This is a genomic window from Pseudomonas sp. R3-18-08, assembly GCF_003852065.1.
Classification (GTDB): domain Bacteria; phylum Pseudomonadota; class Gammaproteobacteria; order Pseudomonadales; family Pseudomonadaceae; genus Aquipseudomonas.
Map to the genome: position 1 here is coordinate 112,476 of NZ_CP027729.1, position 57,671 is coordinate 170,146.

Consider the following 57,671-nt stretch of genomic DNA (forward strand, 5'->3'; position numbering starts at 1 on the left):
CGGGCCACTGCCAGACCGTAGCCCGGCACGATGATCACGGTGTCGGCGTTGGTCAGCAGGAACGTGGCATCGTCGGCCGAGCCGGATTTCACCGGCCGTGCTTCTTTAGCGCCTGTCGCAGCGGCGGCGTCCGGCGTGTTGCCGAAACCGCCAAGCAGTACATTAAAGAAGGAACGGTTCATCGCCTTGCACATGATGTACGAGAGGATCGCGCCGCTGGAACCCACCAGGGAGCCGGCGATGATCAGCATCGAATTGTTCAGCGAGAAGCCGATGCCCGCCGCTGCCCAGCCGGAGTAGCTGTTGAGCATCGACACGACGACCGGCATGTCGGCGCCGCCGATCGGGATGATGATCAGCACGCCCAGGACAAAGGCCAGGGCCAGCATCACTGCGAAGGCCGTCAGGTTGCCGGTGAACATGAACGCCAGGCCCAGGCCCAGCGTGAGCAGGCCCAGCACCAGGTTGAGCTTGTGCTGGCCACCGAACTGTACCGGCGCGCCCTGGAACAGGCGGAACTTGTACTTGCCCGACAGCTTGCCGAAGGCGATCACCGAACCGGAGAAGGTGATTGCGCCGATGGCGGCGCCGAGGAACAGCTCCAGACGGTTGCCCGCAGGAATCGCGTCGCCCAGGTGTTTGACGATGCCCAGCGATTGCGGCTCGACCACAGCTGCGATGGCAATAAACACTGCGGCCAGGCCGATCATGCTGTGCATGAAGGCTACCAGCTCCGGCATCTTGGTCATTTCTACGCGCTTGGCCATGATCGAGCCGGCGGTGCCGCCGACCAGCAGGCCGACGATCACGTAGCCGATACCGGCAGTCGCCAGCTCAGCGCCGAGCTTATAGATGAGGCCGACGGTGGTGAGTACCGCCAGCGCCATGCCGAGCATGCCGAACAGGTTGCCGCGCCGCGAAGTGGTCGGGTGCGAGAGGCCTTTGAGGGCTTGGATGAAACAGATCGACGCAATCAGGTAGAGCGTCGTGACGAGGTTCATGCTCATTACTTTGGCGCCTCTTCTTTTACTTTCGGGGCTTTTTTCTTGAACATCTCAAGCATGCGGCGTGTGACCAGAAAGCCACCAAATACGTTGACCGCTGCCAGCGCCACGGCCAGGGTGCCCATTGTCTTGCCCAGCGGCGTCACCGTGAGGGCGGCGGCGAGCATGGCGCCGACGATCACGATGGCCGAAATGGCGTTGGTCACGGCCATCAACGGCGTGTGCAGCGCGGGTGTCACGTTCCAGACCACGTGGTAACCGACATAAATCGCCAGCACAAAGATGATCAGGTTGTAGATACCGGGGGAGATAAGCTCTTCCATCGTCTGAATCCCTGCTTAGGCGTTTTTGCGGATGACTTGGCCGTCGCGGCACATCAGGCACGCGGCGACGATGTCGTCTTCGAGGTTGATTTCAAACTGCCCTTCCTTGGTGAACACCAGCTTCAGGAAGTCCAGCAGGTTGCGTGCATACAAGGCCGACGCATCGGCGGCCACGGCGCCGGCCAGGTTGGTCGGGCCGCAAATGATCACGCCGTTTTCCACCACCACTTGATCTGCGACCGTCAGCGGGCAGTTGCCGCCCTGGGCTGCCGCGAGGTCAATGACGACCGAGCCCGGTTTCATCTGTGCGACGGTTTCGGCGCTGAGCAAGGTCGGTGCTTTGCGACCGGGGATCAATGCCGTGGTGATGACGATATCTGCTTGCCTGGCGCGCTCGTGCACAGCCAGGGCCTGGCGCTGCATCCAACTGGTGGGCATCGGGCGTGCGTAACCACCGACGCCGACCGCGCATTCACGTTCCTCATCGGTTTCGTAAGGCACATCGACGAACTTGGCGCCGAGGGATTCGATCTGTTCCTTTACGGCCGGGCGTACATCAGAGGCTTCGATTACTGCACCCAGGCGTTTCGCCGTGGCAATGGCCTGCAAACCGGCGACGCCAGCGCCAAGGATCAGCACGCGGGCCGCTTTCACGGTGCCTGCGGCGGTCATCAACATCGGCATGAAGCGCGGATAGTGGTGGGCAGCCAGCAATACCGCCTTGTAACCGGCGATGTTGGCTTGTGAAGACAGCACATCCAGGCTCTGGGCCCGCGAGGTGCGTGGCGCCGCTTCGAGAGCGAAGGCCGTGATGCCGTGTTCTGCGAGCTTGGCGATGGTTTCGTTGCTGAACGGATTGAGCATGCCCACCAATACGGTGCCGCTTTTGATCAGCGCCAGTTCGCTGTCGCTGGGGGCAACCACCTTGAGGATCAGTTCGGCGCCAAACGCATCGTTGGCGCTGCCAATGGTTGCGCCTGCCGTTTCATAGGCACTGTCGACGATGCTGGCTTTAATGCCTGCGCCGCTTTGTACAGTGACCTTATGGCCCTGGCCGATCAGCTTCTTGATGGTTTCCGGGGTGGCAGCCACCCGCGTTTCACCGGTCTGGGTTTCGAGAGGAACACCAATGTGCACGTCAAATCTCCTGCATGATCTTTTTGCTTTTGATCTTTTTGTAAAAAGGCCAGTGCGCCGTGAGTGGCGCAGCTGGGGCGGCCGATCAGCACGATCCCGCTGAAATGACAGCGGGGCGCGGCATTTTGCAGGCGAACTTTACGGCCTTCAAGGGATTATGACGGGTGACGAAAAATTAACTACAAGTCACCCTGTGACTGATTGTCGCAACGCATAGGAATAACCTTATTAAATACAGGCTGTTAAGCACTTTTGTAGTGAAATATACGGTTTCTACATGGTTATGGTGAATAGTCGGTTATTGACCCGTGATGGTCGCTATAGGCCATGAAAATCATGGCTTTGAGCCTCATCTGTGTTCGGCAGGTACAGTCTGTTTAAATGCGACATCTACGTATATCTGTAGGGCTTTTATTTATCTGACTACAAGGTCAATTAATTGCCATATGCCTTTAAATATTGGGGTTGTAGCGCTGAGATTGGCCGATAAGCCAGTCTCGGAACGCATGCAATGAGGCAGATTCGACCTTTCGTTCTGGAATCATCAAGTAATAGGCCTTATCGCTGCTCAGGGTCTGGTTAGCGGCGATTACCAACTGTTTCTCCTGTAACTCCGGCTGGATCAAGAAGGGCGGGATCAACGCGATGCCCATGTCATGCATAGCCGCCTGGGACAACATTGAGAATAGCTCGTAACGCGGGCCTGTCATGTCGCGGGGAACGCTCAGTTGCTGGGCGTTGAACCACTGGCGCCAGGCATAAGGGCGGGTTGTCTGCTGCAGCAGAGGCAGTTCGGCGATTTCCCTAGCAGTGAAGTGCGCAAGGTCGCCGAGTAAGCGTGGGCTGCAGACGGGCACAGGGTTTTCACCCATGAGCCGATGGGATTCCGTGCCGGACCAGTCGGCATCGCCGAAGTAGATCGCAGCGTCGAACTCGGTGTCGGCAAACAGGAAGGGGCGTGTGCGGTTGGTCAGGTTGACCGTCACTTCCGGATGCTGCTGTTGGAAGTCCTTCAGGCGCGGGATCAGCCATTGGGTGCCAAACGTCGGTACCACCGCCAGTTCGATCACGTTCGCGCCTTGCTGGCCCATGACGGAAAGGGTGTCGCGCTCCACTGCGTCCAGTTGCTTAGCCACTCTGCGGCTATAGGACAGCCCCGCCTCGGTCAGCTTCACTCCGCGCCGCGAGCGCCGAAACAGTTCGACACTCAAAAACTCTTCAAGGCTGGCGATCTGTCGGCAGATCGCGCCTTGGGTGATGGAAAGCTCCTGCGCCGCCTTGGTGAAGCTCTCGTGGCGGGCCGCTGCTTCAAAACTGATCAGCGCGGTGGTGCTGGGGATTTTTCTGCGCATGTACATTGTCCTCACATGTAAGGCGCATTTTTGGCCTTATCGAGCATCACGAAGTGAGAAATTAGCACAGGCTCATGCAGAAACCTCGTTTGCCCTCTGCACCGTCCCGACCTAGTCTGCATGCACGACGTTTGATTCTTTTCGTGAGGACTTATTCATGGCTGGCAAGGCAAGCTTCAACTGGATCGATCCACTGCTGCTGGATCAACAGCTCACCGAAGAAGAGCGCATGGTGCGTGACAGTGCCGAGCAATTTGCTCAGGACAAGTTGGCACCTCGAGTGCTTGAAGCTTTCCGTCATGAAAAGACCGACCCCGCGATTTTCCGCGAGATGGGCGAAACCGGCTTGTTGGGAGCGATGATCCCCGAGCAATACGGCGGCAGTGGCTTGAACTATGTCAGCTACGGGTTGATTGCCCGTGAAGTCGAGCGTGTCGATTCCGGTTATCGCTCGATGATGAGTGTGCAGTCCTCACTAGTGATGGTGCCGATCAATGAATTCGGTACCGAGGCGCAAAAGCAAAAGTACCTGCCGAAATTGGCCTCGGGCGAATGGATCGGCTGCTTCGGTCTCACCGAGCCCAATCATGGTTCTGATCCAGGCGCGATGATCACCCGTGCGCGCAAAGTGGAGGGCGGCTACAGCCTGAGCGGCGCGAAGATGTGGATTACCAACAGCCCGATCGCCGACGTGTTTGTGGTGTGGGGCAAGGACGATGCCGGCGACATACGCGGTTTTGTCCTGGAGAAGGGCTGGAAAGGCCTGAGCGCGCCGGCGATTCACGGCAAGGTCGGCCTGCGGGCGTCCATCACCGGCGAAATTGTGATGGATAACGTCTTTGTACCGGAAGAGAACATCTTTCCGGATGTGCGTGGCTTGAAGGGACCTTTTACGTGCCTGAATTCGGCGCGATACGGCATCTCCTGGGGCGCGCTGGGCGCTGCGGAGTTCTGCTGGCATACCGCGCGTCAGTACACCCTTGATCGCCACCAGTTTGGCCGGCCATTGGCCGCGACGCAGTTGATCCAGAAGAAGCTGGCCGACATGCAGACCGAGATCACGTTGGCGCTGCAAGGCTGCCTGCGGTTGGGTCGGATGAAGGATGAAGGGACGGCGGCGGTCGAGATCACTTCGATCATGAAGCGCAACTCATGCGGCAAGTCCCTGGATATCGCGCGCATGGCCCGGGACATGCTCGGTGGTAACGGCATCTCCGATGAGTTTGGGGTGGCGCGCCATTTGGTCAACCTGGAGGTGGTCAACACCTATGAAGGTACCCATGACGTGCATGCCTTGATCCTGGGGCGCGCGCAAACCGGTCTTCAGGCGTTCTATTAATAGGAGCATGGGCATGGGCGCGCTTTCGCATCTGCGGGTACTGGATTTATCGCGAGTACTGGCGGGCCCTTGGTCCGGGCAGATACTTGCGGACCTCGGGGCAGAGGTGATCAAGGTCGAAAGGCCAGGCAATGGAGACGACACGCGCGCTTGGGGGCCGCCCTTCCTCAAGGATGCTTATGGTGAGAACACCAGTGAGGCGGCGTACTACTTGTCTGCCAACCGAAATAAAGAATCGGTGACCATCGACTTCACCAAGCCTGAGGGGCAGAGGCTGGTGCGTGACCTGGCTGCCAAGTCGGACATTCTGATCGAGAACTTCAAAGTCGGTGGCCTGGCGGCGTATGGGTTGGATTATGAGTCGCTCAAGGAGATAAACCCGGAGCTGATCTATTGCTCGATCACCGGTTTTGGCCAGACCGGGCCTTATGCAACGCGTGCCGGCTATGACTTCATGATTCAAGGGTTGGGTGGGTTGATGAGCCTGACCGGTCGGCCTGAGGGGGATGATGGCGCGGGGCCGGTGAAGGTTGGGGTGGCATTGACCGATATTCTCACGGGGCTTTATTCAACCGTGGCTATCCTGGCGGCCCTCGCTCACCGGGATCACGACGGCGGCGGGCAACATATCGATATGGCGCTGCTGGATGTGCAGGTGGCTTGCCTGGCTAATCAGGCGATGAATTACCTGACGACGGGAGTCTCGCCAAAACGCCTAGGCAACGCGCACCCGAATATCGTGCCTTATCAGGACTTTCCTACGGCCGATGGTGATTTCATTCTGACGGTGGGAAATGACGGGCAGTTTCGCAAATTCGCCGAGGTGGCTGGGCAGCCACAGTGGGCGGATGATCCGCAGTTCTCTACTAACAAGATGCGGGTTGCCAATCGTGCGGCGCTGATCCCGTTGATTCGTCAGGCGACGGTCTTCAAGACCACGGCAGAGTGGGTATCGCAACTGGAGAAAGTAGGCGTGCCGTGTGGGCCGATCAATGATCTGGCGCAGATGTTCGCTGATCCGCAGGTCAAGGCGCGGGGGTTGGCCATGGAGCTGCCTCATGCTTTGGCGGGGATGGTGCCTCAGGTTGCCAGCCCGATCCGGCTTTCGAAGACGCCTGTGGAGTATCGCAGTGCGCCGCCGCTGCTGGGTGAGCACACGCTGCAAGTGCTGCAGAGTGTGCTGGGGCTGACGCCGTTGAATGTGGCTGCTTTAAGAGAGGCTGGCGTCATCTGAGTGCGTTCTCTATATAGAAGAGGTATCTGTCGGTCGTTTTATGATCAATCCTAACTATTTGATAAGAAAACGAAATTAGAAGTTGACGGCAGATTCTGTGCGCCTATAATTCGCCCCACTTCCGGCGCAGTCGAAACGGAAAACTTCTTGGTAAACAATGAGTTAAGTAGTTTTCGACAGCAAGTTGCTTCAGTCCATCGAAGCCAAAAGGAAGTTGAAAAAGAGGTGTTGACAGCAGCGTGTAACGCTGTAGAATTCGCCTCCCGCTTACGAGAGATCGCAAGCGCAAGTGGTTGAAGTTGTTGAAGAAATCTTCGAAAACTTATGAAAATAACCGCTTGACAGCAAATGAGGCTGCTGTAGAATGCGCGCCTCGGTTGAGACGAATAGCTCTTAACCAACCGCTCTTTAACAACTGAATCAAGCAATTCGTGTGGGTGCTTGTGGAGTCAGACTGATAGTCAACAAGATTATCAGCATCACAAGTTACTCCGCGAGAAATCAAAGATGTAACCAACGATTGCTGAGCCAAGTTTAGGGTTTCTTAAAAACCCAAAGATGTTTGAACTGAAGAGTTTGATCATGGCTCAGATTGAACGCTGGCGGCAGGCCTAACACATGCAAGTCGAGCGGTAGAGAGAAGCTTGCTTCTCTTGAGAGCGGCGGACGGGTGAGTAATGCCTAGGAATCTGCCTGGTAGTGGGGGATAACGTTCGGAAACGGACGCTAATACCGCATACGTCCTACGGGAGAAAGCAGGGGACCTTCGGGCCTTGCGCTATCAGATGAGCCTAGGTCGGATTAGCTAGTTGGTGAGGTAATGGCTCACCAAGGCGACGATCCGTAACTGGTCTGAGAGGATGATCAGTCACACTGGAACTGAGACACGGTCCAGACTCCTACGGGAGGCAGCAGTGGGGAATATTGGACAATGGGCGAAAGCCTGATCCAGCCATGCCGCGTGTGTGAAGAAGGTCTTCGGATTGTAAAGCACTTTAAGTTGGGAGGAAGGGCAGTTACCTAATACGTGATTGTTTTGACGTTACCGACAGAATAAGCACCGGCTAACTCTGTGCCAGCAGCCGCGGTAATACAGAGGGTGCAAGCGTTAATCGGAATTACTGGGCGTAAAGCGCGCGTAGGTGGTTTGTTAAGTTGGATGTGAAATCCCCGGGCTCAACCTGGGAACTGCATTCAAAACTGACTGACTAGAGTGTGGTAGAGGGTGGTGGAATTTCCTGTGTAGCGGTGAAATGCGTAGATATAGGAAGGAACACCAGTGGCGAAGGCGACCACCTGGACCAACACTGACACTGAGGTGCGAAAGCGTGGGGAGCAAACAGGATTAGATACCCTGGTAGTCCACGCCGTAAACGATGTCAACTAGCCGTTGGGAGCCTTGAGCTCTTAGTGGCGCAGCTAACGCATTAAGTTGACCGCCTGGGGAGTACGGCCGCAAGGTTAAAACTCAAATGAATTGACGGGGGCCCGCACAAGCGGTGGAGCATGTGGTTTAATTCGAAGCAACGCGAAGAACCTTACCAGGCCTTGACATCCAATGAACTTTCCAGAGATGGATTGGTGCCTTCGGGAACATTGAGACAGGTGCTGCATGGCTGTCGTCAGCTCGTGTCGTGAGATGTTGGGTTAAGTCCCGTAACGAGCGCAACCCTTGTCCTTAGTTACCAGCACGTTATGGTGGGCACTCTAAGGAGACTGCCGGTGACAAACCGGAGGAAGGTGGGGATGACGTCAAGTCATCATGGCCCTTACGGCCTGGGCTACACACGTGCTACAATGGTCGGTACAGAGGGTTGCCAAGCCGCGAGGTGGAGCTAATCCCAGAAAACCGATCGTAGTCCGGATCGCAGTCTGCAACTCGACTGCGTGAAGTCGGAATCGCTAGTAATCGCGAATCAGAATGTCGCGGTGAATACGTTCCCGGGCCTTGTACACACCGCCCGTCACACCATGGGAGTGGGTTGCACCAGAAGTAGCTAGTCTAACCTTCGGGAGGACGGTTACCACGGTGTGATTCATGACTGGGGTGAAGTCGTAACAAGGTAGCCGTAGGGGAACCTGCGGCTGGATCACCTCCTTAATCGACGACATCAGCTGCTCCATGAGCTCCCACACGAATTGCTTGATTCATTGAAGAAGACGAAAAGAAGCAGCCCGAAATTGGGTCTGTAGCTCAGTTGGTTAGAGCGCACCCCTGATAAGGGTGAGGTCGGCAGTTCGAATCTGCCCAGACCCACCAATTTTGTGTGGGAAACGCCTGTAGAAATACGGGGCCATAGCTCAGCTGGGAGAGCGCCTGCCTTGCACGCAGGAGGTCAACGGTTCGATCCCGTTTGGCTCCACCACTACTGCTTCTGTTTGTAGAAAGCTTAGAAATGAGCATTCCATCGTTGTGATGGTGAATGTTGATTTCTAGTCTTTGACTAGTTCGTTCTTTAAAAATTTGGGTATGTGATAGAAAGATAGACTGAACGTTACTTTCACTGGTAACGGCTCAGGCTAAGGTAAAATTTGTGAGTCGCTCTTAATTGAGTATGATCGAATTTTCGGCGAATGTTGTCTTCACAGTATAACCAGATTGCTTGGGGTTATATGGTCAAGTGAAGAAGCGCATACGGTGGATGCCTTGGCAGTCAGAGGCGATGAAAGACGTGGTAGCCTGCGAAAAGCTTCGGGGAGTCGGCAAACAGACTTTGATCCGGAGATGTCTGAATGGGGGAACCCAGCCATCATAAGATGGTTACCTTACACTGAATACATAGGTGTATGGAGCGAACCAGGGGAACTGAAACATCTAAGTACCCTGAGGAAAAGAAATCAACCGAGATTCCCTTAGTAGTGGCGAGCGAACGGGGACTAGCCCTTAAGTGGCTTTGAGATTAGCGGAACGCTCTGGAAAGTGCGGCCATAGTGGGTGATAGCCCTGTACGCGAAAATCTCTTAGTCATGAAATCGAGTAGGACGGAGCACGAGAAACTTTGTCTGAATATGGGGGGACCATCCTCCAAGGCTAAATACTACTGACTGACCGATAGTGAACTAGTACCGTGAGGGAAAGGCGAAAAGAACCCCGGAGAGGGGAGTGAAATAGATCCTGAAACCGTATGCGTACAAGCAGTGGGAGCCCACTTTGTTGGGTGACTGCGTACCTTTTGTATAATGGGTCAGCGACTTATTTTCAGTGGCGAGCTTAACCGAATAGGGGAGGCGTAGCGAAAGCGAGTCTTAATAGGGCGTCTAGTCGCTGGGAATAGACCCGAAACCGGGCGATCTATCCATGGGCAGGTTGAAGGTTGGGTAACACTAACTGGAGGACCGAACCGACTACCGTTGAAAAGTTAGCGGATGACCTGTGGATCGGAGTGAAAGGCTAATCAAGCTCGGAGATAGCTGGTTCTCCTCGAAAGCTATTTAGGTAGCGCCTCATGTATCACTGTAGGGGGTAGAGCACTGTTTCGGCTAGGGGTCATCCCGACTTACCAAACCGATGCAAACTCCGAATACCTACAAGTGCCGAGCATGGGAGACACACGGCGGGTGCTAACGTCCGTCGTGAAAAGGGAAACAACCCAGACCGTCAGCTAAGGTCCCAAAGTTATGGTTAAGTGGGAAACGATGTGGGAAGGCTTAGACAGCTAGGAGGTTGGCTTAGAAGCAGCCACCCTTTAAAGAAAGCGTAATAGCTCACTAGTCGAGTCGGCCTGCGCGGAAGATGTAACGGGGCTCAAACCATACACCGAAGCTACGGGTATCACGTAAGTGATGCGGTAGAGGAGCGTTCTGTAAGCCTGTGAAGGTGAGTTGAGAAGCTTGCTGGAGGTATCAGAAGTGCGAATGCTGACATGAGTAACGACAATGGGTGTGAAAAACACCCACGCCGAAAGACCAAGGTTTCCTGCGCAACGTTAATCGACGCAGGGTTAGTCGGTCCCTAAGGCGAGGCTGAAAAGCGTAGTCGATGGAAAACAGGTTAATATTCCTGTACTTCTGGTTATTGCGATGGAGGGACGGAGAAGGCTAGGCCAGCTTGGCGTTGGTTGTCCAAGTTTAAGGTGGTAGGCTGGAATCTTAGGTAAATCCGGGATTCTAAGGCCGAGAGCTGATGACGAGTTGTCTTTTAGACGACGAAGTGGTTGATGCCATGCTTCCAAGAAAAGCTTCTAAGCTTCAGGTAACCAGGAACCGTACCCCAAACCGACACAGGTGGTTGGGTAGAGAATACCAAGGCGCTTGAGAGAACTCGGGTGAAGGAACTAGGCAAAATGGCACCGTAACTTCGGGAGAAGGTGCGCCGGTGAGGGTGAAGGACTTGCTCCGTAAGCTCATGCCGGTCGAAGATACCAGGCCGCTGCGACTGTTTATTAAAAACACAGCACTCTGCAAACACGAAAGTGGACGTATAGGGTGTGACGCCTGCCCGGTGCCGGAAGGTTAATTGATGGGGTTAGCTAACGCGAAGCTCTTGATCGAAGCCCCGGTAAACGGCGGCCGTAACTATAACGGTCCTAAGGTAGCGAAATTCCTTGTCGGGTAAGTTCCGACCTGCACGAATGGCGTAACGATGGCGGCGCTGTCTCCACCCGAGACTCAGTGAAATTGAAATCGCTGTGAAGATGCAGTGTATCCGCGGCTAGACGGAAAGACCCCGTGAACCTTTACTATAGCTTTGCACTGGACTTTGAATTTGCTTGTGTAGGATAGGTGGGAGGCTTTGAAGCGTGGACGCCAGTTCGCGTGGAGCCAACCTTGAAATACCACCCTGGCAACTTTGAGGTTCTAACTCAGGTCCGTTATCCGGATCGAGGACAGTGTATGGTGGGTAGTTTGACTGGGGCGGTCTCCTCCTAAAGAGTAACGGAGGAGTACGAAGGTGCGCTCAGACCGGTCGGAAATCGGTCGTAGAGTATAAAGGCAAAAGCGCGCTTGACTGCGAGACAGACACGTCGAGCAGGTACGAAAGTAGGTCTTAGTGATCCGGTGGTTCTGTATGGAAGGGCCATCGCTCAACGGATAAAAGGTACTCCGGGGATAACAGGCTGATACCGCCCAAGAGTTCATATCGACGGCGGTGTTTGGCACCTCGATGTCGGCTCATCACATCCTGGGGCTGAAGCCGGTCCCAAGGGTATGGCTGTTCGCCATTTAAAGTGGTACGCGAGCTGGGTTTAGAACGTCGTGAGACAGTTCGGTCCCTATCTGCCGTGGACGTTTGAGATTTGAGAGGGGCTGCTCCTAGTACGAGAGGACCGGAGTGGACGAACCTCTGGTGTTCCGGTTGTCACGCCAGTGGCATTGCCGGGTAGCTATGTTCGGAATAGATAACCGCTGAAAGCATCTAAGCGGGAAACTAGCCTCAAGATGAGATCTCACTGGGACCTTGAGTCCCCTGAAGGGCCGTCGAAGACTACGACGTTGATAGGTTGGGTGTGTAAGCGCTGTGAGGCGTTGAGCTAACCAATACTAATTGCCCGTGAGGCTTGACCATATAACACCCAAGCAATTTGACTACTCGAAAGAGCATCAGATTGCGGTGTGTGAAGACGCAATGAACCGAAAGTTCGATACTCACAAAACACCGACTTCTATCCCATACCCAATTTGCTGAAGCGAGGCCATATGGCCACGACTCAGTACCCGAATTTCTTGACGACCATAGAGCATTGGAACCACCTGATCCCATCCCGAACTCAGTAGTGAAACGATGCATCGCCGATGGTAGTGTGGGGTTTCCCCATGTGAGAGTAGGTCATCGTCAAGATTAAATTCCGAAACCCCTGTTTGCGTACGCAGACAGGGGTTTTGTTTATGTAGAAGTCCATGAATTTCACCGGTACGTTGCTAGCGCAACGATCTGGTACACAGAATTTCTTGACGACCATAGAGCATTGGAACCACCTGATCCCATCCCGAACTCAGCAGTGAAACGATGCATCGCCGATGGTAGTGTGGGGTTTCCCCATGTGAGAGTAGGTCATCGTCAAGATTGAATTCCGAAACCCCTGTCTGCTCACGCAGACAGGGGTTTTGTCGTTTAGGGCTCTAAGTGGCTGATAGTCGACTGTGCTCATACCGCCTGTCGTTCTCTCACGCTAAAAGCGGAAGATTCACACAAATCTCTAAGTTTTATCGATTTCTAGCCGAAAGCCTGACGAGCCATGCGTGCACCGAAATAGAGCGGTCGTAGAGTCCGCCTATCGCGATACATGGAATGTTCCACTCGGCACGCTCACCCCCCTTTGGCAAAAGAAGTCGATGAAATGAATCTCAAGTTCAGTCATAAAATTCTGTTGGCTGCGTCAGGCGTCGTGGTTCTGGCCTTCGCGCTATTCACGTTCTACAACGATTACCTGCAGCGCAACACGATCAGGCAGAACCTGGCGTCCTCCATCCAGCAATCCGGAGAGCTTACCGCCAGCAGTGTGCAGAACTGGCTCAGCGGCCGCATCCTGGTTCTCGAGAGCCTGGCACAAAACGTTGCCCATCAAGGCAGCGCCGCCGACCTTCCCGGCTTGGTCGATCAACCGGCGCTCACCTCCAACTTCCAGTTCACCTACGTTGGCCAAATCAATGGAGTGTTCACCCAGCGCCCCGACGCGAAGATGCCCGAAGGCTATGACCCACGTCAGCGCCCTTGGTACAAGCAAGCCGTAGCAGCCGACAAAACCATGCTTACCCCGCCTTATATGGCGGCTGTAGGCGGCCAGATCGTGACGATCGCCATGCCGGTGAAGAAGAACGGAGAGTTGTTGGGCGTTGTGGGTGGCGACTTGAGCCTGCAAACCTTGGTGAAGATCATCAACTCGGTAGATTTTGGCGGTATTGGCCATGCATTCCTGGTCAGTGGTGATGGCCAGGTCATCGTCAGTCCTGACCAGGACCAGGTGATGAAAAACCTCAAGGACATCTACCCGGGCACCCAGGTGCGCATTGAGAAGGTTAACCAGGAGGTTGTCCTCAATGGACAAGACCGAATCCTGTCCTTTACACCAATCAACGGGTTGCCGGGGGCTGACTGGTACATCGGTCTGTCTATCGACAAAGATAAAGCCTATGCCGCACTGGGTAAATTTCGCACTTCAGCGTTGATCGCAATGCTCATCGCCGTGGTGGCGATTGCCGTACTGTTGAGTGTGCTGATTCAGGTGTTGTTGCGTCCGCTGACCACCATGGGCGTTGCCATGCAGGACATTGCCCAAGGCGAGGGTGATCTGACCCGCCGCCTCGACGTGACCAGCAAAGACGAGTTCGGCGAAGTCGGTAGCGCATTCAATCAGTTTGTCGAGCGGATCCACGCCTCGATTTCCGAAGTGTCCTCGGCCACCCGTCAAGTGCATGACCTGTCCCAGCGCGTAATGGCGTCGTCCAACGCGTCGATCATCGGCTCCGATGAACAAAGTGCACGTACCAACAGCGTGGCTGCCGCTATCAACGAGCTGGGTGCCGCTACCCAGGAAATCGCACGTAACGCCGCTGATGCCTCGCAGCATGCCAGCGGTGCCAGTGAGCAAGCTGATGATGGGCGCAAAGTGGTCGAGCAAACCATCCAGGCGATGTCGGAACTGTCGCAGAAAATCAGCCTGTCCTGTACCCAGATCGAAACCCTTAACGCCAGCACCGACAACATCGGACACATTCTCGATGTGATCAAGGGCATCTCCCAGCAGACCAACTTACTTGCGCTTAACGCGGCAATCGAAGCTGCCCGTGCCGGCGAAGCAGGGCGTGGGTTTGCCGTGGTGGCGGATGAAGTGCGTAACCTGGCTCACCGTACCCAGGAATCGGCAGAAGAGATCCACAAAATGATCACTTCGCTGCAAGTGGGTTCGCGTGAAGCCGTGACCACCATGAACGCCAGCCAGGTCTCCAGCGAAGAAAGCGTTGAAGTGGCTAACCAGGCCGGCGAGCGTCTGGTCAGCGTGACACAGCGAATCGTCGAGATCGATGGCATGAACCAATCGGTCGCAGCTGCCACCGAGGAGCAAACGGCGGTGGTTGAAACCCTCAATGTCGACATCAACCAGATCAACCTGCTGAACCAGCAAGGCGTGGCCAATCTCAACGAGACGCTCAAAGACTGCGACGCGCTGTCCCAGCAGGCCAGTCGATTGAAGCAATTGGTCGACAGCTTCAAGATCTGATCCTCGCTGTATCGGAGCGAGGCCTCGCTCCGATACAGCCGAGCAAATTCAATGCGGGCCCAAAGCCGCTCAGAGAAAGCCGATGGCCCTGAGGTACTCACAGCCCTTGCGTAAGAGTGCGGAGCTCTTTGGCGGATACTGTGTGCCCATTTGTTCCAGGCCCCACTGCGCGTTGCTGTAATGGATCATCGACGTGTCGCCGATGTCTTCACCCAACCCATCAAGGTAAAAGCCCAGTACGCCGAACAACGCATTGTCGTGGCGCACTGTGCGCAACGCCCGTTGCCAATGTTGAAGGCTTACCCGTTCGAAAGTGTGGCCGGCCTGGCTGAATGCATCAAGGTACTGGTCCCAGCTCAAATGTTGAGGATTGTGCAGGTTGAAGACGTTTCGCCCAGGGACAAAACGCGGGCTGTGAAACGCGATGAAGCGCGCCAGGAAGTCCACCGGCATCAGGTCGAAATTGCCCTCCATTCGAGGAACTCTGCCCAACTGCAGCGACCCTTTGAGCATCAACATCAACCGATTTTTATGGGGTTGGCAGACACCGTTCCGGCTGTTGAAACTGATATTCCCCGGCCGATGAATATTCACCCAGGTCCCTTGCTCGACTGCACGCCCCAACAACCGCTCGGCCACCCACTTCGAGAGGTTGTAGCCGTTTTTTACATAGAGTGGCAACGCGCGGCTTGCGGGTGCTTCGAGCACATACCCATCAGTGTCGAGGCGACTGCAGGCCGACAGTGTTGAAATGAAATTGAAAACTTTCTTACAGTGGGTCTCGCAAAGGTGCAGGCATTCAAACACCGGTTCGACGTTGTCGTTGGCCAGTGCTATGTAGTCCATCACATGGTTGACCTGCGCCGCATTGTGCACCAGCACACCATGATTGCGGGCGAGGTGGTCGTACGCCTCTGCAGACAGACCCAGGCGGGGTTGGCGCAGGTCGGCGGCATACACCTGCACTCGGCTCAGGTCCAACTGTTCCAGGCGGTATTCGCGCAACGCCTGAGAGAATCGGTCCGCCGCCGACTGGCCTGGGAGCGCCCGGACCAGGCACGCTACTTCCTGCGCCCCACCCGCCAGCAAGGCCTGGACGATGTGCACGCCGACAAAGCTGTTCGCCCCTGTGACAATCGCCTTGCGTGGATCCCCGGCGCGGGCCTCGGGCAGCACCTCAAGCGCCAAGGCTCGGGACGCATCTTTTTCCATCTGGCTGAACGATGTATTCGGCAGCGCTGCGCCCTCCATCTGCAAGGCCAGCGTACGAATCGTCGGCGCTTCAAAAAATTGGCTCAAGGAGAGGCTGCGGCCAAACTGCTCGCGCAGGCGCAGCAACAAGGTGGACAGCAGGATCGAATGGCCGCCCAGGTTGAAAAAGCTGTCGTCGATCGACACGTCACCGGCAGGCAACCCTAACAACTCCCCCCACAGGTCTACCAACTGCGCGTGGACTGGCGTGAGCGTGCTGCAATGCGTCATCTCCTGAGCGCGGGTAATCGGCGTCTCCCGCAACGCCTTGCGATCGATCTTGCCGTTGCTCGAAGCGGGCAGGCTCGGCAGCTCGCTCCAGGCGACAGGTTGCATATGCTCAGGCAGCCACTGCCGTGCGTGCTCCTTCAGGCTGGCCAGCGTGGCGCCGGGTTCGGGCTGGGCCGCAAAGCCGATGATTCTGTGCGTCTGATCAATCACCACTGCCACTTGGCGAAACAACCGACTGCTGCGCAGGCAGTGCTCGATCTCCTGAGGTTCGACCCGAAAACCGCGGATCTTGACCTGGTCATCCCGTCGGCCGCCCAACTCGATACCGTCTTGCGTCCATTTCGCCAGGTCGCCGCTGCGGTAAGCCTGCAGCCATTGCCCGTCGGGCAACGTCAGCTTGATGAAAGGGGAGTCGGCCTGCGGTGGTCCGTTCATATAGCCCAGGCTCACGCCCGGTCCTGCGAGGTACAGATCGCCCATCACCTGCTCGTCCACCGGTTGCAGGTGCTCGTCCAGGATCAAGACCTGGCTGTTGGCGATGGGCAGGCCGATATTGCGATTGCTATCACCGAGCCGAAACGTTCGATGGGTTGCCAGTACCGTGGCTTCGGTGGGGCCATAGAGGTTGTGAAACTGGCATTGGCCGGCCATTCGCTCGATCACGTAGGGTTCGCAAAAGTCGCCGCCGGTGAGCAGGTGGGCTAGGCCCAGCGGCTGGTCCAGCGGCAAGATGCCGAGCAGTGCCGGTGGCAAGAAAGCATGGGTGACGCGTTGCAGGCGAATCAGCTCGACCAATTGCCGGGGATCGTGACGTTGTTCTGCGCTGGGGACAATCAACGCTGCGCCCGCGATCAAGGCGGGAAAAATATCGATCAGTGACGAGTCAAAGCTCAGCGGTGAAAATTGCAGAACGCGACTCTTATCGTCCAGCGCCACACAGGTACCGAGCCAGGCCGTGAAATGCGCCAGATTATGTTGGCTGAGCAGCACACCCTTGGGTTGCCCCGTGGTGCCAGAGGTGAAAAGCGCCATGCACGGCGCATCGGCGTGGGGACGATGGCGCATCAGCGGCTGTGTGGAGTCGATGCCGTGTGGGGTGAGCGTACTGACATCAAGTGAAACGCACTTATCCCGCAACGGGTGCAGGCCATTTTCCAGTAATACGCCTGCACCTGCGCTTGTCAGCATGCTGTGCTGGCGTTTTACCGGATGGTCCGGAGACAGCGGCAAATACACCGCGCCACAGCCCAGCACCGCCAGAATGCTTGCGTAAAGCTCGGTAGATTTCTCCAGGCACACACCCACCACCGGTGTTTCAATGCCCTCCAACAGGGGCAGCAGGTGTTGCTGGATCGCCACGGCTTTTTCCTGAAGCTGGCGATAAGTCACCCTGCGCCCCGCAATATTCAGCGCTGTACGATCGGCGAAGGTATTCAGGCTGGCCTGCAACCGTTCGATCATGGGCACCTGTGCCGCCCGCAGCAGTACCGGATCGGCTGTACGGTTGAATCGATGCATGAACGCCAGTGACTCCAGTCCTCGCAAGCCCTGTTCGGGCAAGGTGCCCGGGTTGGCCGTTGCACAGAAATAACCAGGGTCTCTCGAGAATCCGCTGACCAATGACGCTACCCACTCCACCAGAGCGTGAGCCGCACGACGACGCAGGCGCTGGCCGTTGCCGCTGGGCTCCTCGGCGACGTCGTGCACGGCCAACAGGCGCCGATCACGGTCATAGCAGCGAAACTGCAGTGCGGGTAACCCAGTTTCGGACACGGAGCCGATGCCCAGGCGCAGGCTCATCCACGGCGCATCGGTGGATAAGGCTGACGGTGACTGGCTGCCGTCCTCAATCACCAGGTCGACCGACCCCGCCCCCGCGATATGCCCGTATTGTTCCAGAACCTGCTTGAGGGCCCCCAGTGCTTCACTTGCACCGCCCCATTCAATCGTCAAGCGCCTCATGCCAGCCTCCCCGCCGCGGGCAGGTAGTCGTCCAGTGCGCGTGCCACGCTTGGCGTGTGCAGCACGCCGCTGTGGTGCAGGAAGCTCATGATGTTGCCCATCAACGGGTGCTGGCGGGTAATAGGAAAATCCAACGCAACGATTTCATCCTGCAGCGCCAAACGAATATCGGTACTGACATCCAGGTGTTCGATCAACTGCAGGTCGAAGCCTTTCTGTATGTCGTTGGTCAGGTAATGGGCCAGAAAAGTCGGGAGCACGCCGGCAATGCTGTCGCGGTCTTGCGCGCTTGCCGACTGCCAGTAGATACGCACCAACTGTGTCCAGAACTGTGCGTGGCGCCCTTCATCGAACAGGTGATCAGCCATCAAGCCGCGTACGGACGACTTGATACTGTCGTCCTTGGAAAAGGCCGCCACATCATGGGTGACGGTGTTTTCGGCGATGGCCACGACAATCAACTCGACGGCATCGTGCAGGTGCTCCGGTGCCTGCGCCTGCGCGGCCGGCAAGGCGCGGCTCAGTTCGATCTGCCCCGGCAGGTCCAGGGGCTCGATACCGGTCAACGTCACGGCTTGCTGCAGGAAGTCCAGTGCCACCAATGCGTGGTAATCCTCATCCACCACGACGGTCATCGCATCGTAACGGCAGGCGAGGGGGAGGGGCAGCGAGAAGCGATTCTTGGCAATACGGCGGGCAAGCTTATCGACGATCTCGGTTTCGAAAACCACGATGTCATGGATGAATCGATAAAAGCTTTGCGCCAGCACAAAGTCGCGGCATTGCGAGCAGCGCTCGAGAAAGGTCGCACTCAGTACAAGGGGTTGGCGGCTCAGGGGATAGATCAGTTTGCCGTCGTTTTCCAACATGCGGCGCGGGCGTGTGCGGATGGTTGCGCGCCGCTCCCAGTCTTCGGCAAAGGAGTGATAGCCGGTGGCGCTCATGGGTGTACCTCATGCATTGAGGCGTGTACGTCGTCCCAGAAGGTCATGCGGCTTTCCAGGGCACCGAAGGCAGCGCTATCGGCTTGTCGCTGGCGAGTCGGGTCTGCGCCGATCAAATGCTGGAGCACCTGCTCCGCCGCCGGGCCGTGCTCCTGGCTATCCAACTCGATATGACGGTTGAGGTAGTGACACAAGATGGGTGCCTGACGAGCAATCAAGGGGCTGCTGCACAGAAGGCGCTCGAACATGGATGCAATGACGCCTTCACGACCATGCAGGAAGGCCGCCGCGACGCAATGGGTGGGTGCGCTGAGTGCGATCTGCCATGTGCTGTCGACAAAGCGCGGCACACCGGGGGGCGCACCGATCATTCGCAGCGCTGCGCTGACCTCTACACCCTGGTGTTGCAGGTCAATGAAACGTGCGATGACACGGGTATTGGCGCCCACCTCCGCCATGGCCTCCAGGTACAGCTCAAAGTGACTGCAATGGCCCCGCGTCGGATGTTCGTCCGACTCCTCGCCCAGCACGATTTCATTGATCAGGCGTGCGGCCTGCGGATTGGCCGGCGGGAGCCAGGGTATTTGGATGCAAGTAAGATCCTGCTGCAGGCGTTTGGTCAGGGTCATGAAGTCCCAAACCGCAAATACATGGCTTTCCATAAAGTGTTGTAGTTTGCTAAGAGAAGTTATTTCTGCAAATAACGGATGACTGCACAGTTGAAATTTCTTTTTTTCAAGCAAATGATGATGCATGGTTGACGCCTATGAAGTTGTTGCGACTGCTCTAGTTGCAGTGATGGATTTTGTAGTTGTTAGTTGGAAGATTAGCGTTAAGGCGCGCCCACGCGAGGAACGCTGGCTCAATACGCGAGCGGCAATTGCGAGGTTTTTGGGTGGGGCGCTGATAATAAGCTGATTAAACGTTTGGATGAGCTTGTGAATGTATTAAATAGTTTTGCGAACAAAAACTTCCCGAAGAAATAGTTGTTTGAAGTGTGAGAAGTTTCCTTATATGACGCCGATTTGAATAAGGCTTGCCGGCTTGTTCACAGTGTATCAACGCGGGACGCTTCCTTATAAGGAACGGTACCCCGCGATGCACAGGCTCAAAAACGGTAGGAGCCCCTTATAACGCAGCTGTCCTATTCGCAGTTTCGAGGCTATTGAGGTATCTATTGATGACCTCCATGCCTCGCATCAAGTGATTACGCAGTGTCAGGATGCTTTCGTCGATTTTCTTCTGCACCACCAGGTTGAGCAGTTCGCGGTGATCCTCCTGTGACGTCTCGCCCAGTCCCATCGCCTCGAGGTTGAAGCGCAGAAACCGCTCCTCTTCATTCAGCCCATGCTCCACCAATTTGAGCAGGCGATGGTTAGGCGCCTTGCCATACAGGATCATGTGAAACAGGCGATTGAGGCGACCGATCTCGCTGTAGTCTTTCTCGCATTCCAGCGCAGTGATACAGGCCTCTGCCTCGGCGATGTCCGATTCAGTGAGCAATGGGATCGACAAGCGCAAGGCTTCGGACTCCAACAGCATGCGCAGGGCATAGGTCTCAGCCGAATTGTCCTCGATCAAGGGCGCAACCACAGCGCCTTTGTGGGTCACCACATGCAGCAGGGATTGTGCCTCCAACTGGCGCAAAGCTTCGCGCACCGGCATACGGCTGACGCCGAACAGGCTGGCGAGTTCTTGCTGGCGCATAGCAGTGCCACAGGGCAATCGACCATCGAGAATGGCGTTACGCAACGTTTCTTCAATAACGGCGCGGGCAAGATGAGCAGGAATAGGTCCGCTGACCTTGATACTGCTTAAAGGGTTCGGCTTCTGCGTCACGGTTACGCTACCCTCCTTTTTGAATAATAGAGTGTGTTTATTGGATCCAATGAACACTAGAGATGGGTCAGGCACTTGTCAAACAGCCAGAGTTTCCGTTTGTAAGAGCCCACAGCGTGTATTTTGTACGTCCCACAGGAGGCGGTTATAAACTCGCTCCACCGATGAATGATCGCACTGTGCCATTGTTTTTTGTGAGACGAAGCTTCACCATCCCTTGAAATTCCGTCTCTTTTCATGGACTGAACGCCTTGGCGGTAAGTTTTATTCCCTATCGAGTTTTTTGCTGGCTCTTATCAGCGATCTTATTGGCCTGCCTGATGCTCGGCGGGCTGCATGCCGATTGGGATTTCTCGCAGATCAGCCGCAAGGCCAGCGCCTTGTACGGGCCGTTGGGCGAGGGCCAGCAACGCATTGACGCGTGGCAGCGGCTGCTGAGCACCGAAAAACAGGTCAGCGAGCAAGACCAGCTCAAGGTCGTCAACGTGTTCTTCAACAAACAAATGACCTACGTGGAAGACATTGATCTCTGGCGTGCGGTCGACTATTGGGAGACACCCATCGAAGCACTCTGGAAGGGCGCCGGTGACTGTGAAGACTACGCCATCGCCAAGTATTTCAGTTTGCGTCATCTGGGCGTGTCCAGCGATAAATTGCGCATTACCTACGTCAAGGCCTTGCGTCAGAATCGTGCGCACATGGTCCTGACCTACTATTCGACCCCCGACGCGATCCCCTTGGTGCTCGACAGCCTGATGGACGACATTCTGCCGGCAACCCGCCGTACCGATTTGATCCCGGTGTATTCATTCAACGCCGAGGGGCTGTACCTGCCCGGCGCCAAGGGCAACAAGAAAGTCGGCGATACCAAACGCTTGTCGCGCTGGCAGGATGTGTTGAGAAAAATGCGTGCGGAAGGCTTCCCAGCCGAGCCTGCCAACTAGGAGTAACTGATCGGATGTCTTTGTTCAAACAGCTGTTGATCGCAATCTGTCTGTTCCTGGTGGTCGCCTTCAGCGGCAGCTTCATGGTCAGCCTGGAAAGTTCGCGCACGCAGTACGTCAACCAATTGCGCTCCCATGCGCAGGATGCCGCGACGGCACTGGCGCTGTCGCTGACCCCCAATATCGATGACCCGGCCATGGTCGAGTTGCTGGTCAGCTCGATCTTCGACAGCGGTTACTACGCCAGCATCCGTGTGGTGGACCTGGCCACGGACCAAACCATCGTTGAGCGCAGCGGCATACCCGACAACAATGGCGTGCCCCCTTGGTTTGTAAAATTGATCGGCCTGGAGCCGGCCGGTGGTGATGCGCTGGTGAGCCGTGGTTGGGAGCAGGCGGCGCGAGTCGAGGTGGTCAGCCATCCGATGTTCGCCCTGGCCAAGCTCTGGCAGAGCGCCCTGGGCAGCCTTGGCTGGTTGCTGCTGTGCGGTGCGGTCAGCGTGGTGCTCGGCGGGCTGTTGCTGCGCCGGCAATTAAAGCCGTTGGACTATATGGTCAAGCAGTCCCACGCGATCGCCCGTCGGGAATTCCTCAGCCTGCCTGACCTGCCGCGCACGCCGGAGTTGCGCCGGGTGGTGCAGGCCATGAACCAAATGGTGGAAAAGCTCAAGGCGCTGTTCCAGGAGCAGGCCGAGCGCAGCGAAAAGTTGCGCACCGAATCCTATCAGGACAACCTCACCGGCCTGGCCAACCGCCGCTATTTCGAAATGCAGCTCAACGCCCGCGTCAGCAACCCCGAAGAAACCAACTCCGGCTACTTGCTGGTGTTGCGCGTCAAGGACTTGGCCGGCCTGAACCAGCGCCTGGGCGGCCAGCGTACCGACCAGCTGCTGCAAGCGGTCGGCGAACAACTGCTGCGCCAGTGCGAGCCGTACCCGGAAACCCATAACCTCGTGACCCGTATTCGTGGCGGCGAATTCGCCGTGCTGGCGCCTGGGCTCACCCGTGAAGAAGCGCTGCAATTGGCGCAGAACCTTGAAAGCACGTTGCTCAGCCTGCAGGCCACCGGCGCCAGCGATGTTACGCCCGTGGCCTACATCGGCCTGGCACCGTTCAACCATGGCGATGCGCCGCAGGCGCTGCTGACCCTCGCCGACCAAGCTTTGGCTCAAGCCGAAGGGCAGGGTGACAGCACCTGGGCGTGCCTCGACCACAGTGCCGCCGCCAGCGTCGGTGACGATCACCATGCCTGGCACACACTGTTGGACCAGGCGCTGACCCAACAGCGTTTCGAGTTGTACTTCCAGCCGGTCGTGGCCAGCCAGGATCCGCAATTGGTCTTGCACTACAAAGTGCTGTCGCGCTTGCAGGACTTCGACGGCCATACCCTACCCGCCGGGCGTTTCCTGCCGTGGCTCGAGCGCTTCGGCTGGTCGGCCCGCCTGGACCGCATGATGCTCGAGCTAGTGCTCAAACAGATGAGCGGCCACAGCCACAATCTGGCGCTGAACCTCTCAGCCGCAACCTTGCAGGATCCTCAGGCACTGCAACGCATTTATGAGCTGCTGCGCCAGCACAGCAACCTGGGCTCGCGCCTCACCCTGGAGATCGGTGAAGAGCAACTGCCGGAACAGCTTGTGCTGGAGCAGATGACCCAGCGCCTGCGCGAGTTGGGCTTTTCCCTGAGCCTTCAGCGTTTCGGCGGGCGATTCAGCATGATCGGCAACCTGGCCCGCCTGGGCCTGGCGTACTTGAAAATCGACGGCAGCTACATCCGCGACATCGACCAGGAAAGCGACAAGCGCCTGTTTATCGAAGCCATCCAGCGCGCGGCCCACAGCATCGATCTGCCGTTGATTGCCGAACGTGTGGAGACCGAAGGTGAGCTGAAGGTGATTCGTGAGATGGGGATTTTTGGGGTGCAGGGCCAGCTGTTCGGCGAGCCCGCGCCCTGGAAATAACGCAGATCCAATGTGGGAGGGGGCTTGCTCCCGATTGCGGCGTATCAGTCACCCAAATATCGACTGATTTACCGCTATCGGGAGCAAGCCCCCTCCCACATTTCAGATAAGCCCTTTCTCATCATCATTGATCAACTGGCTCAACCCACCCAACGCTTCCCGCGCCTGGTTACGGTCCATCAATTTGGCCTGAGCCGCAGGCGGCAGGTCAGTTACGCTGATGACGCCCTTGCGGGTGAGCACCTGGATCAAGTCGTCCAGTACCCGGATCATCTCCAGGTCACTCTGCTTGAGCTGGGCCAGGCTGGTTTCCACCACTTCGTTGGCGTACCAGGCCTGGATCTCATGGTGATCGGCCGGCAGTGTTTCGGTGGATCCGGCAAAGGCAGCGGCCTCTACGCGACTCAACGCGCCCTGCGCATCACGTTGCACGTAAAACATAAGAACCCCTCGAAAAAAGCCACACATCGTCAGCCGCATAGGCCGGCCGTGTGTTGATAAGCGCGAGTATGCGATGCAACCGGCCGCCAGGGCCAGCAACGTATCGCCCAAATAAATCGGCCGCCTCGAGGGCGGCCGATAAACCCAAGCTTAGGCGGTGTGATCGATCTTGATGGTCGGGTCGGCACCGCTGATCAGCGAGTTGATGTTGGTGTGGGACCAATCATTGCCTTCCAGCTTGATGGTCACGTCCGCATTGGCCAGGCCACCGGCGGCGTTGAGCTTGCCATCGCTGCTCACTTGCAGGGTCGACACGCCTTCTACCGTGGTGATCTTGAGGTAGTTGTCGATGGTGCTGTCCGTCTCGCCCTTCAACAGATCACGCAGGTCAATCCGATCACCTTCCGACGCCTTGAAGTCCTTGATCACATCGTTGCCGATGTCACCGGCTTTCCACACGAAGGTGTCGGCACCCGAACCGCCGATCAGGATGTCGTTGCCCTGACCGCCCATCAACGTGTCGTTGCCGGTACCGCCCAGCAAGATGTCATTGCCCTTGCCGCCGTCCAGCACGTCGTTGCCGCCCTGGCCGAACAGAATGTCATCGCCATTGCCGCCGAGCAGCGTGTCGTTGCCGTCCTTGGCGCCGGACACGTTGAAGTCCGCGTAATGCTCGGTGACGTACTGGTGCACATTCGAAGTGGTAACCGCCGAGACAGCCACACCGGCTTTCTGTGCCACGAAAGCCTGCAGGGCGTTGTAACCCTCGCCGGTCACCCCGCTGAAGCTCACCAGGTCGCCAAAGAGGATGTCATTGCCGTCGCCACCGCTGATGCTGTCCGCGCCTGGCAAAGTGGCCTCGGTGTGGCCGAGGATGGCATTGGCCAGGTCCTTCGGATCGATATTGGCCTGTGGCTTGCCGTCGCTGTCGTAAGGCTTCAGGTCGCTGAGGCTGATGTCGCTGTTGATGCCGATCGCCTCCACTTGCGACAGCCCGCCCAGCAACGCAAAGGCGCTCTTGGAGTTGGCCGCTGTTGCGGTGTCGGTGCTGTTGCCACGGCCGTCAAGATTGGACAGCTCAAAGGTGCCGTCGCCCTGAGCGCGGACCGTGCCCAGATTGTAGGCCGTCCACCAGAAGCCGTTCGAGGTTTGCAGTTGAGCGGCACCCGAGGCGTCGATGCTCAAGTAATGGGTGTTATCCAGGTACTTGCCGACTGCGGTCCCGGGTGTGTAGTTGGCCGTCGTTACCACATCATCGAACTTGACGTTGCCGTACAGCGTCGGGTTGGTCTGCTCGCCGCTCTGGTAGAACGTCGGCTGGCCGTCGGTGATGAAGTACGTCAGGTTAGTCGCACCGGTGTTTTTGCTCGCCAGGTCGCTCTGGAAGAAGTTGGCGGTGGTCTTGAACACGTCTTCGTAGTTGGTGCCGCCTTCCGACACCATCGAGTCCAGCACCACTTTGAGCTGGGCCAGCGCATTGGGGGCATTGAGGTTGATGGCAATCGACTTGTTCACTTGGCTATCGAAGTCGGCCAGGAAGATATTCACCGTGCCCGACGTATTGGCGCCCAGGCTGTTTTTCAGCGAGTTGAACACCGTGGTCAACGAAGCCTTCGCCGCGTCGATCGATGCGGTGCTCATGCTGCCGGAGCTGTCCACCATGAACGCGATGTTGTAGTTCTTGCCCTGCACCACGTTCAGGCCGCCGATGTCGGCTACCACGATGTCGTTGCCATCGCTGCCGATAATCGAGTCGCTGCCCGACGTGCCGGTTACCGAGTTATACGCCGCCGGGTAGACCGTCACCGGCAATTGCGCGGTGGTGGTCGCCGAGCCGCCGATGCTTTCGGTCGACGTCGAGGTCACGGTCAGGTTGAACTGGCCGCTGTAATAGGTCGGCGGCTTGATGGTCAGGGTGCCCAGGTCCCAGCCGCTGACGTTGACTTCGCCCACGGTTTTCGTCGCCGTGAAGGTGTGTCCCGAAGCGTCGGTAAGCACCGAGCCTGCCGGAATGCCACCGATCTTCACCGCCAGGGTTTCCGAACCATCGGTGTCGGTCAGCGCGGTGGTGATCTTGGACAATTTGACGCTGCCGTTTTCCAGGCCTTCGTTGAGCTTATAACCCACGTAGTAACCGTCACCGTTGCTGCCATGCAGGTCGGACACGGTCACGCCGGCGTTGGTCAGGTCGGCGATGCCGGTGTACAGCGGGATGTTGCTGGTGCTCAAGTTCTGCGTCGCGCCGCCATTGATCGACAGGTTGACGTCATAGCTGCCGGGGCCCGCCTGGTTGGCCTGATAGATCTCAAGGCTGTAGTAACCGCTGACCGCCGGCGTGAACGTGCCGCTGAACTTGCCGCTGTTGGTGCCCCACAGGCCGCTGGCCACGTCTTTACCGCCGACGTTGATGAGCAGGCTGTCATCGGCGACGCCGCTGAAGGTGTAGTTCTTGCCGGCTTCCATGTACATCAGGCCGGAGATTTTTCCGCCTGAACCGGGGGTAACGTCGGTGGTGGATTCGACATTGGTCACCACCGCGGTGCTGTTCGGCGTGCCGGCGCCATCGATGGCTTTTTTCAGCACGTCCGGTGCGGCGCCGTTGCCGTTGGTGCCAAGGCCGGGAAGGCTGTTCCAGCTCTGCTTGATCAGGCCGACCGAGTTGACGTTGTTGTCAGCCACACCCAGGGTTGGCGCGTCGGCCACCGGGGTGATGTCGACTTTCACCGTGGCGCTGGTGCCCAGGTCCTTGCCGTCGGTGGGCTGGAACTTGAACTGTGCGTAATCGGCCTGCTTGTTACCGATGCCCGTGCCGCCATAACCGTCGGCGCCGGACTCGTTGGCGTTTGGCGTAAAGCGTAACTGGCCGCCATCGATCTGGGCTTTGGTAAAGGTCTGGCCGCTGGTCACGTTGGTCCAGGTGGTGCCGTCGGTTGCCAGGTATTGCAGTTTGCCGGCCACTGGCAGGTCGGTGATTTTCACGCCGAGGCTGGCTGATGGCGAGTCCACGTCGCTCACGCCGAAGTTGGCCCAGGTCAAGGCCAGCGCAGTGTCTTCCGTGCCGGTCACGGCCCCGCCCGTTGCCACTGGCGCATCGTTGACCGCCACCACGTTGACTGTGGTGGTGGCGACGTTGGAGTAATTGCCGCCGTCGGTTACCGCCACGGTAATGGTGCGCGGCGTGGTGCTTGGGTCGTGGCTGGTGTTGGTGAACGTGATGTTCTGGATACGCTGCATGTAGTCAGCCAGCGTCGCGCTGCCCGACAACGTCAGGGTGATGGTGCCCGTCTGATTGTTGGTGCTGACGCTGATGCCGTTCACGCTGTTGCCCAGGTTCAAGGCATCACCGGCTTGGGCGTTGGTCAGGGTGACCGTTGCGCCGGTCAGCAGGGTGCTGTCCGGGTCGGTGATCTTGATATCGGTGTCGGCAATCGACACACCCGGCCCGGCGGTGCCTTCGGTGAAGGTGGTCTTGAAGTCGTTGCCACTGGCACCGCTGGAGTTGTTGGCGTCCAGGTCGATAACCGGCGGCGCATCGTTGTCGAGGATGTCAGTGCTGACCGTGCCCTTGTCGATCACCAGGTTCTCGAAGTTGCCCCCGGTGGCCTTGTCGATGGTGACGACGATTTTTTCGGTCGGCTCGGTGATTCGGTCGTCAAGCGTGCGGATATCAAACGGCACGCTGCTGGCGCCGGCCGGGATCTTCACGGTGTACACACCATTGAAATCCGAACCATCGGTGGCCGTGCCGCTGTACTTGAGAGTGACGGTTACATCGGTTTGCGCCGGGTTGCTCAAGGCCAGGGTGTAGTGCGCCGTACCGCCCTCGGTCACCGAAGCGTCGCCGCTGATGCTGAGGGTGGTGTTGGTGACCACATCCGTGACTTTGGTGACCACGGTGCTGCCGTCGACCATCAAGTGCTCGTATTTGTCGCCGCCACTGCCTACGGCACTGATTTTGGCGGTGACATCATTGGCGCCAACATACGCATCGTTCGGCGCGGTGGCGGTGGTGAAGCTGCTGGACTTGCCGTTGCCGATGGTAATGGTCGAGCCATTATCCAGCTTCACCACCAGGTCGGAACCAACGTTGGCCACTGCCGCACCATTTTTGTCGACCAGCGACGCGGTGTAAACGATCTGCCCGCCCTCGCTGACCGAACCCGTGGCCTTGAGCACCACGGTTACATCGTCGATGGTGTCGTTGATCGTCGTCGTTGCGCCATTGCCTGCGACTGCCAGTTTTTCGAAGTTGCCGCCAGTGGTTTCGGTGATCTTGACGGTCTGGGTGCTCTTGTCGATGAACACGTCATCGGTAGGGGCAGGCACAGTTACGGTGCCGACGGTGTCGCCCGCTTTGATGGTGATCGACGAGCCGTTGTCGAGCTTCAGCGTGACGTCACTGCCCGCTTTATTAGAGAGCGTAGCGGTGTAAGTGATCTGGCCACCTTCGCTAACGGCGCTTGGCGCGGTCAAAGTGACAGTGGTGGTATCAGCAGTACCCGGTGTATCCGTGACGGTCGTGTTAACCGCTGTAGTTCCCGGCACCAGATTTTCGAAATGTTCGCCACCGGTCACGCCTTTGATGGCTGCGGTGACGGTTTGATCACCTTTGTAAACGTCGTTCGGTGCCACGGTGGTGAGCGTGCCGCTGGATTGGTTCACACCGATGGTGATGGTTTTGCCGTTATCCAGGGTGACGGTCAGCGGATTGGTGATGTTATTCACCGGCGTGCCGTTTTTATCCACAAGGCTGGCGCTGTAGACGATGTTTCCGCCTTCGCCGACGGTAGGAGTGGCGGTCAGGACCACATCGACCTTATCGATGGTGTCGTTGATCGTGGTGGTTGCGCCGTTGCCCGCAACTTCCAGTTTCTCGAAGTTGCCGCCGGAAGCGTCGGTGATCTTGACGGTCTGGGTGCTCTTATCGATAAACACATCATCGGTCGGAGCAGGCACGGTCACGGTGCCGACAGTGTCGCCAGCCTTAACAATGATCGAGGAGCCGTTATCCAACTTCAGCGTAACGTCACTGCCTGCTTTATTAGAAAGCGTAGCGGTGTAGGTGATCTGTCCACCTTCGGTGACGGCGCTTGGCGCGGTCAGCGTGACGGTGGTGGTGTTATCAGTGCCTGGGGTGTCAGTCACAGTTGTAGTGACTTTATCGGTACCCGGAACTAGGTTTTCGAAGTGTTCGCCACCGGTCACGTCCTTGATAGCGGCCGTGATGGTCTGGTCGCCCTTGTACACGTCATCCGGTGCAACAACCGAAACGCTACCGCTCGATTGGTTCACACCAATGGTGATGCTCTGGCCGTTATCCAACGTGACGGTCAGCGGGTTAGTGATGTTGCTCACCGGCGTGCCGTTTTTATCCACAAGGCTGGCGGTGTAAACGATGTTGCCGCCTTCGCCAACGGTGGTGGTGGCGGTCAGAACTACATCGACCTTATCGATGGTGTCGTTAGTTGTGGTGGTCGCACCATTACCCGTAACTTCCAGTTTCTCGAAGTTGCCGCCAGAAGCGTCGGTGATTTTGACGGTCTGAGTGCTCTTGTCGACGAACACGTCATCGCTTGGCGCTGGCACGGTCACAGTGCCGACGGTGTCGCCAGCCTTGATAGTAATGCTCGAACCGTTATCCAACTTCAGGGTGACGTCACTGCCGGCCTTGTTGCTCAAGGTCGCGGTGTAGGTGATCTGTCCACCTTCGTTGACGGCGCTTGGCGCGGTCAGCGTGACGGTGGTGGTGTTATCAGTGCCTGGGGTGTCAGTCACAGTTGTAGTGACTTTATCGGTACCCGGAACTAGGTTTTCGAAGTGCTCGCCACCGGTCACGTCCTTGATAGCGGCCGTGACGGTCTGGTCGCCCTTGTACACGTCATCCGGTGCAACAACCGAAACGCTACCGCTCGATTGGTTCACACCAATGGTGATGCTCTGGCCGTTATCCAACGTGACGGTCAGCGGGTTAGTGATGTTGCTCACTGGCGTGCCGTTTTTATCCACAAGGCTGGCGGTGTAGACAATGTTGCCGCCTTCGCCAACGGTGGTGGTGGCGGTCAGAACCACGTCGACCTTGTCGATGGTGTCGTTAGTTGTGGTGGTCGCACCCTTGCCCGCAACTTCAAGCTTCTCAAAGTTGCCGCCCGTGGCGTCAGTGATCTGAACGGTTTGAGTGCTCTTATCGATAAATACATCATCGCTAGGCGCAGGCACCGTCACAGTGCCGACGGTCGCGCCAGCCTTGATGGTGATGTTCGAACCGTTGTCGAGTTTCAGCGTGACATCAGTGCCGGCCTTGTTTGAAAGCGTGGCGGTATACGTAATCTGCCCACCTTCGTTGACGGCGTTTGGCGCGGTCAGCGTGACGGTAGTGGTGTTGTCGGTACCCGGTGTGTCAGTAACGGTGGTGTTAACCGGAGTAGTACCAGGCACCAAGTTTTCGAAATGCTCGCCACCGGTAACGCCTTTGATGGCGGTCGTGACGGTCTGGTCGCCCTTGTAAACGTCATCCGGTGCAACAACCGAAACAGAACCGCTCGACTGATTCACACCAATGGTGATGCTCTGGCCATTATCCAAAGTGACGGTCAGCGGGTTGGTGATGTTGGTCACCGGCGCGCCGTTTTTATCCACAAGGCTGGCGGTGTAGACGATGTTGCCGCCTTCGCCAACGGTAGGAGCGGCGGTCAGGACGACGTCAACTTTGTCGATGGTGTCGTTGATGGTGGTGGTTGCGCCGTTGCCTGCAACTTCCAGTTTTTCGAAGTTGCCGCCAGTAGTCTCGGTGATCTGAACGGTCTGAGTGCTTTTGTCAATAAACACGTCATCGGTAGGCGCAGGGACGGTCACGGTGCCAACGGTATCGCCGGCTTTGATGGTGATCGAAGAGCCGTTGTCCAGCTTCAGAGTGACGTCACTGCCGGCCTTGTTGCTCAACGTTGCGGTGTAGCTGATCTGGCCGCCTTCGTTAACCGCGCTTGGTGCGGTCAGCGTAACGGTGGTGGTGTTATCCGTGCCCGGCGTATCGGTAACGGTCGTGTTGACCGGAGCAGTACCAGGCACGAGGTTTTCGAAATGCTCGCCACCGGTCACGCCCTTGATAGCGGCCGTGACGGTCTGGTCGCCCTTGTACACGTCATCCGGAGCCACAACCGAAACAGAACCGCTCGACTGATTCACGCCAATCGTGATGCTCTGGCCATTATCCAAAGTGACGGTCAGCGGGTTGGTGATGTTGCTCACCGGCGCGCCGTTTTTATCCACAAGGCTGGCGGTGTAGACGATGTTGCCGCCTTCGCCAACGGTAGGAGCGGCGGTCAGGACGACGTCAACTTTGTCGATGGTGTCGTTGATGGTGGTGGTTGCGCCATTACCCGCAACTTCCAGTTTTTCGAAATTGCCGCCCGTGGCTTCAGTGATCTTGACCGTTTGAGTGCTCTTATCGATAAACACGTCATCGGTAGGCGCAGGGACGGTCACGGTGCCAACGGTATCGCCGGCTTTGATGGTGATGCTCGAGCCGTTATCCAACTTCAGGGTGACGTCGCTGCCTGCTTTGTTGGAAAGCGTGGCGGTGTAGGTAATCTGACCGCCTTCGTTCGCTTCAGCCGGAGCCGTCAGCGTCACTGTGGTGGCGTTGTCAGTGCCGGGAGTATCAGTAACGGTGGTATTGACCGGCGTGGTGCCCGGCACTAGGTTTTCGAAGTGCTCACCGCCAGTGACAGTCTGAATGGCAGTGGTGACGGTCTGGTCGCCTTTGTAAACATCATCCGGTGCCACGGCGGTGACCGTGCCGCTCGATTGGTTTACCCCGATGGTGATGCTCTGGCCATTATCCAAAGTGACGGTCAGCGGGTTGGTGATGTTGGTCACCGGCGTACCGTTCTTATCCACAAGGCTGGCGGTGTAGACGATGTTGCCGCCTTCGCCAACGGTAGGAGTGGCGGTCAGAACAACATCGACCTTGTCGATGGTGTCGTTGATTGTGGTGGTTGCGCCATTGCCTGCGACTTCCAGTTTCTCGAAGTTGCCGCCCGTGGCGTCAGTGATCTTGACCGTTTGAGTGCTCTTGTCGATGAACACATCATCGGTCGGAGCAGGCACAGTTACAGTGCCGACGGTATCGCCAGCCTTGATGGTGATGCTCGAGCCGTTATCCAACTTCAGGGTGACGTCGCTGCCTGCTTTGTTGGAAAGCGTGGCGGTGTAAGTGACCTGACCACCTTCGTTAACCGCACTTGGCGCGGTCAGCGTAACGGTAGTGGTGTTGTCGGTACCCGGTGTATCGGTAACAGTGGTGTTAACCGGAGTAGTACCTGGCACCAGGTTTTCGAAATGCTCGCCCCCGGTCACGCCTTTGATAGCAGCGGTGACGGTCTGGTCGCCCTTGTACACATCATCCGGAGCCGCGACCGAAACAGAACCACTCGACTGGTTCACACCAATGGTAATGCTCTGGCCGTTATCTAAGGTGACGGTCAGCGGGTTCGTGATGTTGTTCACCGGCGCGCCATTCTTATCCACAAGGCTGGCGGTGTAGACGATGCTGCCACCTTCGCCGATGGTAGGAGTGGCGGTCAGAACTACATCGACCTTGTCGATGGTGTCGTTGATCGTGGTGGTGGCGCCATTGCCCGCGACTTCCAGTTTTTCGAAGTTGCCGCCCGTGGCGTCAGTGATCTTGACCGTTTGAGTGCTCTTGTCGATAAACACGTCATCAGTCGGAGCAGGCACGGTCACGGTGCCGGCGGTATCGCCAGCCTTGATGATGATGCTCGAACCGTTGTCGAGTTTCAGCGTGACATCAGTACCTGCCTTGTTGCTCAAGGTGGCGGTGTAGGTGATCTGACCACCTTCGTTGACTGCGCTTGGCGCGGTCAGCGTGACGGTAGTGGTGTTGTTGGTACCCGGTGTGTCGGTAACAGTGGTGTTAACCGGAGTAGTACCTGGCACCAGATTTTCGAAATGTTCGCCACCGGTCACGCCTTTGATAGCTGCGGTGACGGTCTGGTCGCCCTTGTACACATCATCCGGAGCCACAACCGAAACACTACCGCTCGTTTGGTTTACACCGATGGTAATGCTCTGGCCGTTATCCAACGTCACGGTCAGCGGATTGGTGATGTTATTCACCGGCGTACCGTTCTTATCCACAAGGCTGGCGGTGTAGACGATGTTGCCACCTTCGCCGATGGTAGGAGTGGCGGTCAGAACTACATCGACCTTGTCGATGGTGTCGTTGATCGTGGTGGTGGCGCCATTGCCCGCGACTTCCAGTTTTTCGAAGTTGCCGCCAGTGGTTTCAGTGATCTGAACAGTCTGGGTGCTCTTATCGATAAACACGTCATCGGTCGGTGCGGGTACGGTCACCGTACCGACGGTGTCACCCGCTTTGATGGTGATCGACGAGCCATTATCCAACTTCAGGGTGACGTCAGTACCGGCCTTGTTGCTCAAGGTCGCGGTATACGTAATCTGACCACCTTCGTTCGCTCCAGCCGGAGCAGTCAGCGTAACGGTGGTGGCGTTGTCAGTGCCTGGGGTGTCAGTAACGGTCGTGTTGACCGGAGCGGTACCCGGCACTAAATTCTCGAAATGCTCGCCACCGGTCACGCCATTGATAGCAGCGGTGACGGTTTGATCGCCTTTGTAGACATCATCCGGCGCAACAACCGAAACAGAACCGCTCGATTGGTTTACACCAATGGTGATGCTCTGCCCGTTATCCAGGGTGACGGTCAGCGGATTGGTGATGTTAGTCACCGGCGCACCGTTTTTATCCACAAGGCTGGCGGTGTAGACGATGCTGCCGCCTTCGCCAACGGTAGGAGTGGCGGTCAGAACTACATCGACCTTGTCGATGGTGTCGTTGATTGTGGTGGTTGCACCGTTACCTGCAACTTCCAGTTTCTCGAAGTTGCCGCCAGAAGCGTCGGTGATTTTGACGGTCTGGCTGCTCTTATCGATAAACACGTCATCGGTAGGTGCAGGCACAGTCACGGTGCCGACGGTGTCGCCAGCCTTAACAATGATCGAGGAGCCGTTATCCAACTTCAGGGTGACGTCGCTGCCTGCTTTGTTGGAAAGCGTGGCGGTGTAAGTGACCTGACCACCTTCGTTAACCGCACTTGGCGCGGTCAGCGTGACGGTAGTGGTGTTGTCGGTACCCGGTGTGTCGGTAACAGTGGTGTTAACCGGAGTAGCACCTGGCACCAGGTTTTCGAAGTGCTCGCTCCCTGTCACGCCTTTGATAGCGGTCGTGACGGTCTGGTCGCCCTTGTACACATCATCCGGAGCCACAACCGAAACAGAGCCGCTCGATTGGTTTACCCCAATGGTGATGCTCTGGCCGTTATCCAACGTCACGGTCAGCGGATTGGTGAGGTTGGTCACCGGCGTGCCGTTCTTATCCACCAGGCTGGCGGTGTAGACGATGCTGCCGCCTTCGCCAACGGTAGGAGTGGCGGTCAGAACCACATCGACCTTATCGATGGTGTCGTTGATTGTGGTGGTCGCACCATTACCCGCAACTTCCAGTTTCTCAAAGTTGCCGCCAGAAGCGTCGGTGATTTTGACGGTCTGAGTGCTCTTATCGATGAATACGTCATCGGTCGGAGCAGGTACGGTCACCGTGCCAACGGTGTCGCCAGCCTTGATGGTAATGCTCGAACCGTTATCCAACTTCAGGGTGACGTCGCTGCCTGCTTTGTTGGAAAGCGTGGCGGTGTAAGTGACCTGACCACCTTCGTTAACCGCACTTGGCGCGGTCAGCGTGACGGTAGTGGTGTTGTCGGTACCCGGTGTGTCGGTAACAGTGGTGTTAACCGGAGTAGTACCTGGCACCAGGTTTTCGAAATGCTCGCCACCGGTCACGCCTTTGATAGCAGCGGTGACGGTCTGGTCGCCCTTGTACACGTCATCCGGAGCAGCAACCGAAACAGAACCGCTCGACTGATTCACACCAATGGTGATGCTCTGGCCGTTATCCAACGTCACGGTCAGCGGGTTCGTGATGTTGTTCACCGGCGCGCCATTCTTATCCACAAGGCTGGCGGTGTAGACGATATTGCCGCCTTCGCCGATGGTAGGAGTGGCGGTCAGGACGACGTCAACTTTGTCGATGGTGTCGTTGATCGTGGTGGTTGCGCCGTTGCCTGCAACTTCCAGCTTCTCGAAATTACCGCCAGTGGTTTCGGTGATCTGAACGGTCTGGGTGCTCTTATCGATGAATACGTCATCGGTCGGAGCAGGTACGGTCACCGTGCCAACGGTGTCGCCAGCCTTGATGGTAATGCTCGAACCGTTATCCAACTTCAGGGTGACGTCGCTGCCTGCTTTGTTGGAAAGCGTGGCGGTGTAAGTGACCTGGCCACCTTCGTTGACTGCGGTTGGCGCGGTCAGCGTGACGGTTGTGGTGTTGTCGGTATCCGGTGTGTCGGTAACAGTGGTGTTAACCGGAGTAGCACCTGGCACCAGGTTTTCGAAATGCTCGCCACCGGTCACGCCTTTGATAGCAGCGGTGACGGTCTGGTCGCCCTTGTACACATCATCCGGAGCCACAACCGAAACAGAACCGCTCGATTGGTTTACCCCAATGGTGATGCTCTCGCCGTTATCCAACGTCACGGTCAGCGGATTGGTGATGTTGGTCACCGGCGCGCCGTTTTTATCCACAAGGCTGGCGGTGTAGACGATGTTGCCGCCCTCGCCGACGGTAGGAGTGGCGGTCAGGACGACGTCAACTTTGTCGATGGTGTCGTTAATTGTCGTCGTCGCACCGTTACCCGCAACTTCCAGTTTTTCGAAGTTGCCGCCAGTGGTTTCAGTGATCTGAACAGTCTGACTGCTGTTGTCGATGAACACGTCATCGGTCGGTGCGGGTACGGTCACAGTACCGACGGTGTCACCCGCTTTGATGGTGATCGACGAGCCATTAGCCAGCTTCAAAGTTACGTCAGTACCGGCCTTGTTGCTCAAGGTCGCGGTGTACGTAATCTGACCACCTTCGTTCGCTTCAGCCGGAGCAGTCAGCGTCACTGTGGTGGCTTTGTCAGTGCCTGGGGTGTCAGTAACGGTCGTGTTGACCGGAGCAGTACCTGGCACCAAATTCTCGAAATGCTCGCCACCGGTCACGCCATTGATAGCGGTGCTGACAGTTTGATCGCCTTTGTAGACATCATCCGGCGCAACAACCGAAACGCTACCGCTCGTTTGGTTTACACCAATGGTAATGCTCTGGCCGTTATCCAACGTCACGGTCAGCGGGTTGGTAATGTTAGTCACCGGCGCGCCGTTTTTATCCACAAGGCTGGCGGTGTAAACGATGTTTCCGCCTTCGCCAACGGTGGTGGTGGCGGTCAGAACTACATTGACCTTGTCGATGGTGTCGTTAATTGTCGTCGTCGCACCGTTACCCGCAACTTCCAGTTTTTCGAAGTTGCCACCAGTAGTCTCGGTGATCTGAACAGTCTGGGTGCTCTTATCGATAAACACGTCATCGGTAGGTGCAGGCACCGTCACAGTGCCAACGGTATCGCCGGCCTTGATGGTGATGCTCGAACCGTTGTCCAACTTCAGCGTGACGTCGCTGCCGGCTTTATTAGAAAGCGTAGCGGTGTAGGTGATCTGACCACCTTCGTTCGCCTCGGCCGGAGCTGTCAGCGTGACGGTCGTAGTGTCGATGGAGTCGGTAATGGTGGTAACCGCTGGCGTCGTACTCGGCACCAGGTTTTCAAAGTTGCCGCCGGTGGCACCAGTAATGGTGGTGCTGATGGTGCTGCCGTTGACGTAGACATCGTTCGGCGGCGTGTCGACGACCACGCTGCCCACCGACTCGCCCGCCTTGATAGTGATCACCGAGCCATTGCTCAAGGTGACGTTCACCGGCGTCTGCGCCGGGTTGGTCAAGGTCGCGGTGTAAGTGATCTGGCCGCCTTCGGTCACGCTCGTGTCGGCAGTCAGCGTGACGGCGGTGGTATCGACCGAATCAGTGATGGTCGTAACGGCAGGCGTTGTGCTCGGTACCAGGTTTTCAAAGTTGCCGCCGGTCGCGCCCGTAATCGTGGTGCTGACAGTCGAACCGTTAACGTAGACATCGTTAGCCGGGGTATCGACCACAACGGTGCCCGTCGACTCGCCGGCCTTGATAGTGATCACCGAGCCATTGCTCAAGGTGACGTTCACCGGCGTCTGCGCAGGGTTGGTCAGGGTGGCGGTGTAGGTGATCTGGCCGCCTTCGGTCACGGCCGTGTCGGCTGTCAGCGTAACGGCGGTGGTATCGACCGAATCAGTGATGGTCGTAACGGCAGGCGTGGTGCTCGGTACCAGGTTTTCAAAGTTGCCGCCCGTAGCACCGGTAATCGTGGTGCTGACAGTCGAACCGTTAACGTAGACATCATTAGCCGGGGTATCGACCACCACGGTGCCCACGGACTCGCCGGCCTTGATAGTGATCACCGAGCCATTGCTCAAGGTGACGTTCACCGGCGTCTGCGCCGGGTTGGTCAGGGTGGCGGTGTAGGTGATCTGGCCGCCTTCGGCCACGCTCGTGTCGGCAGTCAACGTAACGGCGGTGGCGTCGACCGAATCAGTGATGGTCGTAACGGCAGGCGTTGTGCTCGGTACCAGGTTTTCAAAGTTGCCGCCGGTGGCACCCGTGATGGTGGTGCTGATGGTGCTGCCGTTGACGTAGACATCGTTCGGCGGCGTGTCGACGACCGCGCTGCCCACCGACTCGCCCGCCTTAATAGTGATCACCGAGCCATTGCTCAAGGTGACGTTCACCGGCGTCTGCGCCGGGTTGGTCAAGGTCGCGGTGTAAGTAATCTGGCCGCCTTCGGTCACGCTCGTGTCGGCAGTCAGCGTGACGGCGGTGGTATCGACCGAATCAGTGATGGTCGTAACGGCAGGCGTTGTGCTCGGTACCAGGTTTTCAAAATTACCGCCGGTGGCACCGGTGATCGTGATGCTGACGGTCGAACCATTAACGTAGACATCGTTGGCCGGGGTGTCGACCACCACGGTGCCCGTCGACTCGCCGGCCTTGATAGTGATCACCGAGCCATTGCTCAGGGTGACGTTCACCGGCGTCTGCGCAGGATTGGTCAGGGTAGCGGTGTAGGTGATCTGGCCACCTTCGGTGACGGCCGTGTCGGCTGTCAGCGTAACGGCGGTGGCGTCGACCGAATCAGTGATGGTCGCAACCGCAGGCGTGGTGCTCGGCACCAGGTTTTCAAAGTCGCCGCCGGTTGCGCTGGTAATCGTGGTGCTGACAGTCGACCCGTTAACGTAGACGTCGTTGGCCGGAGTATCGACCACCACGGTGCCCACGGACTCTCCGGCCTTAATAGTGATCACCGAGCCATTGCTCAGGGTCACGTTCACTGGCGTCTGTGCCGGGTTAGTCAGGGTGGCGGTGTAAGTGATCTGGCCGCCTTCGGTCACGCTCGTGTCGGCAGTCAGCGTAACGGCGGTGGCGTCGACCGAATCAGTGATGTTCGTAACGGCAGGCGTTGTGCTCGGTACCAGGTTTTCAAAGTTGCCGCCGGTGGCACCGGTGATCGTGGTGCTGACAGTCGACCCATTAACGTAGACATCGTTAGCCGGGGTATCGACTACAACGGTGCCCGTCGACTCGCCGGCCTTGATAGTAATCACCGAGCCATTGCTCAAAGTGACAGTCACCGGCGTCTGCGCCGGGTTGGTCAGGGTCGCGGTGTAAGTAATCTGCCCGCCTTCGGTCACGCTAGAACCGGCCGTCAAGGTCACGGTGGTGGTGTCGAGGGTATCGGTAATCTGTGTCACGGCCGGGTTAGGGTCGAGGGTCAGCACCAGGTTGTTGCCGCCGGTGGTCCCGGTGACGTTGACGCTGATCTGGCTGGCGTCGATGTAGGGGCTGTCGTTAGGTGCGAGGGGCACGTTGACGGTGCCGGTCAACTGGCCGGACGGGATGGTGATCACCGCGCCGTTGGACAGGGTGACGGTCAGGTCGCTGGTGCCGGGTTGGGTCACGGTGGCGGTGTAGGTCAGCACGCCTCCGGCTTCGGTGATGCTGGGCGTGGCGCTCAGGCTCAGGGTCGCAGGCTGCAGCGCCAGGTTGCCGTTGCCGGTAGAAGCCTGGGCACCCGTAAAGGTGTTCAGGGTTGACGTGCCCTGGCCGATAGGGGCGGTGGGAAAGCCAATGGTCGGATCGACACGGCCGGCGGTCGCGTCCAGCACTACAAAGCTGTGGCCCCCGCCTGCGGCGCCATTACCGGCAGCGGTTGCGCCAGCGGCCGTGGCTTCCAGGTCGGTGGTCGGGTCGGCGCCGGCGGCGATGGCTTGTTGCAGTTCGGCTACCGATGGCGCGGCCTGTTCGGTGGCGGCGGCCAGGTCGGCAGTGGAGTCCGGCATGTCGGCGCTCCACTGGGTGTCGCGGCCCAGGTCCAGGGTGCGCCCATCAGCCAGTTCCAGGCTCACCGCGCCCGACAGGCCTGTGTCAATCTGGTCGCCCGCGAACAGGCGGTCACCCTCAACCAGGACACGGCGCGTGCCTTCCGGAGAAATAACGAACACTTGACCAACAATGCTTTTGACGATGGCAACAACATTGCTCATTAAATATTTCTCCGGCGATCCGTTTCTAATGATTTCCATGTGGCCACTAAAGAGTAGGGCCAAACTGGAGGGGGCGTAGTCTAGATAGTTACTGGCGTCAAATATTTGGCTGGAATTTTTAGTTATCTAGTTTATGCCAAACTATTGACCTTATGGCCGCCATCCTAAACAATCGCCTCCGTAATGTCACATTGATATTTATGCGGCGAACCGTCCTACATGTGTGAAGCAGTTCCGCTTTTTGAACTTTCCGACGTACGGTCATTACGGTAGCCATTATCCGACGCGGCGGCGCCAATCGCTGTGATTTGAGACAAGAAGTCCTGGGGAATTTTTTAATGCGTCTGCACCTGCTTAAGGCAATACCGTTCGTTCTCGCCGCCAGTTTTGTCCAAGCCCAAACATTGCCCCAAGCCATGCAGCAGGCGCTGGATGTGCACCCTGAGATTCAGGCAGGTGTGAACAGCCGTATCGCCGCCGATTACCAGTTGCGTGCGGCGCAGGGCGGGTATCTGCCGCGTGTCGATTTGAATGCCGGCTATGGCCGTGCAGGCACCGATAACGCCTCCACCCGCCTCGCCAATGGCACGGGCGGCAACCACTGGGAAACCCTCAATCGCGGCGAGTCCAGCCTGCGCCTGCAACAAATGATTTTTGACGGTTTCGCCACCTCCAGCGAAGTCGGGCGTCAACAAGCCAACGTCAACGCCCGTGCCTACTCCCTGCTCGGTACATCCGAGCGCACGGCGTTGACCGTTGCCCAGGTCTACCTGGAAGTGTTGACCCGTCGCGAGTTCGTGCGCCTGGCCGAAGACAACCTGCGCAACCACGAACGCATTTACGATCAGATCAAGCTGCGCACCCAGCGTGGCGTCGGTAACGGCGCCGACCAGGACCAGGCCGAAGCGCGTCTGGCCCAGGCCCGCAACAACCTGATCACCGAGCAGACCAACCTGGCGGATGCGCAAACCAACTACCTCAGCGCCGTAGGCCAGATGCCCGACCAGCTTGAGCGCCCGGCGCCGTTCATGGCCATGCTCCCGGCCGACCTGAATGAAGCGCGTCGCCAGATGCTCGACAACAGCCCGGTCCTGCGCTCGGCCGAGTCGGACATCTCTGCCGCCGAGGAGCAGTATGCCGCCGCCAAGTCCAGCTTCTACCCGCGCTTTGATGCTGAGCTTGGCACTAACGCCGACAACAACGTCGGCGGTGACGCCAACCACAGCAACGGCTGGGAAGCCATGGTGCGCATGCGCTTCAACCTGTTTGCCGGTGGCAGCAACAAGGCCGACCTGCAATCGAAGTCGTACCAGGCCAACCAGGCCCTGGACATCCGCAACAACGCGCTGCGCCAGCTCAATGAAGAACTGGGCCTGGCCTGGAACGCCCTGAACAACGCCAACGCGCAACTGCCGGTGGCCCAGCAGTATGTGGACCACAGTTCCCGCGTGCGCACCTCCTACCAGCAACAGTTCAGCCTGGGCCAACGTACCCTGCTGGACTTGCTCGACAGCGAGAACGAATTGTTCACCGCTTCGCGTCGTCTGGAAGAGATCAAGAACATTCAGTTATTTACTCAGTACCGAATCAAGGCGACCATGGGCCAATTGCTCAAAAGCCAAGGCGTAGTCGCTCCAATGGCCTCCATCGTGCAAAACGATGTGAAGCCCAAAGTCCAGCTGCCTGGGATGAACTGAGTCACCCCATAGCCCCATCTGTTAGTCGAGAGTGCACCGCGTGGAATCCGAAGTCAGTCGAGTTCATCTCAGTCATGATCCACGCACGCTGCACGACGACCCGTTACTCGACGGGTTGCTGGCACTCTGCGCCCTGCACCAGAAACCGGCCAGCGCGGCCATGCTCACCACCGGCCTGCCGCTGCCTTCGCAGCGCCTGAGTGCCGAGTTGTTGTCGCGTGCCGCCGCGCGTGCCGGGCTGCAGGGCCGGCTGTTGCAACGCAAGCTCGAACAGATTCCGGCCATCGCGTTGCCAGCGCTGCTGCTGCTCAAGGACGGGCGCAGTACTGTGCTGGTCGGCTGGCAGGGCGACGATGAAGCGCGGGTGCTGCTCAGCGAAAGCGACGGCGGGGAAGTGCTGATCAAGCGCGAACTGCTGGCCGCTGACTACATCGGCAAAGTCTTCTTCGCCCAACCGCAGCACAAATTCGACGTCAACCATGGCACCCTGATCCCGCGGGCGCGGTCCTGGTTTCGCGACACCCTCAAGCGCTCGCGCTGGCTGTACACCGACGCCATCGCCGCCAGTTTTTTGATCAACATCATCGCCATGGCCGCGCCGCTGTTCGTGATGAACGTGTACGACCGCGTGGTGCCGAACCAGGCCACCGCCACCCTGTGGGTGCTGGCCGTGGGCATCTGTGGCGCGTACCTGTTCGACCTGGTGCTCAAAAGCCTGCGCAGTCTGTGCCTGGACCTGGCCGGTAAAAAAACCGACCTGATCATCTCCGCCACCTTGTTCGAGCGCATCGTCGGCATGTCGATGAAGTACCGCCCGGCGCGGGTCGGCAGCTTTGCGCAGAACATCCATGAGTTTCAGAGCCTGCGCGACTTCCTCGCCTCGCTGACCCTTACCAGTCTGATCGACCTGCCGTTCACACTGCTGATCTTCCTGGTGATCGCCCTGCTCGGCGGCCATCTGGTGTGGATTCCGGTGCTGGCGTTCCCGATTGCCCTGGGTATCGGCTACGCGCTGCAGAAGCCGTTGGTCGCGACCATGGAACGCACCATGGCCCTGGCCGCCGAGCGCCAGTCGAGCCTGATCGAGACCCTCGCCGGGCTGGATGCGGTCAAGGTCAACAACGCCGAGAGCGAACGCCAGTACGGTTGGGAACAGACCATCGGCACCTTGAGCCGGCTCGAACTGCGGGTGAAGTTGCTGTCGGGCCTGTCGATGAACATGACCCTGCTGATCCAGCAACTGGCCGGCGTGATCATGATCGTGTTCGGCGTGTACCAGATCATCGACGGCAACTTGAGCATGGGCGGCCTGATTGCCTGCTACATGCTCAGTGGCCGCGCGTTGAGCCCGCTGGCCTCGCTGTCGGGCCTGCTCACGCGCTACCAGCAAGCCAAGGTCACCATGACCTCGGTGGACCAGATGATGGAACTGCCCCAGGAGCGCAACTTCGAAGAGCGCCCCATGAGCCGCCGCACCCTGCAAGGCGCCATCGAGTGCCGGGGCCTGAACTTCACGTATCCGAACCAACAGAACGCTGCGCTGAAAAACATCAACCTGGTGATCAAGCCAGGGGAAAAGATCGGCATCATCGGCCGCAGCGGCTCGGGCAAAAGCTCCCTGGCCAAATTGATCGTCGGCCTTTACCAGCCTGACTCCGGCGCGTTGCTGGTGGACGGCGTGGACGTGCGCCAGATCGATGTCAGCGAACTGCGCCACAACATCGGCTACGTCGCCCAGGATATCCAACTGCTGGCCGGCACCCTGCGTGACAACCTGGTCAGCGGTGCACGCTACGTCGAAGACGAAATGGTCCTGCAGGCGGCGGAATTGGCCGGCGTGCACGAATTCGCGCGCCTGCACCCGCAAGGCTACGAACTGCAAGTCGGCGAGCGTGGCCAGAACCTGTCCGGCGGCCAGCGCCAGAACGTCGCCCTGGCCCGTGCGCTGCTGCTCAACCCGCCCATCCTGCTGCTGGACGAACCCACCAGCGCCATGGACAACACCGGTGAAGAACGCTTGAAACAACGCCTGCACGCCGTCGTGCAAAACAAGACCGTGGTGTTGGTGACGCACCGTGCCTCGCTGCTCTCCCTGGTAGACCGCCTGCTGGTGGTTGACCGTGGGCAGATTCTTGCGGACGGCCCGAAAGCCGTGGTCATGGAAGCGTTGAAGAAGGGGCAGATCAGTGTTGCTTAACTCCATCAAAAACGCGGTCGGCCGCTACTTCAAAGGTTCCGACTCGCTGCACGGCCAGCCGCTGCCCGAGGTCAACAAAGCGTTGATCGAAGATGCGCCGCGAGTCATCCGCCTGACCATCTGGGCCATCATTGCCTTCTTCCTGTTCCTGGTGGTGTGGGCGGGTTTCTCCGAAATCGACGAAGTGACCCGTGGCGACGGCAAGGCGATTCCGTCGTCCAAATTGCAGAAAATCCAGAACCTGGAAGGCGGTATCGTCGCCGAGCTGTACGTCAAGGAAGGCCAGATCGTCGAGGCCGGTGCGCCGCTGATTCGCCTGGATGACACGCGGTTCGTGTCCAACGCCGGAGAAACCGAAGCCCTGCGCCTGGCCATGCAATTACGCGTCGAACGCCTGAGTGCGCAAGTGGATGATCGCCCACTGAACATTCCCGACGAGGTGCTCAAGGCCGCGCCCAGCCAGGCCGCCAACGAACGCTCGCTGTATGAAAGCCGTCGCCAGCAGTTGAAAGACGAAGTTGGCGGCTTGCAGGAACAACTGGTGCAGCGCCAGCAGGAATTGCGCGAGTTCACCTCCAAGCAAGGCCAGTACCGCAGCCAGTTGTCCCTGCAACGCCAGGAAATCAACATGTCCGAGCCGCTGGTGGCCCAGGGCGCGGTGTCGCCGGTGGAAGTGCTGCGCCTCAAACGCGCCGAAATGGAAACCCGCGGCCAGCTGGACGCCACCACCCTGGCAATCCCCCGCGCCGAATCGGCGATCAAGGAAGTGCAGCGCAAGATCGACGAAACCCGTGGCAAATTCCGCAGCGAAGCCCTGACCCAACTCAACGAGGCCCGCACCGAACTGAACAAGGCCGAATCCACCGGTCGCGCCCTGGAAGACCGTGTCAGCCGTACCCTGGTCACCTCGCCGGTGCGCGGGATCGTCAAGCAGCTGCTGGTCAACACCGTCGGCGGCGTGATCCAGCCGGGCAGTGACATGGTGGAAATCGTGCCGCTGAACGATACCCTGCTGGTGGAAGCCAAGATCCGCCCGCAAGACATCGCGTTCCTGCACCCTGGGCAAGAAGCGGTGGTCAAATTCACCGCTTATGACTACACCATCTACGGTGGCCTGAAGGCCAAGCTCGAACGCATCGGCGCCGACACCATCACCGATGAAGACAAGAAAACCACCTACTACATGATCACCCTGCGCACCGACCGCAGCCACCTGGGCACCGATGAAAAGCCGCTGCTGATCATCCCCGGCATGGTCGCCTCGGTGGACATTATCACCGGCAAGAAAAGCATCCTCAGCTACCTGCTCAAGCCGATCATCAAGGCGCGGGCCGAGGCGTTGCACGAGCGGTAATCTCTAGCGCCTGCTCCGGCCTCATCGAGGGCAAGCCCCCTCCCACATTTGAATGCGTTCACAAATCAAGTGTGTGAGGGGGCTTGCTCCCGATGAGGCCATCAGCATCACCCAATGCATATGGATATGCCCTAAAAGTATTTAAACTTCCATTCTTAGACCTATAAATTCACTCCCCTGTCTGCCGGAAGTGAATCCAATGTCCACCATCAACCAAACCTTCGACATCCGCCCCTTCCCCGGCAGTGTCGGCGCCGAAATCATCGGCCTGGATCTATCCCAACCCGTCAACGACCAGGACTTCGCCCGCATCCATCGCGCGCACCTGGACCACCACGTCATCGTGTTCCGCGACCAACGCATCACCCCCGAACAACAGATCGCCTTCAGCCGCCGCTTTGGCGTGCTGCAAATCCATGTGCTCAAACAGTTCCTGCTGGCCAATCACCCGGAGATCCTGATCGTCTCCAACATCATCGAAAACGGCCAATCCATCGGCCTGGGCGATGCAGGCAAATTCTGGCACTCGGACCTGTCGTACAAGGAGCTGCCCAGCCTGGGCTCGATGCTGCATGCCCAGGAACTGCCGTCCGAAGGCGGCGACACGCTGTTTGCCGACATGCACAAAGCCTGGGAGCAACTGCCCGAGCACCTGCGCAACGCCGTCGAAGGGCGCCGCGCCGCGCATTCCTATACCGCGCGTTACAGCGAGAGCAAATTCGAGGGCAACTGGCGTCCCACCCTGACCCCTGAACAGCTCGCCCAAGTGGCCGAAGTGGAGCACCCCATCGTGCGCACTCACCCTGAAAACGGCCGCAAGGCACTGTTCGTCAGTGAAGGCTTCACCACCCGCATCGTCGGCCTGCCAGAGGACGAAAGCCGCGACCTGCTGGCCCAGCTCTACGCCCACAGCGTGCTGCCGGCAAACATCTACCGCCACCAGTGGCAGCCCCATGACCTGGTGTTCTGGGACAACCGCTCGCTGATCCACCTGGCGGCCGGCTGCCCGAGCCATCTGCGCCGCAAATTGTTCCGCACCACCATCCAGGGTGACGCGCCGTTCTGAACCGCTAAAGCCTGCTAGGATTGCGTCCAGTTCACTCCCGACCGAACACGAGTGCTTGGCATGCAACTACCCGACATGAACCTGCTGGTCGCGCTCGACGCCTTGCTCGATGAAGGCAGCGTGGTGGGCGCCGCGCGACGGATGAACCTGAGCCCGGCGGCCATGAGCCGTACCCTCACGCGTATCCGCGAGGCGGTGGGTGATCCGATCCTGGTGCGTGCCGGCCGCGGCCTGGTGCCGACGCCCAAGGCGCTTGAGCTGCAAGGCCAGGTGCGCAACGTGGTGGAGCAGGCGGCGTTGTTGTTTCGCTCGGCGGACCAAGTCGATTTGAGCACTTTGCGCCGTCGCTTCAGTGTGCGCGCCAATGACTTTTTCATCGGTGTGTATGGCGGTCGGCTGTTCGACACCCTGCAACGCGCGGCGCCGTTCTGCGAACTGCGCTTCGTGCCCGAAGGCGACACCGACGATGAAGCGCTGCGCGAAGGGCGGTTGGACCTGCGGGTGAGCAATACCATGCCGGCCGGGCCTGAAGTGAAGGTGCAGAACCTGTTCTCGACCACGTTTGTCGGCCTCGCCCGGGAAGATCACCCGCTGTTCGACGAAGAGATCACCGCCGCTCGGTTTGCCAGCTATTCCCACATCAGCATCTCGCGACGCGGCATCGCCCGTGGGCCTATCGATACCGCCTTGAATGCCCAGGGCCTGGAGCGTCACGTGGCAATGATCGCTCCCGGCTTTCACGGCGCGATGTTCATGCTGCCCGACTCCGACCTGCTGCTGCCGGTGCCCAAGGAAGCCCTCCTGAGCGCCCGGCGCCTGAAGCTGCCGCTGCGCTCGTTCGCCCTGCCGATTTCGCTGCCGACCCTGGTATTGGCGCAATCCTGGCACCCGCGCTTCGATAAAGACCCGGCGCACAAATGGCTGCGCGAGACCATGCGCGAGAGCTGCCACGCCACCTGGCTGGAAGCCCAACCGGGCTGAAATCAAATGTGGGAGGGGGCAAGCCCTAATGCCAGTCAGTTAAGGCGACACCGAACCTGTGGCGAGGGAGCTTGCTCCCGCTGGACTGCGCAGCAGTCCCATTGTTTGGGGCCGCTTCGCGCCCCAGCGGGAGCAAGCTCCCTCGCCACAAGTTAGTTCTCGCTCCTGCTACTTCTTAACTGACCGGCATTAGGGCAAGCCCCCTCCCACATTAAAAGCCCTGCATTACCCGGTGGATTGCGTATGACGCACTTATAACCTGCCAACAAGTCACTTTTTGTCATGCATTTGCCTGATTAAACTACTCGGGTATTCCCCATTCCGAGTTACCTGTCCATGACTTCCCTCGCTGCCCCCGCCTTCGAGGCCGCAGCCAAACCCACTGCGCCCAGCCCACCGGTGTTCGGCCCGCGCATCATCATTGGCCTGGTCGGCGTGTTGCTGGCGGTGCTGGTGTCCGGCCTCAACGAAATGGTGACCAAGGTCGCCCTCGCCGATATCCGTGGTGCGCTATACATCGGCTTTGACGAAGGCACCTGGCTGGTCGCGGCGTACACCGCCACTTCCGTCGCAGCCATGGCATTCGCGCCGTGGTGCGCGGTGACGCTCTCCCTGCGCCGTTTCACCCTGGGTGCCATTGGCGTGTTTACGCTGCTCGGCATCCTGTGCCCGTTTGCACCGAACTACGAAAGCCTGTTGCTGCTGCGCACCGTGCAAGGCCTGGCCGGTGGCGCGTTGCCGCCGATGCTGATGACCGTGGCGCTGCGCTTTCTGCCGGCCAACGTCAAATTGTATGGGTTGGCCGGCTATGCACTGACCGCCACTTTCGGCCCGAGCCTGGGCACGCCATTGGCGGCGCTGTGGACCGAATACGTCGGCTGGCAATGGGCGTTCTGGCAGATCGTCGGGCCGTGCCTGTTGGCGATGGCCGCCGTGGCCTACGGCTTGCCGCAGGATCCGCTGCGCCTGGAACGCTTCAAACAGTTCAACTGGCGTGGTCTGCTGTTGGGTTTTCCGGCGATCTGCATGCTGGTGATCGGCCTGTTGCAAGGCAATCGCCTGGACTGGTTCGAGTCGGGCCTGATCACCTTTTTGCTCAGTGGCGGCGCGCTGCTGCTGGTGTTGTTCATGCTCAACGAATGGTCGCAGCCGCTGCCATTCTTCAAGCTGCAGATGCTCGGCCTGCGCAACTTGTCGTTCGCCTTGATCGTACTGGCCGGGGTGTTGATGGTGCTGACCTCGGTGATCATCATCCCGTCGAGTTTTCTCGCCCAGGTCCAGGGCTACCGGCCGCTGCAAACCGCGCCGGTGATGCTGCTGATGGCGCTGCCGCAGTTGATCGCGCTGCCGCTGGTGGCGGCGCTGTGCAATCTGCGCTGGGTCGATTGCCGCTGGGTGCTGGGCATGGGGCTGGGCATGTTGGCGTTGTGCTGCATCGGCAGTTCGCACCTGACCTCGGCGTGGATCCGCGATGACTTTTATGGCTGGTACCTGCTGCAGATCTTTGGTCAACCGATGGCGGTTCTGCCGTTGTTGATGCTGTCCACCGGCAGTATTCAACCCATCGAAGGGCCGTTCGCCTCGGCGTGGTTCAACACCGTCAAGGGCCTGTCCGCCGTGATCGCCACGGCGGTGCTGGATACGCTGACCACCCAGCGCGGGCATTTCCACTCGACCATGCTGGTGGACCGCCTGGGCAACTCGCCCCTGGCCGACGGCGACGCGCCGGGCCTGGCGCACCGCCTGCACGAGCAGACCGTGGTGCTCACCTCTTCGGATCTGTATGTCGTCATGGCCGGTGTCGCGGTGGCGTTGATCCTGCTGATTTTCTGGATGCCCACGCGGATTTTCCCGCCTCGTGCACCGACCTGACCCCAAGGATTTCTCATGAAACGCAAAGACAAAATTGCCGTCTCCGTCATCGCCGTATTTGCCGTGGGTGTGCTGGTGTACCTGGTTACGCCGGGCATCCTGGGCAGCCAGCGCCAGACCACCAACGACGCCTTCGTCGCCGCCGACTTCACCCTGGTTGCACCCCGTGTTGCCGGGTTCATCAAGGAAGTGCTGGTGGAAGATAACCAGCGTGTCAAAGCCGGCCAGCTGTTGGCGCTGATCGACGACCGTGACTTTCGCGCCGCCGCCCAGGCTGCCGACGCCGACACCTTGGTCGCCCAGGCCCAACTGAAAAACGCCACCGCGACCCTTGAACGCCAAAGCTCGGTGATCGCCCAGGCCCAAGCCACCGTGGCCGCAGATCGCGCCGAAGTAGCGTTTGCCGAACACGAACTGAACCGCTACAACCACCTCGCCGGCGTCGGCGCGGGCACCGTGCAGAACGCCCAGCAAGCCAAGACCCGCATCGACCAGGCCACCGCGCGCCTGGCCAAATCCACGGCGGTGCTGGCAGCCGAACGCAAGCAAGTGGAAATCCTCACCGCCCAGCGTGACGCCGCCGAGGGCGGTCTAAAGCGCGCACAGGCCGCGCTGGAAATGGCCAGTTATCAGCTGTCCTACACCCGCATCGTCGCGCCGGTGGACGGCATGGTCGGTGAGCGTGCGGTACGGGTTGGCGCCTATGTCACGCCGGGCAGCAAGATCCTCGCCGTGGTGCCGCTGGCCCAAGCCTATGTCGTGGCCAATTTCCAGGAGACCCAGCTGTCACACATGCAGGCCGGCCAAGCCGTGCAGGTGCGGGTCGACAGCCTCGATGGCGAGTTGCTCAACGGCCATCTGGAAAGCCTGGCGCCTGCCACGGGGGTGACCTTTGCCTCGGTCAAGCCGGACAACGCCACCGGTAACTTCACCAAGGTGGTGCAGCGTATTCCGGTGAAGATTGTGCTTGAGCCAAACCAACCGCTGACCGAACGCTTGCGCGTAGGGATGTCGGTGGAAGCCAGCGTCGACACCCACGCCGTCGCGCAACAACATGAGGTGGCCCAGCAATGAGACATCTCGCCTGGCTCACCCTGAGCCTGATCAGTTTGAGCGCTTGCACCGTCGGCCCGGATTTCCAGCGGCCGCAGGGTCCGTCTGTGGCCCAATGGACTGAGCCCCAGGGGCGTCAGGCGGCCAGTCGCGCCACCAGTGACCCATTGCAGGAGCGCTGGTGGGACGTATTCCACGACGAGCAACTGTCGGCCCTCACACGCCGCGCCCTCAGGGATAACCTCGACCTGAAACTGGCCAGCAGCCGCCTGCAACAAAGTCGCGCCGTGCGCCAGGTAACCACCGCCGAGCGTTACCCCAACGTCGACGCGGGCGGCGCTTACCAGCGTAAGCGCAACAGCGGCAAAGGTTTGAACGACCCCTCCGGCGAGAACGGCCGCTCGGCGTTCAACCAGTGGGACTTGGGCTTTTCTGCCGCTTGGGAAGTGGACTTCTGGGGCCGGGTCAAGCGCGAGACCGAAGCCGCCGACGCCACCCTGGAAATCGCCGAAAACGACCGCCGCGCCGTGTTGCTGTCGGTGCTGGCCGAGACCGCCCAGGACTACATCCAACTGCGCGGCGTACAAAACACCCGCGCCGTCACCGAGCAGAACCTCGACGTCGCCCGCCACAGCCTCAAGCTTTCGCAACTGCGCCTGGCCGATGGCGTGGCGACCGACCTGGACGTGGCCGAAGCCGCCGCCCAAGTCGCCGCCATCGAAGCGCGCCTGCCGGATTTGCAGCAGCGTCAGGACCAGTTGATCAACGCCCTGAGCCTGCTGATGGGCGAGCCTCCGCAAGCCCTGCACGCGCAACTGTCCAAGGACGCCGCCGTGCCGCAGACCCAGCGCCAGGTCGCTATCGGCCTGCCGTCGGAATTGGCCGAGCGCCGCCCGGACATCCGCCAGGCCGAAGCCCGCCTGCACGCCGCCACCGCCAGCATCGGCGTGGCCAAGGGTGATTTCTACCCGCGCATCACCCTGTCCGGCAGCCTTGGCTCCCAGGCCATGCAGCTCGCGGATCTCGGCTCCTGGGGCTCGCGCGCCTTTGCCTTCGGCCCGCAATTGAGCCTGCCGCTGTTCAACGGCGGGCGCCTGCAAGGCATGGTGAATTTGCGCGAAGCCCAGCAACAGGAAGCGGCGCTGGCCTACCAGCAAACCGTGCTGCGCGCCTGGCATGAAATCGACGACCAGTTGACCCGCTACAACGCCAGCCAACTGCGCCGCGACAGCCTCGCCGAAGCCGTGCGCCAGAACCAGATCGCCTTGACCACCGCGCAACACCAGTACGTCGAAGGCGTGGCGGATTTCGTCAACGTGCTCACCGTGCAAAGCGCGCTGCTGGCGACCCAGGAACAGTGGGTGGAAAGCTCTACCGGTGTGTCGTTGGCGATGGTGGGCTTGTATAAAGCGCTGGGTGGCGGCTGGGAGTCGGTGTATCCGTTGCACGCCGTTCGCTGATGACTGTGGGAAGTCGGGTATACCAACAACACCTACGTCTGGCAGCGCACCAGTAATTTGGATTGCTACTACGACGAAGGGCGAAAGGCTGTGTCGAGCGTGACCTGCGACTGGTAATTACGTATTTACGTGCGCATTAACATGAACGTGACGTCGTCTTCGGCTATGCACCCGTCAAGGGTGCGTTCCATGATGGCCTTGAATTGGTCCTCGGCTGAGAGTTCGGCCCAGAATCCATCTGTCGCCATGATCCATAGGGTGTCTTGGGCAATCTGCACGGATTGAATGTGAGGCTCGTGGGCCCGCCGGTGGCTCATGCAGTTGAGCAGTGTTTTACGAGCTGGGGAGTTGGCGATGAATGAATGGCTCAGGTCGCCTTTCCAGTTTGGACCGCAGTGAGGTGAACTCACCCAGTTAAGGCATTGAGATTTCTCCAGATGACCCAGGCAGCAATCACCTGCGTGAATGGAGATAGCTGTGTGACCAACTACCAGCAATACAAGGTAGCTGGTGGACGCCAATGGAAAGTCTGGACAAATGTTTGAATGCACTTCGTCGAGGGAAGTAAGCACTAGCGTCAGGGCGTGTTCAGGACAAGACACCACAACGGGTTGCGCATGGCGAAAACACTCAAGCAGGTGGTGACTCAAAGCGCTTGCCAATTCGCCACTCTTTGGTTTTGAAGTGCCGTCGGCAATCACGTAGAGGTATGCGCCAGCATTGTGTGCCGAGCCGCTGACATCGCGGTTCTCTATCCTATCGGTTCCTTGTCGACTCAAGCTCAATTGCAGAATCAAGCGGTTGCTCCGAATCCAATCAACGCGGTCAGTCGTTCGTGAATCAACGCCGCACGAGCTGGATCCTGGGCGGTGCTTTGGATCACGTCCTCAAATGCGGGTAACGCAAGCAGTGCCGTAAATTGTTCGCTCACGAAATGCCGCAGTTCGTGAGGCGCTAGTTTCACTTCTTCGATGAGTTCTTCCCTGCCATCCAGCAGGGCGATGATGTCCTCAATGTCGTTGGACATCAGTACATCACCATGACCGCGCCCCTGATAAGCCTGCAATTTGGCTGCGAGGAACCAAGGTGCGGCGAACACTCTGATCCGCGTTCCGTTGGGCAGGGTGTAGCCAATCGCGCGTTCTAACCCGCCCACGAACCAAGTATTGGCGAAGCCTAGGACGCTCTCCTGCGTCGGCATGAAGTCGACTTTCAACTGGCCCAGTCGTAAACGGCAGGTTACCGAGTCTTGGCCAGTATTTTTGAAACCTCGAGGTTTGAGTTTTTCTTCCAGCCGATACCAATCAGCGGTGCCTGTCAGATGAATGACCAAGTCCACATCATCGGTACCGCGAATTGACTCCAGTGTGTATTCATCAGTGATAAGCAAGACAGTGGTGCATCCGCCGACAAAGGCGACTTGCTCGCATAACTCTTCGCCCAAGGCCTCGGCAACCTCCTCCAGCATCTGCAGCATCATTGTTCGGTTGGACGTCACAGTATCCACTCCCGCAGCATAGCGTCGGCGACTTTGGTCTCACGCGGTCCGCCGATGCGGATGGCATCAACGAGGGCCAGGAAATGGTAGAGAAGCTCGTCTTTCTTCACGGCGCCGGGAACGGTTTTGTACAACGGTGTAATTGCCTGCCCTTTGCTTTTTCCGTAGGCATCTGGCCAGACGGGAATAAGGTCGCCCCCGCTCATCACTTTGCCTGCCAATACCGGTGCGGCAAAGGCCGTTGGAATGCCTCGGACGATAGCGCCAGGCTTAACCGGAAAAATATAGCGAATGCTGTGCGTAACTAAATCGAGCAGCGCTGTGCTTCTTACCAGCGGGATTCCATCGATGTGCCTTGTATAAATCAAGCCGATTTCCCTGCAACGATTCAGGGAGGAAGACACTTCGGTTTTGCTCAGACCCAACGCTGAGGACAGAGCTCTCACAGAGTAGTTTTGTGAAGCGTGCTCTTCAGAATCCTCGTCAGCGTCATCCCACCCGCGCCAGTCATCCATTGTTGAAAGTTGTACGGTTTCGAAGTTTTCAATATAGGTCGGAAGACTTTGAAAACCGAGGGACGCGGTCTCTTTTTCAACAGAGAACACCCGTTTTTTTACGCGCTCCCCTTTGGCCTGTAGTTCGAGGCTGATCAGTTTGAACAGGACTACAATGTCTTGACTTTTCATATGGCCCCAAAAGTTATTGTCCTCTGTCCGCGGACAGAGGACACTTTCTTGCATAAAGCCAGCCTCCCTGTCAACGATTCTGCAAAAACACCACATACCCCCGAAACCACTCACTCCCTGCAAATACCCCGGCGCTTGCCATTCCCCGCCCTGAATCAGGCCGACCTTGAACGGCACGCCCAGCCGGTTCATGCGGGGCAAATACGCGGCGTAGTCGGGGATGCTGTGCCGCCCTTGATAGGTCTGCACCACCACTTCATCCACCACGCCCTTGAGCTGGGCGATGGCGGCGGGGTCGGCGTTGCTGCTCCAGTCCATCAGGCCAGTGATGCTCAAGCGCAGGTCGGTCGGCAGGCGTTGGCGCAGGTCGCGCAGAAAGGTTGCGTATTCGTGCAGGTATTGAGTGCGGGCGTCAAAGTCGATCTGGATGCCGACCACCGGGTTGCCCGCCTCGCGCCAGCGTTGCACCTGGCCAAGCAGTTGGGTGTAGACCTGTTCCGGCCATCGCAGAGTATGGGCGCGGTAGACCACCCAGATGTCGCCCTGGGTGATACGCGGCACGCTCATGCCCTGGGCGATCAGTTGCACACCGCGTTGCGGCGCGCGGCGGGTGGAGTTGATCTGGCCCTGCAGGATGTAGAGGGTCCTGGCCTGCTTGAGCACCGGCTGGGGCGCGACGCCGCTCCACAGCCAGAAAGCGTCGTAGTCACGGGCGTCAACAGCACCGAAGGCCGGGCTTGCCAGCAACAGCAGGCCCAGCCACAGCATTTTCACCAGTAGTACTGCAGCGATTTGCCCCACTGGGTGTCGGCGTAACCGCTCTTGAGCTGGCGGAACCAGCCTTTGCGCACGGCCGGCGCCACGTCTTCGCCGCCGCAGCTGTTGTAGCCGGCCGGCGCGTAGCAATTGATCGCGCGGAACAGCGCGTAGGCCCGGTCGGTTTTGGGCGCCTTGGCATTGGCGATCACCTGCTGGTAGCCGTCCAGGCGCGAGAAGGTTTCACCTTTGAACTCCGAGGCGGTGCTGCCAAGGCTGCCGGTGGCGCGGGCCTGCTCCAGCGGCATGCCGTCCAGGCCATTGCGCAGGATAAATTCCCCCAGGCAGTTGAGGGCTTGCGGGTTTTTTGCGTCGCTTTGCAAGGTCGCGGCGGTTTGCGCGACGCTCGGGCAGGCATAGCCGGATTCGGCCTTGTCACCGTTCCACTGGAACAGCTTCAGGCTTTGCCCGCCGCTGTAGGTGTAACCCAGGCTGGTGCCGAGTTTGTCGTCAGACAGCGAGGCCTGCTTGAGGTCGTCGGCGAAGGTCGCGAACTGGCGGTGCAGCAGGTCTTTGTAGAGCAGCACGAATTGGGCGGTCTGGCGTTCAGTCGGGTCGTTGGCCTTGGCGATCTGCTGGCGCAACAGGTCGGGACCGGCCACGTTGCGCAGCAGGATGTAGCGCACCTGTTTGGCACTGATCGGCGAGTCGGCGGCGAACACCTTGGCCAGTTGGCCGCTGCGCTCGTAATTCATCGCCAGTGCCAGCTCCAATTGGTCGCGTTGCAGCGGTTGCTTGGCCAGCGGCAGCAGTTGCAGCCACAGCGCTTCGGCGCCTTTCCAGTCTTGCTTGGCTTCCAGGGCCAGGGCGCGCAGGGTCTGCTGGCTGAAGGCGAAGTAATCCAGGTTTGACGGCAGGTCCGTCGGCAGATGCTTCAGGGCCGTGTCGGGTTGGTGCTCGACGTACAGGGCATACGCCGCTTGCAGGTAGTCGAACAAGGCCGGCTCGTTGGCGAAGGTGCTCTTTTGCTTGTCGAGGGCTTCGCGACTCAACAGGGGCGGGGTATGGGCACGCATGGCCATCAGGTCGCTGACCAGTTGCAGCATCGGGCTGTTGGCCGCCTGGTTGCTGGTCATCAGCAATTTGAGGTCGGCTTCTTCCACCAACGCGTCCACGCTCACATTGCGCTGGGCGTCGCTGGCTTCGGTGAATTGCCAGGTGAAGTCTGCGGCGAGCCTGGTCTCGTCATTCGCCAGCCAGTGCACCCGGCGCAGCAGGCCACGGGCGGACGCGACGTAAGCGCCCTGCGGGTAGGTTTTCAGGTAGCCGAGAAAGCCTTCTTCGGCGTCGCTCAACGCAGCCTTGTCCACATGCTCGCGCTGGGGCATGCCGTATTCGTCGAAGGCTTCGGCCTGGGCTTGGTTCAGCGAGGTGCGCGCGGTCATGTACAGCGCGGTTTCCTTCAGCCAGGGCACATCGCTGGTCGCGGCGGCGGCGAAACCGCGCTCGGCGTTACCGAAGCGGCCGCTGTAGAAGTCAGCGGCGGCCTGCAGATAAGTGCGAAACAGTTGGGCGCTGGCCGAGGGGGTCAGCTGCGCATCCACCACTTGGCCGTCCCAGTCACAGGTGGTCAGCAGCTGCAAACGTGCTTTCACCAGCAGGTCGCGCTCGGCGGGTGGCATATCGGCCTTGATCACCTGGCTGATAAACGCGGTAGCGCTGTCATCAGCGTTGCTGCGGCAGCGGCTGCCTTCACCATCGAGAAACGCTTCGCCTGCAGTCTTGTACTCCTCACGCTTGATGCCCAGCGGCGCGAGCAGGGTGTCGAGCTCGGCGGTGCGCGAATCGTCCGCTTGGTTATCGGGTTCGTCCTCTGCAGCTGGAACCGGCACCAGGCGATACACCGGAAACGGCACCGGGCCGAAACCCTGTGCCAGGTCGTCTTCGCCCAGGGCATTCGGCGCCAGGGGCGCGGCCTTTTTGTCGGCCAGCAACAGGCGCAGGTTTACCCGGCTATCGTTGCCTGGGCTGAGAAAGGGTTGGTTGCTGCAGGGTTCGAGACTGTCACGCGACACCCGCCAATCGGGATAGCACGAGTCGTCGGAACTGGCCTGGGCCGCCAGGGGAATACCGGCCAGCAGGGCCAGTGCCAGAGGTGACAAAAAACCGATGCGCATGACGTGTCCTTGATCCTGGGTCCTTGGAGGACGGCAATCATAGCGTGATCCGACCCCAGCTTCGGTGAACGCTCACACAAATCACGGATTTGTCCGATTGAGGGTAGTGGCGTTTTAACCTTGCTGACATAGACTGCGTTCTTCATCAGGGAGGATCGTATGAAGCTATTGCGGCTATGGCTGTTGAGTGTTGCCTGCGTGATGGGCGTGGCGCCTGTCGCCATGGCGGACGACCCCTTGCTGGATCACCCGCCGGCGGCTGCCGCCGGCACTGACGAGGCGCGAGGCGTGTTACGGGCCCGCGACCAGGCGATGCTGGCCAGCGAGTTGTCGGGGCGCATCGTCGAACTGCCGTTCAGTGAGGGCGAGTCGTTCAAGAAGGGCGACACCCTGGCGCGTTTCGATTGCTCGGCCTACCAGGCGCAACTGAATGCCGCCCAGGCTGCCAGCCGTGGCGCCGGTGAAGAGCTGGCCCACAACAAACAGCTGGCGGCGCTCAATTCAGTCGGGCGCTTTGAAGTGGCCCGCGCCGAAGCCAAACTCAGCGAAACCCAGGCCCAGTCCCAGGTCTACCAGGTGCAGGTCAAGCGTTGCAGCGTGCTGGCGCCGTATGACGGCCAGGTGGTGCAACGCAAGGTGCAACGCTATGAAAGCGTGTCGGCCGGGGCGCCGCTGCTGGAAATCGTCGACAACCGCAGCCTGGAAATCCACCTGCTGGTGCCGTCACGCTGGATGGACAAGCTCAAGCCCGGCCAGACCTTCACCTTTACCCCCGATGAAACCGGCCAGGCGTTCAGCGCCACGGTCAAACGACTCGGCGCGCGCATTGACGAGGGCAGCCAGACGCTGCTGCTGGTCGCCACTTTACCCAACGCCGCCGGGTTGATGGCAGGCATGAGTGGCACCGCACACTTTGCGCAATTGCAATGAACGCCCCGATGCCGGGCAGCAGCGAGCGGGTGTTTGCGCAGTTTCTGGACCTGGAACGCCAGACCCGCGCCGCGCGCACCACCGAGCAACTGGCCTACAGCCTGGTCAATGACAGCCAGCCGCTGTTCGGCTATCGGCATGCCGCACTGTTGATCGCCGGCAAGGTGCAGGCGGTGACAGCCGTGAGTAACGTCGACCCGAATGCGCCGTTCGTGGCCTTTGTCGA

29 protein-coding genes, 2 tRNA genes, 4 rRNA genes and 2 pseudogenes (2 of these 37 cut by a window edge) are annotated in these 57,671 nt (G+C 58.9%); 21 read left to right on the forward strand and 16 right to left on the reverse strand.

All coding sequences use genetic code 11. The features are described from left to right. The 4 genes from C4J92_RS00540 to C4J92_RS00555 all read right to left on the reverse strand — a co-directional run. Positions 1-1,007 carry the 5' portion of an NAD(P)(+) transhydrogenase (Re/Si-specific) subunit beta gene (locus C4J92_RS00540; RefSeq protein WP_124402614.1) on the reverse strand. Its footprint begins 430 nt before the window's first position, so only the first 1,007 of its 1,437 coding nucleotides appear in the window; its start codon is at positions 1,005-1,007; the stop codon falls past the left edge of the window. Further along, positions 1,007-1,327 (reverse strand): NAD(P) transhydrogenase subunit alpha, encoded by a 321-nt coding sequence (locus C4J92_RS00545; protein WP_003187417.1) that lies wholly within the window; start codon positions 1,325-1,327, stop codon positions 1,007-1,009. Before C4J92_RS00545 ends, C4J92_RS00540 begins: the two co-directional genes overlap by 1 nt. A 15-nt stretch (positions 1,328-1,342) precedes the next feature. Then, a complete protein-coding gene (locus C4J92_RS00550; RefSeq protein WP_124402615.1) occupies positions 1,343-2,464 on the reverse strand; it encodes a Re/Si-specific NAD(P)(+) transhydrogenase subunit alpha in 1,122 nt (373 codons plus the stop codon). Between the two features lie 452 nt (positions 2,465-2,916). Next, complete coding sequence (locus tag C4J92_RS00555; protein WP_124402616.1) at positions 2,917-3,816, reverse strand: LysR family transcriptional regulator; 900 nt, start codon at positions 3,814-3,816, stop codon at positions 2,917-2,919. Positions 3,817-3,973: 157 nt separating this feature from the next. Here C4J92_RS00555 and C4J92_RS00560 point away from each other — a divergent pair, with 157 nt between their 5' ends. The 9 genes from C4J92_RS00560 (at position 3,974) to C4J92_RS00605 (ending at position 14,548) form a co-directional block, all read left to right on the forward strand. Continuing rightward, positions 3,974-5,155: an acyl-CoA dehydrogenase gene (locus tag C4J92_RS00560; RefSeq protein WP_124360672.1), complete on the forward strand. Its 1,182-nt coding sequence runs from the start codon at positions 3,974-3,976 to the stop codon at positions 5,153-5,155. Between the two features lie 13 nt (positions 5,156-5,168). Next, entirely contained in the window at positions 5,169-6,389 is a 1,221-nt protein-coding gene (locus C4J92_RS00565; RefSeq protein ID WP_124369109.1) for a CaiB/BaiF CoA-transferase family protein, read from the forward strand. Positions 6,390-6,953: 564 nt separating this feature from the next. Further along, positions 6,954-8,490 (forward strand): 16S ribosomal RNA (locus C4J92_RS00575). 82 nt (positions 8,491-8,572) lie between these two features. Further along, positions 8,573-8,649: transfer RNA gene (locus C4J92_RS00580), tRNA-Ile, on the forward strand. 30 nt (positions 8,650-8,679) lie between these two features. Then, positions 8,680-8,755 (forward strand) — tRNA-Ala (locus C4J92_RS00585). A gap of 249 nt (positions 8,756-9,004) precedes the next feature. Beyond that, positions 9,005-11,895 (forward strand): 23S ribosomal RNA (locus C4J92_RS00590). Between the two features lie 157 nt (positions 11,896-12,052). Further along, positions 12,053-12,168, forward strand: a 5S ribosomal RNA gene (gene rrf / locus C4J92_RS00595). Between the two features lie 109 nt (positions 12,169-12,277). Beyond that, positions 12,278-12,393, forward strand: a 5S ribosomal RNA gene (rrf, locus tag C4J92_RS00600). The 16S, 23S and 5S rRNA genes sit together here with 2 tRNA genes alongside, the layout of an rRNA operon. A 274-nt stretch (positions 12,394-12,667) precedes the next feature. Next, complete coding sequence (locus C4J92_RS00605) at positions 12,668-14,548, forward strand: methyl-accepting chemotaxis protein (RefSeq protein ID WP_124360674.1); 1,881 nt, start codon at positions 12,668-12,670, stop codon at positions 14,546-14,548. Between the two features lie 69 nt (positions 14,549-14,617). On the opposite strand, the gene C4J92_RS00610 is transcribed toward C4J92_RS00605, so the two are convergent. The 4 genes from C4J92_RS00610 to C4J92_RS00625 form a co-directional block, all read right to left on the reverse strand. Further along, positions 14,618-17,992 carry an amino acid adenylation domain-containing protein gene (locus tag C4J92_RS00610; RefSeq protein ID WP_124402617.1) on the reverse strand — a complete coding sequence of 1,125 codons (3,375 nt, stop codon included), beginning with the start codon at positions 17,990-17,992 and terminating at the stop codon, positions 14,618-14,620. Continuing rightward, entirely contained in the window at positions 17,989-18,936 is a 948-nt protein-coding gene (locus C4J92_RS00615; RefSeq protein WP_124402618.1) for a diiron oxygenase, read from the reverse strand. Before C4J92_RS00615 ends, C4J92_RS00610 begins: the two co-directional genes overlap by 4 nt. Then, positions 18,933-19,691, reverse strand: coding sequence for a DUF3050 domain-containing protein (locus C4J92_RS00620; protein ID WP_124402619.1), 759 nt, complete (start codon positions 19,689-19,691; stop codon positions 18,933-18,935). Before C4J92_RS00620 ends, C4J92_RS00615 begins: the two co-directional genes overlap by 4 nt. 373 nt (positions 19,692-20,064) lie before the next feature. Beyond that, positions 20,065-20,775, reverse strand: a complete 711-nt coding sequence (locus C4J92_RS00625) for a GntR family transcriptional regulator (RefSeq protein WP_124369113.1) — start codon at positions 20,773-20,775, stop codon at positions 20,065-20,067. A gap of 251 nt (positions 20,776-21,026) precedes the next feature. Here C4J92_RS00625 and lapG point away from each other — a divergent pair, with 251 nt between their 5' ends. Both lapG and lapD read left to right on the forward strand, forming a co-directional pair. After that, a complete protein-coding gene (lapG, locus tag C4J92_RS00630; RefSeq protein WP_124402620.1) occupies positions 21,027-21,719 on the forward strand; it encodes a cysteine protease LapG in 693 nt (230 codons plus the stop codon). Positions 21,720-21,733: 14 nt separating this feature from the next. Continuing rightward, positions 21,734-23,680 carry a cyclic di-GMP receptor LapD gene (gene lapD / locus C4J92_RS00635; RefSeq protein ID WP_124402621.1) on the forward strand — a complete coding sequence of 649 codons (1,947 nt, stop codon included), beginning with the start codon at positions 21,734-21,736 and terminating at the stop codon, positions 23,678-23,680. Positions 23,681-23,782: 102 nt separating this feature from the next. Here the strand turns inward: lapD and C4J92_RS00640 are convergent, their stop codons facing one another. Together C4J92_RS00640 and C4J92_RS00645 are read right to left on the reverse strand one after the other, a co-directional pair. Further along, complete coding sequence (locus C4J92_RS00640) at positions 23,783-24,121, reverse strand: tryptophan synthase subunit beta (RefSeq protein ID WP_124402622.1); 339 nt, start codon at positions 24,119-24,121, stop codon at positions 23,783-23,785. 150 nt (positions 24,122-24,271) lie between these two features. After that, positions 24,272-39,718, reverse strand: coding sequence for a LapA family giant adhesin (locus C4J92_RS00645; RefSeq protein ID WP_124402623.1), 15,447 nt, complete (start codon positions 39,716-39,718; stop codon positions 24,272-24,274). 338 nt (positions 39,719-40,056) lie between these two features. On the opposite strand from C4J92_RS00645, the gene C4J92_RS00650 reads away from it, so the two are divergent. From C4J92_RS00650 to C4J92_RS00670, 5 genes are all read left to right on the forward strand, one after another. Continuing rightward, the gene (locus tag C4J92_RS00650; RefSeq protein WP_124369117.1) at positions 40,057-41,415 is read left to right on the forward strand and encodes a TolC family outer membrane protein; all 1,359 of its coding nucleotides are present in this window, start codon (positions 40,057-40,059) and stop codon (positions 41,413-41,415) included. A 40-nt stretch (positions 41,416-41,455) separates the two neighbouring features. Beyond that, positions 41,456-43,612 (forward strand): type I secretion system permease/ATPase, encoded by a 2,157-nt coding sequence (locus C4J92_RS00655; RefSeq protein WP_124365323.1) that lies wholly within the window; start codon positions 41,456-41,458, stop codon positions 43,610-43,612. After that, a complete protein-coding gene (locus C4J92_RS00660) occupies positions 43,602-44,966 on the forward strand; it encodes an HlyD family type I secretion periplasmic adaptor subunit (protein WP_124360684.1) in 1,365 nt (454 codons plus the stop codon). Before C4J92_RS00655 ends, C4J92_RS00660 begins: the two co-directional genes overlap by 11 nt. Before the next feature lie 199 nt (positions 44,967-45,165). Beyond that, on the forward strand, positions 45,166-46,032 hold the full coding sequence (locus tag C4J92_RS00665) for a TauD/TfdA family dioxygenase (protein ID WP_124402624.1): 867 nt from the start codon (positions 45,166-45,168) through the stop codon (positions 46,030-46,032). A 60-nt stretch (positions 46,033-46,092) separates the two neighbouring features. After that, complete coding sequence (locus C4J92_RS00670; RefSeq protein ID WP_124369119.1) at positions 46,093-47,013, forward strand: LysR family transcriptional regulator; 921 nt, start codon at positions 46,093-46,095, stop codon at positions 47,011-47,013. A gap of 55 nt (positions 47,014-47,068) precedes the next feature. On the opposite strand, the pseudogene C4J92_RS27375 reads toward C4J92_RS00670, so the two are convergent. Next, positions 47,069-47,164, reverse strand: a pseudogene (locus C4J92_RS27375) (N-acetyltransferase); the annotation flags it as partial. Positions 47,165-47,349: 185 nt separating this feature from the next. Here C4J92_RS27375 and C4J92_RS00675 point away from each other — a divergent pair. From C4J92_RS00675 to C4J92_RS00685, 3 genes are read left to right on the forward strand one after another with little or no spacing between them, the layout of a single operon-like run. Beyond that, positions 47,350-48,885: an MFS transporter gene (locus C4J92_RS00675; protein WP_124402625.1), complete on the forward strand. Its 1,536-nt coding sequence runs from the start codon at positions 47,350-47,352 to the stop codon at positions 48,883-48,885. Positions 48,886-48,900: 15 nt separating this feature from the next. Continuing rightward, positions 48,901-49,959, forward strand: coding sequence for an HlyD family secretion protein (locus C4J92_RS00680; RefSeq protein WP_124402626.1), 1,059 nt, complete (start codon positions 48,901-48,903; stop codon positions 49,957-49,959). Next, complete coding sequence (locus C4J92_RS00685; protein ID WP_124402627.1) at positions 49,956-51,398, forward strand: efflux transporter outer membrane subunit; 1,443 nt, start codon at positions 49,956-49,958, stop codon at positions 51,396-51,398. Before C4J92_RS00680 ends, C4J92_RS00685 begins: the two co-directional genes overlap by 4 nt. Before the next feature lie 125 nt (positions 51,399-51,523). Here the strand turns inward: C4J92_RS00685 and C4J92_RS00690 are convergent, their stop codons facing one another. The 5 genes and pseudogenes from C4J92_RS00690 to C4J92_RS00710 form a co-directional block, all read right to left on the reverse strand. Then, positions 51,524-52,195, reverse strand: a complete 672-nt coding sequence (locus C4J92_RS00690; RefSeq protein ID WP_124369122.1) for a protein phosphatase 2C family protein — start codon at positions 52,193-52,195, stop codon at positions 51,524-51,526. Continuing rightward, positions 52,192-52,878 (reverse strand): hypothetical protein, encoded by a 687-nt coding sequence (locus tag C4J92_RS00695; protein WP_124372363.1) that lies wholly within the window; start codon positions 52,876-52,878, stop codon positions 52,192-52,194. Before C4J92_RS00695 ends, C4J92_RS00690 begins: the two co-directional genes overlap by 4 nt. Before the next feature lie 14 nt (positions 52,879-52,892). Next, positions 52,893-53,582, reverse strand: coding sequence for a hypothetical protein (locus C4J92_RS00700; protein ID WP_124405743.1), 690 nt, complete (start codon positions 53,580-53,582; stop codon positions 52,893-52,895). Positions 53,583-53,652: 70 nt separating this feature from the next. After that, positions 53,653-54,356: pseudogene (locus C4J92_RS00705) on the reverse strand (DUF3142 domain-containing protein). After that, positions 54,353-56,515, reverse strand: coding sequence for an outer membrane assembly lipoprotein YfiO (locus C4J92_RS00710; protein ID WP_124402628.1), 2,163 nt, complete (start codon positions 56,513-56,515; stop codon positions 54,353-54,355). Before C4J92_RS00710 ends, C4J92_RS00705 begins: the two are co-directional and overlap by 4 nt. A 159-nt stretch (positions 56,516-56,674) precedes the next feature. Between C4J92_RS00710 and C4J92_RS00715 the strand changes: the two genes are divergently transcribed. Together C4J92_RS00715 and C4J92_RS00720 are read left to right on the forward strand one after the other, a co-directional pair. After that, entirely contained in the window at positions 56,675-57,445 is a 771-nt protein-coding gene (locus C4J92_RS00715; RefSeq protein WP_124402629.1) for an efflux RND transporter periplasmic adaptor subunit, read from the forward strand. Next, positions 57,442-57,671: the 5' portion of an efflux RND transporter periplasmic adaptor subunit gene (locus C4J92_RS00720; RefSeq protein WP_124402630.1), read on the forward strand. It continues 1,090 nt past the right edge of the window; only the first 230 of its 1,320 coding nucleotides appear in the window; its start codon is at positions 57,442-57,444; the stop codon falls past the right edge of the window. Before C4J92_RS00715 ends, C4J92_RS00720 begins: the two co-directional genes overlap by 4 nt.

Coding starts and splice junctions, on each gene's coding strand:
- C4J92_RS00545 (WP_003187417.1), bottom strand. CDS start 1,327: ATGGAAGAGCTTATCTCCCCCGGTATCTACAACCTGATCATCTTTGTG.
- C4J92_RS00555 (WP_124402616.1), bottom strand. CDS start 3,816: ATGCGCAGAAAAATCCCCAGCACCACCGCGCTGATCAGTTTTGAAGCA.
- C4J92_RS00560 (WP_124360672.1), top strand. CDS start 3,974: ATGGCTGGCAAGGCAAGCTTCAACTGGATCGATCCACTGCTGCTGGAT.
- C4J92_RS00565 (WP_124369109.1), top strand. CDS start 5,169: ATGGGCGCGCTTTCGCATCTGCGGGTACTGGATTTATCGCGAGTACTG.
- C4J92_RS00605 (WP_124360674.1), top strand. CDS start 12,668: ATGAATCTCAAGTTCAGTCATAAAATTCTGTTGGCTGCGTCAGGCGTC.
- C4J92_RS00610 (WP_124402617.1), bottom strand. CDS start 17,992: ATGAGGCGCTTGACGATTGAATGGGGCGGTGCAAGTGAAGCACTGGGG.
- C4J92_RS00615 (WP_124402618.1), bottom strand. CDS start 18,936: ATGAGCGCCACCGGCTATCACTCCTTTGCCGAAGACTGGGAGCGGCGC.
- C4J92_RS00620 (WP_124402619.1), bottom strand. CDS start 19,691: ATGCATCATCATTTGCTTGAAAAAAAGAAATTTCAACTGTGCAGTCAT.
- lapD (WP_124402621.1), top strand. CDS start 21,734: ATGTCTTTGTTCAAACAGCTGTTGATCGCAATCTGTCTGTTCCTGGTG.
- C4J92_RS00640 (WP_124402622.1), bottom strand. CDS start 24,121: ATGTTTTACGTGCAACGTGATGCGCAGGGCGCGTTGAGTCGCGTAGAG.
- C4J92_RS00645 (WP_124402623.1), bottom strand. CDS start 39,718: ATGAGCAATGTTGTTGCCATCGTCAAAAGCATTGTTGGTCAAGTGTTC.
- C4J92_RS00650 (WP_124369117.1), top strand. CDS start 40,057: ATGCGTCTGCACCTGCTTAAGGCAATACCGTTCGTTCTCGCCGCCAGT.
- C4J92_RS00665 (WP_124402624.1), top strand. CDS start 45,166: ATGTCCACCATCAACCAAACCTTCGACATCCGCCCCTTCCCCGGCAGT.
- C4J92_RS00670 (WP_124369119.1), top strand. CDS start 46,093: ATGCAACTACCCGACATGAACCTGCTGGTCGCGCTCGACGCCTTGCTC.
- C4J92_RS00675 (WP_124402625.1), top strand. CDS start 47,350: ATGACTTCCCTCGCTGCCCCCGCCTTCGAGGCCGCAGCCAAACCCACT.
- C4J92_RS00680 (WP_124402626.1), top strand. CDS start 48,901: ATGAAACGCAAAGACAAAATTGCCGTCTCCGTCATCGCCGTATTTGCC.
- C4J92_RS00685 (WP_124402627.1), top strand. CDS start 49,956: ATGAGACATCTCGCCTGGCTCACCCTGAGCCTGATCAGTTTGAGCGCT.
- C4J92_RS00695 (WP_124372363.1), bottom strand. CDS start 52,878: ATGATGCTGCAGATGCTGGAGGAGGTTGCCGAGGCCTTGGGCGAAGAG.
- C4J92_RS00700 (WP_124405743.1), bottom strand. CDS start 53,582: ATGAAAAGTCAAGACATTGTAGTCCTGTTCAAACTGATCAGCCTCGAA.
- C4J92_RS00710 (WP_124402628.1), bottom strand. CDS start 56,515: ATGCGCATCGGTTTTTTGTCACCTCTGGCACTGGCCCTGCTGGCCGGT.
- C4J92_RS00715 (WP_124402629.1), top strand. CDS start 56,675: ATGAAGCTATTGCGGCTATGGCTGTTGAGTGTTGCCTGCGTGATGGGC.